The following is a 57,671-nucleotide window of genomic DNA, read 5'->3' as shown; positions in this document are numbered from 1 at the left end:
AAGCCTTAATAAAAGATAATCCAGAACTCATGGATGAACTGGAAGAAAAAGTCAGGCTGGCTGTTTCACAAGAATAAACCATAAAAATCTCGCAAAAGCGAGATTTTTTTTTACCTCTACGCAACCTTTCCTTTTCATAAACATCTACAACATATAAACATGTATTAAAACCCTGAATTTATTAATTATGAAAAGATTAGTTTTTATTTGCCTAACACTTGTATTATTTTTGTCGTGTAGCACAGACAATAACGATCATCCAAATTTTAGGCTTGAAGTTTTACCCGTTGAATCTGTTGTTGAAATTCCTGATGAGTTTGAATTGGGAGAAACTTACCCCATAACCATCTCTTACTTTAAACCATCAACGTGCCACAGTTTTTCTGAATTTTATTATGCAAAAGACAATAATGAACGAACTGTAGCGCCGATAGACATTGTTTTTGATAAAGATAATTGTGAAGCACTAGAAGATGAACTGGTAGAACAAACGTTTAATTTTACCGTTACTAGTAACGGGTCATACATCTTTAAGTTTTGGCAAGGTGAAGATGAAGAAGGCGAAGATCAATTTATTATAATTGAAGTACCAGTAGTTACTAGTCCTAGCGCCTAGTAAAAAAGATTTATTAATTAATACATGTTCCACTTGAGTTTAAAGCAACTCATAGAAAATTGTAAAATTAATGATACAAAAGCACAAGGTGAACTTTATAAGCTATATGCTAACAAACTATTCGCTTTGTGCTTAAAGTATTCAAGAAATCGTGTTGAAGCTGAAGATAATTTGCAAGACGCATTTCTGGTCATTTTAAAAAAAATTGAACAATATACATTTAAAGGTTCTTTTGAGGGCTGGATAAAACGTATCACGATTAACACTGTATTACAACGGTATAGAAGTGAAAAAGTTTTTGACCTTATTAGTGAGAACCAAATAGAAGATGATGAAGTAGAGATTGATGATGAATCCTTATCACTTGATTACCTTCTAAAAATTATACAAGAATTACCTGATAGATACCGATTGGTGTTTAACCTATATGTTCTAGATGGTTATTCGCATAAAGACATAGCAGATATGCTTAACATTACTATTGGCACCTCAAAATCAAATTTAGCCAGAGCTAGACAGATTTTGAAACAGCATATCAACCAGGAAAACAATAGCGAACAATCGCAATCATTATAAATGAGCGAAAAAAAACATATAGACAGAATATTTCAGGAACGTTTCAAAGACTTTGAAGCCACACCTAATGATGCTGTTTGGAACAATATTGAGGCCCAATTAAACGAAAAGAAGAAAAAACGTCGTATTATTCCTATTTGGTGGCGTTATGCTGGTATTGCAGCCTTACTTGCTCTTTTATTTACCGTTGGAACTTTAATATTTAATGATACAGATACTGAACAGGAATTTCAAATTGTTGATACTGAAAACAACCCATCAACCTCTACACATATAAATGCGATTAGTGATGAGTTGTCTAAGCCAACTAGTACAGATTCTGTTGAAACACCAGTTACGCACCCTACTTCGGTAGCTTCAAACAACTCTAGTGTTTCCAGTACCAAATCAAATTCAAGTATTATACGACAGAATATTCAAAAAAATACGCTTCAGAATGCAAAAAACCCATCAGATTCTGAAGATGTAGGACATAAAACCTCTATAAAAACAAGTGTTCAGTTAAAAAATCAAACTGCTTTTACTAAAAACCAGGTAAATCAAGCACCTTCTAAAGCATCTGCTATTTTAATCAATAAAGATGAAGTAAAAGCATTTATTCAAGAGGCATCAAAAAATAATAGTGTGGCATCATCTGAATCTGAAACATTGAATAATTCTATAAATAAAAAAGACGAAAGAGAAAAAAATCATACGAACACCTTAACCATTGAAGAAGCTATTGAAAACAATAAAGTCTTAACTGAAAAAGAAAAACAACCAAATAACAGGTGGAGTGTTGCCCCAAACGCTGCGCCTGTTTACTTTAGCACGTTAGGTGATGGCTCCTCTATTGATGAGCAGTTTAATAGAAACCCTAAATCAGGTGATATTAATATGAGCTATGGTATTTCAACAAGTTATGCCATTAATGACAAAATTAAAATTCGATCTGGTATTAACAAAGTTAACCTAGGCTATAATACTAATAATGTTATTGTATATCAGTCTAGCCGATCCTCTAGCAGTGCGCTTCAAAATGTAAATACGGTTGATAAAAATAACGAAAGTGTGTCTTTTGCAAGCAAAGAAACTTTAAACATTGTTTCACCCGAAACCTTTTCCACCTCAAATACTACTATTAACCAAAACCTAGGCTACATTGAAATTCCATTAGAAATTCAGTATGCTATATCAAATAGTAGACTAGGTATTAATGTTATTGGTGGTTTCAGTTCATTCTTTTTGAGTGATAATGAAATTCATCGTGAAAACCAAAATGGGCAGCGTGATTATTTAGGGGAAGCTAATAATATTAACAGCACAAGTTATAGTGCCAATTTAGGTTTCGGACTTAACTATAAATTCACCAAAAAGGTTGATTTAAACTTAGAACCCATGTTTAAATATCAGTTTAACACCTTTAAAAATACGTCGGGTAATTTTACGCCATTTTTCATTGGTATTTATACCGGCTTTGCTATAAAGTTTTAGATTTTCGGTTAAATCTGAGTTTTGATTGTTGTTTATATAACAATCAAAACAAAAAAACTGCTCATCCCCAGAGCAGTTTTTATTTTTTATGAAAGGCTCTAAGCTGTTTTAAAATAATATCACGTGCTTGTTCACGTAAACGGGTTGTGGCATCAATTTTTAATCCCGAAGTAGGAATAAACCGATGCATTTTTACACGCATTTTGCCTGGACCTCCACTATAAAACGTAAAAGAAAATCGCTTTTTACTATCGGCAAAAGTTAAGGGAACAATGGGTATTTGATGATTAATAGCCAACCTAAACGCACCATCCTTAAATTCATCTAATTCAATATGCTCATCAGGTACGCCGCCTTCAGGAAAAATACATATACTCAATCCCGACTGTAATCGGCGTTGCGCTCTTAAAAAAACCGCTTGCCTACTCCTGGCAGAACTTCTATCTACCAAAATACAGGTACGTTTATAAAAAAAGCCAAACAAGGGGATTTTTGCCAACTCGGCCTTACCAACAAAAACAAAAGGATTTTTTACACTAGCCAACATTAGCATAATATCAGCCATAGAGGTATGATTGGCAATAAACATATAGCTCTTCCCTTGTTCTGGTATTTGTTCCCTTTGAATACGATAAGTAAACCCCATGCCTATTAAAATAAACTTAGCCCAAAATCGAGCTAACTTAAAAAAGAAAGGATACCAAGATTCTCTTGAAATGGAAATAAGAAGTATAGGAAAAAGGGCTAAAATTGGCACAGCCACCAAAACATAAAACCAAATACGGTATAAAATCCAGAATATATACTTTACTATGCTCATCGGGGTCAAAAATACTATTATAACGTGAGTTTCTATGTTAAAAACCAAGTAAAAAGCCGTTATTTTGTTGTTTAATGGCATTGAAATCCTAGGAGGAGTTGCTACCTTTATTTAGACATAAAATCTAAGACTGTTTTTTAAAAAACATACATCTTAGAGACATGAAAAAAGCTACTACAGTGCTGAATTAAAGAAGCAAGTAGTTCGGTTAAGTTACCAGCGAGAGAATAAAAAGAATTAGCAAACGAGTTGGGTTTATAGGCCCAAAGGATTTATAAATGACGAAAGGTCGTCAATACAATAACATGCCCTAAACTAGAAAAACCAATACCTGATAACACATTAGAGGTTAAAAGACTGCGCAAAGCTCTTAGAGAAAAGGGACAAGAATTTTATCAATTTAAAAATGTAGTATAGGTCTTATAAAAATGTCCAACTTTTTATTACAAGTCCATAGAGTATACGCTAAATAATCAAAAACATACTTTTCCACACTCACTAGAGATGATTTATCGATAAAAATTCATTTCATCAATATATTCCCAAACAGATTTAGGTAACATAGGCTGTACATTCTTGCCACTCTTTATAGCCTTTCTTATAAATGTGGAAGACAATTGCATCACTGGAGCATCAATGGTATGAATTTTTTCATGACCATCAAACTGTGTTTCTATCGATATATCTGTTATTCTTGGGTACACGTAAACATGATGGTTTTCAAGAATCACCTCATAATTTTTCCATTTATGAAAACTTTTCAAATTATCTTCACCCATGATCAATGAAAATTCATGGTTTGGATACTTTTCATGGAGATGTATTAAGGTATTTACTGTGTAGTTGGGTTGTGATAAATGAAACTCAATATCACTTGGTTTGAACTTTACATAATCTTTAGTAGCCCGATACACCATTTCTAGCCGCTGGTAATTATCAAGCAAGGTACTTTTCTTTTTAAACGGATTATGAGGTGTTACTACAAACCAAATCTGATCTAAATCACTATATTCTACAATATGGTTAGCAATAACTAAATGTCCAATATGAATGGGGTTAAACGACCCAAAATACAGCCCAATTTTCATCTGGTATTAGGAATTTATAAATTCACTAACCTGCTTATGCGCCTCTTCAAGTGCATGCTCTAGTGTATCATTTATAATAATAGTATCAAACAAGGGTGCTGTAGCTAATTCTGCCGAAGCTTTTGCTACGCGCATATTGATTTTATCCTCACTCTCTGTTTTGCGCTTTTTTAACCTAATTTTCAATTCATCAACACTGGGTGGTTTCACAAAAACAGCCAAGGTTTCTTTAGGAAATTTACGCTTAATTCTTAACCCACCAGACACATCAATATCAAAAATAACGTTTTTTCCTTTAGCCCAAATACGCTCTACTTCTGTTTTTAAAGTCCCATAAAAATTATCACGGTATACTTCTTCCCATTCTAAAAACGCATTGGCCTTAATTTTATTTTTAAACTCTGATGCCGATAAGTAATAGTAATCTTTGCCGTGTTCTTCAGTTCCTCTTTTTGCCCTTGATGTTGCCGAAATGGAAAACTCAAGATTTAAATCTTTAATACCTAACAAGTGTCTTACTATGGTTGTTTTTCCAGATCCTGATGGTGCTGAAAATACAATAAGTTTTCCCTTCTTTATGTTGTCTTGTTCCACTAAGTTTCTTTTTAATTAAAGTACGTTTAACAACTGCTCCTTGATTTTCTCTAGTTCATCTTTCATCTGAACAACCAACTGTTGCATAGGAGCATAATTGCTCTTTGAGCCAATGGTATTAATTTCTCTTCCCATTTCTTGACTTATAAAACCCAATTTTTTTCCATTTGAATCTTCAGAATTTATAGACTCCATAAAGTAATTCAAATGATTTTTTAAACGTACTTTTTCTTCTGTAATGTCAAATTTTTCAATGTAATAAACCAATTCTTGCTCAAATCGGTTTTCATCATACTTTTCTTTAAGCTCTTCAACCCCTCTTAATAAACGCTCTCTTACTCCTTCAATGCGTTCAGGATCCATAGCAATAACTTGCTCTAGAATATTACCAATGATAGCCACTCGTGTTTTTAAATCTTCTTCCAATACGGTTCCCTCATTCAATCTATGAGAAATTAAGTCATCTACTGCATTGTTAATTTCTTCACCTACGGCTTTCCATTCATCTTCATTAATCTCTTCTCGAACCGTACTTACCGCATCAGGAAATCTAACAGCCATTTTAAGTAATTCTACATCATCACCATTAATAATGGCTCTCAACTGTTCCATATATTGCTTTACAACGGGCGTATTAATCTGTGTTGACGTATCTTCTGCAGTAGCCTCAACATAAATGGAAAAATCTACTTTTCCCCTTACCAACTTATCGGCGAGAATTTTACGTATTGATAGTTCTTTTTCTCTATAAATAGAAGGCATTCTTGCATTTAAATCTAAATTTTTACTATTTAAAGATTTGAGTTCAATAGTTATCTTTTTAGTGGGCAATTGTAGAACAGATTTTCCATAACCTGTCATTGAATATATCATAAGATGCGTGTATTAAATGATGCAAAGGTAACTAAAACCATAAGGATAGAAAACAGATATGCTTCAGGAAAAGGGTATGGCTGTTAAAAACGATATCCAAGCACTGCTGTTAATGAAGTTCTATCTCCAAAACCAGACTGTACAGCTAAATCCCAATGATGGGTTAAGGGGACATAAACACCTAGAATTAAATTGTAGCGCACTGGCTCAAAATCTACTTCATAATCTAATCTATTATCTCCAGGCAACCCTATATAGCCATCTGTTACCGTATTGTAATACTGCCCTTGGGCTCCAATCATTAAATTGGTTCCAAAAGAGGTCATATAGCCAACCATTGGCATGAAAACATGTGCTACTTTTGTGGTATTAACTTCTAATATAGATGAAAAAACCACTTGATAATTTAATGATATATTTATCTTTTCTGTGCCCCCAGCCAACGTGACACCTGCTCCATAAGTGACCGAGCTAAGATCTGACTTTATGGGTAAATAATCTGGAATTTGATCAGCTGGAATACCAACAATATAACCTAACCTAACAAGAGTTTCTTTTAATTCATCACTTAAAAACAAAGAACCGTCAATGGTATTTACACCGTGACCCACTAGCCCCATAATATTTAAAAAAGGAAGTAACCACACATCACCTTTAACCATAGTAATATGAGTGGTTTGGTCTACTGTTGATTTTTGAAGATTAAACAACTCTTTTATTGAAACAAGATCTGGGCTATTAAACCCTATACTTAAATCTGTAAATTGTAAGGTTTGTGATTGATTATGATTAAAAACACTAATACCAATAGGGCGAGGTAAATGGTATCCAAGCTTTCTGGCACTTTTCCCCATTAAGGGCAGTGCTCCACCAAGACTACCTATTAAAGTTTCTGTATTTGAATTATGAGCTAATAAATCTGATTGAGTAGTCTCTAATGTCAGTTTTTTTCCGTCTAGATTTCGATATTCTACCAAATGTGCGTTAAAAGTAACTAGGTATTCTTTTCTCTTTTTTATCTCATTATATTGTTGCTCATATTTTGAAACCACATAACCTCCTGTGGGGTCTTTTTCATAATACACCTCCTGCTTAAACTTATTAGGTAATACTTTTCCCTTCCTTATCTTTATTTTGTTCGTATTCTTTAGTTCAACTTTAACCAGAGTTTTATTGAAAATGTAGATCAATCCCTCTAAATATTTCCCGTAAGCGAGTTCTGGCTCCAACTTTTTAGGATCATATTTATAAGCTAATATTACAGTATCTGCATTCACCTCTCTAATTTTAAGTGAAGCCTCATCATATAAGTTAGATTTTGACTTCCTACTAAATGAATGCATGGTTTCCATAAATTTAAGCAACTCCTTACTCTGAACATACCCAAGAGAGTCTGGATCATATAATAGCTGAATATCAATACCTTCCTTAAAGCTTGGATCATAAATAAGTTGAAATTTTGCTTGCTCTGTTTTAAAGTTATGCGTTCTTGTTACTGTAATGTTTTGCTTAAAATACCCTTCTTGAAGCGTACTACTCAAAGCCGCATCTAGTGCTTTTGGAGAAATGCCGTATTTTATTAAATAATTACTGTTTGTTGGTGATTCTGTGTTTTGAGCGTAAAAATGTATTGCAAATAATAATACAAAAAATAATATTCCTGTTCTTTTCACACCTTGATTTATGTTAATCTTCATAGGTAATAAGATTAGAGTTTTCCTTTCTTCTCAATTTTTAACATACTAAAAAATTCATCTTCCACTTTCTTAACAATTACATTTAATTTTGATCGATAGATACCGATGAAAAATAGGTAAAGAGCATCTGTAATATATTCAACCTGCAAATCCTTCAAAATCATTCCTCCAAAAACAAATCTTAAAAGGATTAATACAATAAAAAGTACTACTGTAAAAATGGTTCTATTAAACTGAAACAACCCTGTATTTTGATTAGTCTGAACCTTTAAAAACAAACTATACACTTTACCTACAATTATACCTGCTATATAAAAACTTATATAATAGAATGGAAATTTGTAAACAAAAGCATCGTAAATTACTATAGCTGAAAAACAGAATATAAGCCCTCTAAGCACACTATGCGTTCTTTGAATTCCTTTTTCTGTTTTTGTTTTTAAAATTTGTTTTTTACTAGACATATACTTTTATCTTACTTTAAATATACCTAAAAACAATTTAGTAATACAAAAAAAGAAGAGCATAAAAAACACTTTCCTTTTTTATATTAATCCGTCTTACTGAGCATTTATTCCATAGCATGCTTTCTAACTGCTACTTTTTTTTTATTATGCACACATATAAAACTATGCCCAATTAACCTCACTATATGCTCTATTATCCCTGTGTAAAGTTTACATAGATTTAACAGTTAATTTAGCACACATATTAGTCAATATCAGTGTTTTGCACCTTTTAAACCCAACCTATATTTGTACCGTTGAACGTTAATATTTTTAAATTATGAAAAACGTAATCTCAAACACAAAAAAAGGAATCTTAATGGTAACTATGTGCGCTACCGTTTTTGGATTCGCTAGTGATCTTAAACTGTTAATTAAAGAAGATTCTAAAAAAACAGCTTTAGTACTAGAACATGTAAAACAAGGTAATAAAATTTCAATCATTGACAACAGCGGTGTTGTTCTATATAAAGAACAGGTTCAAACTAATGGTCTTTATAAAAAAGGATTTGATCTTACATCTTTACCAGATGGTGATTATGTCTTTGAGGTTGATAAAGATTTAGAAATTAGCACGATTCCTTTTCATGTAACAGCTAACACTGTTACCTTTAATAAGGAAGATGAAACTACCATCTTTAAACCTTATGTGCGTCATGAAAATGACCTTGTGTTTCTAACCAAACTTTCTTTAAACCATGAAACGGTTGATATTGCAATCTATGGTGAATATGAAAATGGTTATGAACTAGTACATAATGAAAAAGTGAAGGATGCTAAAATTCTTGAAAAAGTATTCCAACTTAAGGGTGATACCAATTACAAAATTGTGGTTAACACCAATGATAAAACATTTACAAAATTCATTAATAATTAGTTTAATGTCTTATTTAGTTTAGTTTAGTTAGTAAAAGTGGGCTGTGGTGGCCCACTTTTTTTGGTTATTGTTGTTACATTACGTTACTTCAGTTCAATTTTCTGCGTTTTTTTATTATAATCTTTACCACGTATAGCTTCAAAATTTGTAATCATAGCTTGTAACTTGTCTTTATTAGTTTCTGCTAAATTATTTTGCTGCCCAATGTCTTCTTTTAAGTTATATAATTGATACTCTTTAGAGTTACCTACTTCAATATTTACTTGCTTTAAAATAGGATTCCCGTCATATGGAGGAATCATAACCCAGTCACCCTCTTTATAGGCTGTTCTTGATCCAGCTTCAACCACCAAATTATCTCTACCATGCCCTTCATTCCCTAAGAATACATCCAATAATGCTTCACTGTCTTTTGTGCTGGCATCACTACCTACTAATTGCGCCAAAGATGACAACAAATCCATTTGACAAACTAACTCATTAGATACTTTAGGTTGAATTTTTCCTTTCCAATATGTGAAGAAAGGCACACGAGTACCTGCTTCAAATAAGCTATACTTTCCTCCTCTAAAGGCTCCAGCTGGTGTATGATTTCCTAATTTTTCAACGGCATCATCGTAATACCCATCATTCAATACAGGACCGTTATCACTAGAAAATATGATTAAGGTATTATCTAAAACACCCTCTACTTCAAGTGTTTTTATAAACTCACCTATGCACCAATCGGCTTCAACTACAGCATCTCCTCTTGGTCCCATGCCTGAAGCGCCTACAAATCTCGGGTGAGGTGTTCTAGGCACATGTGGTTGTTGCATAGCATAATATAAGAAAAACGGCTCGTTTTTATGTTTTTTCACATAGTCTTGTGCGCCTTTTAAAAAGTGGTCAGCCATATCTTCATCTTTCCATTTTGCGGCTTCACCACCTTTCATGTACCCAATACGTGGAATGCCATTAACTATGGTATTATTATGCCCATGATGCCATTTCATTTTTAATAATTCAGGATTATCTTTACCCGTCGGTTGTCCTTCAAAATTATTTTTATAATCTACTTCAATTGGATCATTAGGATCTAACCCAACAACATCACCATTTTCAATATAAACGGTAGGCACCCTATCTTGAGTAGCTGCCATTATATACGAATAATCAAACCCAACCTCATTTGGACCTGGACTTACATGTTTATTCCAGTCTACATGACCAGATCCTAAACCAAGATGCCATTTACCAACTATTCCTGTATAATAACCCTTTTCTTTAAGCATTTTTGGGATGGTAATTTGTTCTGTACCAATAATTAGAGGTGCCGTTCCAGGTAAAATTTTTGCATCTTTTTCGCGCCAAGGATAAATCCCAGTTAACAAAGCGTACCTACTAGGCGTGCATGTTGCCGAAGACGCGTATCCATTGGTAAAACGTACACCTCCATTTGCTAACTTATCTAAATTTGGCGTTTTAATTTCGGTTGCGCCGTTAAAACCAACATCGCCATAACCAAGATCATCAGTATAGATAATAACGATATTCGGTTGTTTTGTTTCTTCTACCGCTGTTACCTGATCTTCTTTGGCTTTCTCTTTGCAGCTAAAACTCGCAAATACAAACAGTACAAATAAGAATGTTTGATTTAGTCTAATCATGTTCAATTTATTTAGTTTAATATACTTTTTAAGTTACCCTCAAAAATATGAACTTAAAAGCACTTGCTCTATGCTTTACTTCATTTTTAAAGTAACATATTATCATAAAACAATGGGATATGGTTAAAACATACCAACCAAATACACCAAAATGCGCGTTCAAAAAACAGCGTCAATTGTTTATCAATGTGAAATTAAATGGCAAAGCCATCTTTTCAACATCCTATCTTACTAAAAAACAATGCCTTTTAACTTGCATAATTACAAAAAACATTTATTTTTGTTTTTTGTATACAAAATTCATTATAGAATTCAATGATAGAATATCATAATCTTAATGAACCTATCTACCTCAAAGTAAAGGAGATGATCATTAATGGGGAGCTTAAGCCTGGTGAAAAAATCATTCAGGAGAAAATAGCGGAACAACTTGGTGTGAGTCGTACGCCACTTATGAAAGCCCTTTTAGCACTCGAAAATGAGTTTTTAGTGGAAAGCATTCCACGTCGTGGCATGTATGTAAAATCCTTTGGTGAAAAGGAAATATTTGACATCTACATTTGTAGGGAAGCGCTTGAAGGTATGGCAGCCAGATTATTGGCACAATCCAATAACAAGCAAAAAAAAGAGCAATTAAAACAATGTTTTGTTCCCTTTATAGGACAACCAAACATTAATATTAATGACTATGCCAAAGCCGATGAACAATTTCATTCATTGCTTATAAAACTTACCGATAACGCACCTCTTGACAAAATTTATTTCTTCGGAAATATTCACGAACAGGTTATTAACAGAGGACTATTAAGACCTCCTGAAGAAACCCTTGATGAGCATATTAAAATCATTCAAGCCATTGAACACGGTAACGCTAATCAAGCCGAGAAATGTGCCAGAGAACATATTGAAAAATCAAGAATATTATTATTAAATCATTAAATACAAAAAAGTGAAAAATTACAACATCGCAGTAGTACCAGGTGATGGTATAGGAAACGAAATAGTGCCTGAAGGTTACAGAGTTTTAGAGGCCGTAGCGAAAAAACATGATTTTACCATTACATCAGAAACGTTTGAGTGGGGAGCAGGTTATTATTTAAAAAACGGACAGTTTTTACCAAATGATGGTCTTGAAACTCTAAAAGGTTTTGATGCGGTTTATTTTGGTTCTGTAGGATTACCTGCCGTTGATGACACACTTCCTGCAAAAGACTACACCTTTAAAGTAAGAACCTCTTTTAACCAATATGTAAATTACAGACCTGTAAGAACATATCCTGGAGTTACCAGACCTTTGCGTACCGAAAAGCATATCGATTTTGTAATTGTTAGAGAAAATACCGAAGGAGAATTTGTTCAAATGGGCGGGCAATACCTTCCCGATGAGCCTAACGGCATGGGAACAGACACCAGTGTGTTTACTAGAAAAGGGATTGAACGTGTAGCACATTATGCTTTTCAGTTAGCTAGAAAAAGGAGAAAAAAAGTAACACACATCACCAAATCTAACACCCTTATAAATAGTTTAGCTTATTGGGATAGAGTGATTAAGGAAGTGGCCGAACAATACCCGGATATAGAACATGAACAAATGTACATTGATAATTCAACTGCTATGTTTGTTTTAAAACCCGAAATATTTGATGTGGTATTGACTACCAATCTATTTGGCGATATTTTGAGTGATTTGGGGGGTGCCATAATGGGAAGCTTAGGTCTTGGTGGTAGTGGAAACATTAATCCTGAAAAAGAATACCCATCTATGTTTGAGCCTATTCATGGGTCGGCTCCTGATATTGCTGGAAATAACATTGCTAATCCTTACGGTCAAATTTGGTCTGCTGCTATTATGTTAGAGCACTTAGGTGAAACAGAAGCGGCCCAAAATATTATGGATGCTATTGACAAAAGCACTACCCAAGGCGTTTTAACGGTTGATCTTGGCGGTTCTGCAAAAACATCAGATGTGGCTGATGCCGTGATTAAAAATTTATAACCTACCATGAGCCGAATTATTGATCTTACCATGACTTACACCAATAGTTTTGCTGGTTTCTCAAAAGAAACCAGTAAAACTATTACTAAAGACGGATGGAATGCCAGCACATTAAGCTTTTATTCGCATTGTGGTACACACATGGATGCTCCTATTCACTTTAATGTAAACAATCAAACTATTGATGAAATTGAGGTTTCTAATTTTGTTGGAAAAGCCTGGGTTATTGATGTGCGTCATGTAGGTTCAAAAGGGTTAATTTTTCCACATCATATTCCAGATACGGTTCAAAAGGATTTTAGATTTGGAGATAGTTTACTGTTTCAAACAGGATGGTCTCAATATGTAAATACACCCAAGTATAGAGATGAACTCCCCAGAATTTCAGAAGCATTAGCGCATTGGTGTATTGATCAACAAGTAAAAATGATTGGTGTAGAACCACCTTCTGTAGCCGATGTAAATAATCTTGAAGAGGTTACAAAAATTCATCAGATTTTATTAAGCGGTGTGGTCATTATTGAAGGACTTACCAACCTAGACCGTTTACAATCAAATTGTGTGGAGTTGATTGCTCTTCCTTTAAAAATTGGTGGTGGTGACGGATCACCTGCACGCGTTATAGCTATTGAAACAAATTAATGGAACTATTACTTTCAAACATACTAAAACAACTTCCTAAAGAAGATACTTCAAATTACAGACTTGAAAACTATAAGATATTCACATCATTAAATAAAACCTGCATTGTTATTGATGATGACCCCACAGGAAATCAAACTGTTTACAACATTCCCTTACTAACCACATGGGATGTTAACACGCTATCCTCTGAATTTAAAAAAGGTACACCCACCTTCTTTTTGCTAACCAATTCTAGAAGTCTTACAGAAAAACAATCTACCACCCTTTATACCCAAATTGCCAACAATATAATAGAAGCCTCCAAAGTTACGAATCGTGATTTTACCCTAATAAGTAGGAGTGATTCTACACTACGCGGGCATTTTTCTGAAGTAAACGTTCTAAAAAATACCCTTTTATTACAGGATGCCATCACCGTTGTAATTCCTGTTATGTTTGAAGGTGGACGGGTTACAGTCAATGACACCCATTACATAAAACATGAGAATACATTAACACCTGTAAATGAAACACCTTTTTCACAAGACCATACCTTTGGCTATAAGCATGCCGTATTACCACAATGGATTGAAGAAAAAACGCAAGGTGATGTAAAAGCTACTGATGTTTATACCGTATCACTAGAAAGCATTAGAACACAAAATATGCAAGCACTAGTGGAAGAAATTAAAAACATTCATTCAGCTAGTTACACTATTATAAACGCCTTAAACTACCACGATTTAGATAAAGTAACACAGGCTCTTTTACTTGCCGAACAGCAAGGAAAGTCAATTATTTATAGAACCTCAAGTTCTTTTGTTCCCTCATACATAGGTTTAAAGCCTCAAGGCCTTTTAAACACAGAAGCTATTATTGACAAAGAAAATACTCATGGTGGCATTACCATAGTGGGATCTTATGTCCCTAAATCGTCGTTACAGCTTAACAATGCTTTAAAACACTTTTCTGAAGAAACCATTATTGAAGTTGATGTGAATAAGGTTTTAGGAGCATCAGCAACCAATTACCTCAACAACCTATCTGCAACCATTGACAAACTGATTTCAAACGGTAAAGACATCATTGTTTTTACAAGTAGAAAACTCATCACTGGAAGTGATGCCAATACCACTATAAACATAGCTGGTAAAGTATCAAATGCATTGGTAACCTTAGTAAAAAACCTGCAAACCAGACCAAAATACCTGCTAGCTAAAGGAGGCATTACCTCAAATGATCTCGCTATAAAGGGACTTGGCATGAAACAGTCAACAGTACTAGGACAAATTGAACCAGGAATTCCTGTATGGGAAATGGGTGCAGAAACTAAATTTCCTAACCTGCTATACATTGTATTTCCTGGTAACGTTGGAAACGAAAACACCTTACTGAACATAACTAAAAAACTAAACTAACCACCTATGTCTAACAAAACACCTTCCAGAAGATATGCCTTCTTTGCTGGCTCCTTTTTAATTACCCTGTTGCTTTATATTGACCGGGTTTGTATTTCATCAGCCAAAGATTCTATAAGTGCCGATTTGAATCTTACAGATATTCAAATGGGCTGGATACTCAGTGCCTTTGCACTTGGTTATGCGCTGTTTCAAGTGCCTGGTGGCGCTATGGGTGATAAGTATGGTGTTCGCAAGGTTATGACTTCCATTATGGTGCTTTGGTCTATATTCACAGCCTTAACCGGAGCGGCATGGAACTATATTTCTATGCTCTCATTCCGATTTATTTTTGGTGGTGCCGAAGCAGGAGCTTTTCCAAATATCTCAAGAGCGGCATTTTCATGGGTGCCGCTGAAAGAACGTGGTATATTTCAAGGCATTAATTTTTCAGGATCAAGACTAGGCGCTGCATTTGCCCTGCCTTTAGTGGCCTATTTAATTGATGCTTGGGGTTGGAAATCTATTTTCTATTTTTTTGGAGGTATCGGTATTATTTGTGCGGTTTTATTCTTCTATCTTTTTAGAAATAAACCTGAAGATCATCCAGGCATTTCTGAAGATGAAAAAGACTTTATTGTAGCCAATCGGCAACAACGAAAAGAACAAACACACCCCTTACCATTGAAGTCCATACTTGGCTCAAAAAATGTGATTTTAGCCATGATACAATACATAGGAAGCAATTTTATTTTCTTCTTTATGTTAACTTGGCTATTCCCATATATAAAATCAAAATATAATTTAAACCTAGTCACCACAGGTTTTTATGCCATGTTACCCCTATTAGCTGGAGCCGTAGGAAATTGGGTTTCGGGTTATACTGTTGATGCTATTTATAAAACTGGAAAATGGAAATTATCTAGACAAATTCCTGCCATTTTTGGTTTTATTCTAGTGGTTATTGGCATTTTATCTAGCCTTTATATGGACACGGCTTTAGGTGCCGTATTATGCCTATCTATAGCCATTTTTGGAGCAGATATGACTTTGAGTCCGTCCTGGTCCTTCTGTATGGATATTGGTAAAGAAAACTCTGGCAAGGTTTCAGGTATGATGAATATGGCAGGTAATTTAGGGTCATTTTCAACAGCATTGGCTTTTCCATATCTTATAGAATGGACAGGCTCTAGTGAGCCCTTCTTTTTCGTAGCGGCATGCTTAGGATCTGTTGCCATTGTATGTTGGTTATTTATGGATTCCTCAAAAGAAATACAATATGAAAAGTAAATTAAAAGGTGTTGCTATAGGGGCTGGTTATTTTAGTCGCTTCCAGTATGAAGCCTGGACCCGTATTCCTGAAGTTGAAATAACAGCGCTTTGTAATTCAAATGCAGAACGCGCAAAAGGCATTATGGAATCTTATGATGTAAAGCAGCATTATACAGATTACAAAGAGATGATTTTAAAAGAAAAGCCAGACTTTGTAGATATCATTACACCTCCCGAAACGCATTTTGAAATGTGCAAATTTGCTGCAGATCACGGTGTCCATATTATTTGTCAAAAACCTTTGGCACCTAACTTTGAAGAATCACAAAAAATTGTAGACTACGTTTCAAAGAAAAACATACGCTTTGTGGTGCATGAAAACTTCAGATTTCAACCCTGGCACAGAGAAATAAAAAAAATGATTACTAATGATGCTATTGGTGATTTGTTCAGTTTAAATTTTAGAAGCCGTATGGGTGATGGCTGGGGTGACGATGCCTATTTATCAAGGCAACCTTATTTTAGAGATTACAAAAAGCTTCTTATTTATGAAACGGGGGTTCATTTTATTGATACGTTTAGATATCATGCCGGAGAAGTTGAAAGCGTATATGCCATTTTAAAACGACTTAACCCTGTGATAAAAGGAGAAGACTCTGGCTTAATGATTCTTAATTTTCAAAACAAATCACATGCTATTTGGGATGCCAATCGTTACAACGAAAATAATTTTTCAAAATCAAGATACACTTTTGGGGAGTATCTAATTGATGGCTCAAAAGGTTCTATAAGATTGTATTCTGACGGAAATATCACCTTACAAAAATTAGGCGAACCAGAACAAATACACAAATATGTTCATAATGATATAGGCTTTGCAGGAGATTGTTGTTACATCTTTCAAAGAAACTTTATTGATAATCTTATAGCTGGGAAACCTTTTGAAACAGATGGACATAACTATTTAAAAACTTTAAAAGTTCAGGAGGCCGTTTATGAATCAGCCAAAAACAACACACCTGTAACACTTTAACACTTAGACAACTAAACTAAAACACAAATAAATACAAATGAAAAGACTATTAACACTATCAGGATGTTTTCTACTGATACTTGGTGCTCTAAACGCGCAGCAAAGAAATGTGTCTGTTGAAGGCGCATTAAAAAAATGGCATAAGGTAACATTAAACTTTCAAGGGAAAGACTTAAGTGAAAATGACGCTATAAATCCGTTTTTAAACTATCGCCTTAACGTCATTTTCAGTAATAAAAATAAAACCTATGTAATTCCTGGGTTTTATGCTGCCGATGGTAATGCTGCAGAAACCAGTGCTACAAAAGGAAATGTTTGGAAAGTAAGGTTTATGCCTGATGCCATTGGTGAATGGAGCTATAAAGTATCTTTTAGAAAAGGAGAAAATATAGCGGTAAACGATGAGATTAATGCTGGAGAACCCGTTGATTTTGATGGGGTTCAGGGAACATTTACCATTACAGAAGCTGATGCAACGGGATCTGATTTTAGAACCAAAGGACGTTTGCAATATGTTGGAGAACGTTATTTAAAGCATGCCGATACTCATGAATCTTTTATTAAAGGTGGTGCTGATAGCCCTGAAAGTTTCCTTGGCTATTATGAATTTGATCAAACACCTGCGTCGCATAAATACGAACCGCATGCTCAAGATTGGAAAACAGGAAACCCAACCTGGCAAAATGGAAAGGGCAAAAACATTATTGGTGCTCTTAACTATTTAGCGTCAAAAAAAATGAATTCTGTCTATTTCTTAACTATGAATATTCAAGGTGATGGCAAAGATGTATGGCCTTGGACGAGCGAACATGAACGCTACCGTTTTGATTGTAGTAAACTAGACCAATGGGAAATCGTTTTTGATCATATGGATGACTTAGGTTTAATGCTTCATATAGTAACTCAAGAAACCGAAAACGAGCTGTTACTTGATATTGGTGAAACCCGTGTACAACGTAAATTATACTACCGTGAGTTAATTGCCCGGTTTGCGCATCACTTAGGTATTACCTGGAATTTAGGCGAAGAAAACGGTTGGCAAGTTTGGACACCTAAGGCTCAAAATGACAAGGATAGAAAAGCTATGGCACGTTACATCAAACAACATGATCCTTATCAAAATTATGTTGCTCTTCATACACATGCAACAACTAAAGGTCAAGATTTGTTTTTAACACCTCTTTTAGGATATGAATACTTAGATGGTCCATCATTACAAACACACCATCCACATGATGTTCATGATATTTCAGTAAAATGGATAAACGAATCAAAGATGTTTGGAAAGCAATGGGTTATTACTCAAGATGAAATAGGTCCGGCACACACAGGCGCAAAACCTGATGCCGATGACCCAGAACATAATGAAATTAGAGCCCAGGTGTTATGGGGAAATTTAATGGCTGGAGGTGCTGGCGTGGAGTGGTATTTTGGTTATAAGTTTGCCCACAACGATTTAAACTGTGAAGACTGGAGATCGCGCGACATTTTATGGGATCAAACACATTATGCCTTAGACTTTTTTAAGAGGTATTTACCTTTTGAAACCATGCATACGGCAGATGATTTAACCGCAAACACACATGATTATGTTTTGGCTCATCCTAGAAAAGTCTACGCTATTTATATCCCAAAGGTTGAAGAAACTATTTTAGATCTCACAGATTCAAAATCAAAATTCACAATAAAATGGTACAATCCTCGAACTGGGGGTGATCTTGTATATGGCACAGTAAAAACCATAAAAGGTGGTAAACCTATATCTATCGGGTTCCCACCTTCAAATGAAAACGACTGGGTAGCATTAGTGGAAAATACATCTAAGAAATCATCGAAAGCCAACGAAAGTCCTAAAACAACGCTAAACGCCTTGCAAGATTTTCAAATAGATAATACCTCTAAAGTCAATTACTATACAGAAAACAAGAGAGGTACATTGGCAATCAACGCTGCTAAAACAGAAAACAGAAATGAGTTTGCTTCTGCATTTACCATATTTAAGGGTAACACAGGATATTATTCTGCAACCTTAAATACGATTGCGGAGAATGATGGTGAATCTGAATATGCTGTTTATGTGAATAAGGAAAAGCTAAAAACGGTTTCTAATCCACAAACGCCATACGGATTCAAAGCAACCAGTCTTTTATTAGGTAAAATTTATCTAAAAACAAATGACACACTTGAAATAGCGTCAAAAGCCATGACCAATGGTAAAATACCAGAGGATCATGAAACGGCTTGGTCTAGAGGCCGTTGGAGTTCAATTATACTAAATCCTGTGAGCTACACTTTAAAAGAAGCCTTAAAAGATATGACTCCTTTTGAGGAGCAAAACGGATTTTTAGAAGTTGAAGCTGAAGATTATCATTTTAATTCAAATAATGAAAGCCCTAGAAAGTGGTACCTACAATCAAAAGATAATTCCGTTCCTTTTGAAAACACAAAAGAACACTCTAGTTCGGCTAGTGGTAACGCTTATATAAAAGCATTGCCTGATACAAGAGTGACTCATAAGGATCCTTTAATTCAAGGTGAAAACTTCTTTCCCGTTCCAGGTACAGGAGGTCTAGTTTCCTATAAAGTAAAAATTAATACACCTGGGCAATATTATGTATGGGTAAGAGCATACTCTAGCGGCCCTGAGGATAATGGGTTGCATGTGGGTGTTGATGGCACATGGCCAGAAAGCGGACAACGTATTCAGCTTTGTAAAGGTAAGCATGCATGGACTTGGTCTTCAGCACAGCGTGTTCCTAAAAACCATTGCGGATATCCGCAAACTATTACACTGAACTTTGAAACTCCAGGCGAACATATCATCTCATTTTCAATGCGCGAAGATGGTTTTGAATTAGATAAATGGCTATTAACTCAAGATAAAAATGTTATTCCTGAATAAGCTTATTGTCTAACTAAGCTAACTAAAAAAGCCGAAGGACTTCAGTTCTTCGGCTTTATTTTTTTGAATCTGTATTGCTATTTATTCGTAAAAATCTACAGCTCCAGAGTTTATGTCATACATACCACCAACAATTTTAATAGCACCTTGCTCTTCCATTTCGGCTAATACGGGGCTTTCCTTCCTTATTCTTGCAATGGTAAGTTCAACATTCTTTTTGGCTACATCATTCACAAAATCTATATTTTTTGAATTGCGTAAACTAGTATCTTCAGGCTGCTCTGTTTGCTGTACGGCCGGGGTAATTTTTTCTAACATTTTGGTTAGGTTTCCTAATTTAGCATCATCACAAGCGCCTTTTATAGCCCCACAGCTTGTATGCCCTAAAACAACTATCAATTTAGTCCCTGCTAGTTTACAAGCAAACTCCATGCTCCCTAAAATATCTTCATTCACAAAATTACCTGCTATTCTTACGCTAAAAATATCGCCTAAACCTTGGTCAAACACAAGTTCAGCAGACACTCTAGAATCAATACAACTTAAAATAGTAGCAAAAGGAAATTGACCGTCACTCGTATCATTAACTTGTTCTAATAAATTTCTATTGGCTTTTAAATTTCTTTGAAATCTGAAGTTGCCTTCCTTTAAAAATGCTAATGCCTTTTCTGGAGTCATTGTGGCTTGTGTTTCTTTTGTATGTGCCTTCATAATTCTATTTATTTTTATTTATTGTATTGCTAACCTTTCTTCTCCTGTAATTAGCAATGAAACATTTAATTTGTTTACCAAGTGTTTTACATCTGAAATTAAAGATTTTGAATGATATCTTTTTCTATTCACACATAACAGATTAACATTCTTTTTAGATAGGTATTTAGCAAGATTGTCAATAGCCCCGTCATTTTCCTGAAACACATAATTTATGGCTTTTTTACCATGGAAACTAAGCGTGTTTTGCATTGCAGAAGCTCCTGCTACTATTTGAAAAGAACTTAAAGGTTCTTGTGTGTAATTCATTAAGTGCTGCGCAAACTCTAAATTCAAACGATTTGTATCTTCATTTAACACTCCTAATGATAAGGCCTTATCATGTTCTATAACATTATTGTTTGCGGCTATCATTATAGCTCCACGATGTTTTTTCATGATAAAGCTTGTTATATCGTCACCCACAAACTTAAACCATTTAAATTTTCTTTTTCCTAAAACAATAATATCTGGTTTACTTTGATCTATAAACCTTGCCATTTCACTTTTTATATGCCCTACAGAAAAGGAATAGTTAATAACCAAATCGTGAGATGTAGAAAGAGAATTTATAAGGGTACTCAGTTTTTTACGAGTAGCAAAATGAGATTTGTTAATAAGTCTTTTTGCTGAAAGCGGATTATCTTGTCCAACAATGTCTGTGGGCTTTTCTACATGAAAAAAATCGATTTCAGCATGAATCATTTTAGCAAGACTTACTGTACTTCTCATGATGGTCTCTTCAGTTCCTTTCATATCCGAAAGCACTAAAATTTTATATTGTTTTTTCTTCATGATTTTTAGCTTAAACTTAAACTTGATTTTGGTCTGGTTCTAAAGAATTCTTCAAAACTCTCTGGGTTTTCAACCACACCTCGCTTAGATACCAATTGAATATCAATATGTCTATCTTTTGCTATATAGGCAAAATCATCGAGAATTTCTATAACATCATTATCTAAATATCTTGTTTTTAACAAGTTCAACTCTAAATAGGTGTTTTCTGGAAGATTATGCAGCTCTTTTAAGATAGCTCCCTTGTTAAAAAAAGTAACCTCCTCAGCTAAAGTCATTTTTATTTTGTGTTTGCCATTGCTCTTATCTTCAATATGTAAGAAGTGAGAGTTTTGGTAGCTTTTTAATAGAATAACTATGATGCCAACCAATAACCCCAAACTAATGCCCACTAATAAATCAGTAAATACAATACCTACAACAGTGACTATAAATGGAACAAATTGTTTCCATCCCATGTTATACATTTTCTTAAATAAGGTGGGTTTAGCAAGCTTGTACCCCACAACCAATAAAACGGCTGCTAAAACCGATAATGGAATTTTATTAAGTACACGGGGTATTAAAATAACAGATATTAATAAAAGAAAACCATGTATAATAGCAGACATTTTAGTTTTACCGCCAGACTGTACATTAGCCGAACTTCGAACAATAACCTGAGTTATAGGCAACCCTCCAATCAATCCTGAAATGATATTCCCGGTACCTTGTGCCAATAATTCTCGGTTAGTTGGAGTTACGTGCTTTTCGGGGTCAAGTTTATCTGTTGCTTCCACACTCAATAAGGTTTCTAAACTCGCCACAAGAGCAATGGTAAACGCAACTACCCAAACATCTGTATTCATAATAGCCGAAAAATTAGGAAAGCTAAATTGCTTAAAAAAAGACGTGGCATCTTCGGGAATTGGTACACTTACCAAATGCGATTGAGAGATGCTTAAAGCCTCACTTGAACTGGTTAAACTATAAAAAACAATACCTATTACAACGGCAACCAAAGGCCCTTGAATGATTGTAAACACTTTAGCTTTTTTTGCTAAAATATTATCCCATATTAAAATAACAGCTAATCCTACAACCCCCACTATGAGAGAACCAATGATGACATTATCAAATACATGTAAAATAGCAGAAAACGTATTTTCTCCTGAAGCTTCAATAAAACTATCGGCACCTTCTGGCTCTGAATCATAGCCAAAAAAATGAGGTATTTGTTTTAAAATTATAATAATTCCAATACCTGTTAACATTCCTTTTATAACTGAGGACGGAAAGTAATACCCAATAACACCGGCTTTTAAAACGCCAAAAATAATTTGAATAATACCTGCTAAAACCACAGCTACTAGAAAGTTTTGGTAACTGCCTAGTGTGCCAATAGCCGCTAGGACTATGGCTGCTAAACCCGCAGCAGGGCCACTTACACCAAGCCTTGACCCACTCAAACTTCCCACAACAATACCTCCAACAATTCCAGCAATTAATCCTGAAAACAAAGGGGCTCCACTGGCTAGGGCTATTCCTAAACACAATGGTAAGGCAACAAAAAATACGACTATACTTGACGGTAAGTCATTCTTAAGATATTTAAACATACTATAATACTGTTTTGTCTTATGATATATACATCATAAGTATTAAAAAAACCATTACTTGAACGGTACACGAAAAACGAAATTATACTAGGTTATAATCGGGTGGTGGGGAAATAAGATTAAGGTGTGGTTTTTGGTATTTTTTAAAGAAATAAAACAATTCAAACTCTTCTAAACCGAACGGAATTGGAAGTTCTGAGTTTGTTTGATCCAAAACCAGTGGATCAATTTCCTTATGTTTTTCTCCCCCTTTTTCTTCTTCTTCGGAGCAGGTATAAAACGAAGAAACGTCAATAGAATCATCTACCATCAAAATAACTGTAGGTGCTGTAACAAACAGCAAAAACAAAATAGATAATGTTAAAGAAACTATATTTTTTGACATGAATTTAAAACTTCAAAGTCGTAAATATATACTTTTTAACAAAATACATGCAAATTTTAGAATTCCTTTAACATTTTAATATCTTCTGAAATAACCCAACCTGTTTTACCGTCAGACAATTTTATTTTTTGCCAATAATTGTATGTATCAACCACTTGAACTTTTGTGCCCTCGTGTAACCTAAAAACCTCTTCACTTCTTGGATTAGGATCACTCTTCACTTTACTTTCTTGCACAAACACAATGGCGGGGTTATCACGCTTATCTAAATTATATTTGTGAAACGCAAAGGCCAACGTAATAAATACTAACGCTAAGAACACTAAACTTCCTATAAAAGTTAGACGCTTTCGTAAGGTACTATAGGCAAAGTAATACACTAAAAACAATACAACAAACATAAAAACTAGAGCCACAGCGGTTTTTGCCCAAGTATCAAATGTTAATTTATGCGTTAGGGTGTTTACTATTTTTTTTAATCCAGCTTCAGGAACCACATCAATAGCATCAATGGTCATGTTTTGAGCAAAGGCTAAATTATTTTTTATTTCAGCATCATTAGGTTCAAGTAGTAAGGCTTTTTCATAAAAATAAATACTGGGCCCGATATTGTTAAGCTTATAATTAGCATTAGCTAAATTAAAATATAATGCTGCTGAATGCTCACCACTCTCAATAATAGATTGGTAATTATCTATAGCTTCGGCATATTTACCTTCATTGTAAAACGTGTTTGCCTTCTCAAAAACAGCTTGGTTTTGAGCCTGTATTAGTAAACAAGATAACACAGATAGTATGTATAAGAGCTTTTTCATATTAACGTGCCTGTTTGTCAATTAATGAAATTGTTTTTCCTGCCTTATCATAATCCTCTTGCATGGTTACAATATCAATAGGAGTGTACCGTGCTAATTCACAACTTTCAATGAGTGTAATAAAATCTTTTATCACTCCTTCCTCTACTTGTTTTTCTTCAAGTAAATCAGTGATGCGTTCTTTACTCAAATCACTGCTTTCAATATGCAATTTGGCTTTTAAATAATTATGTAACGCCTTTTCAAGAGCAATGTAAAAAGCTTCTTTATGACCTAATGATTTTTTAGCATTACTCAAATATTTTCGCACCAATTTATTAGCTCTACGTACTTTGTTTCCCGCTACATCAGCGTCGCGAATGGCCTTTTTCTTTCTAACTACAATAGCCAGAGGTATGGCTAAAAACGGCAATAAAAGTAAGCTCCAAAATGCCTTCGATTTAAAGAAATACACTTGTTTTATAGCAGTAAACTCGGTCTTTGTTTTTATAAAAGCAAATTGATCACTGCTTAATACCACAGACTGCTTGTTATTTGCTACAACAGCTGTGTCGTCATTGGTTGAAACACTTGAAGGTCCGTTCAATACATTAATTACTATTTCATCAGACGACAAACGTTTATAGCTTTTGGTTTTTAAATCAAAATACGAAAATGAAATACTAGGAATAGGATATTTCCCTTTGTATTGCGGTACCACCGTATAGCTGTCTTGAATACTGCCCTGCATCCCTGATAGGTTAGTTTTTACGTTTTCTTCATGTTCGGGCTCATAAACCTCTAAAGAACTTGGTAAGCTCACTTTTGGCAATTTAAAAAGCTTTAAGTTTCCATTACCCGATACCTTAAGTTTAAGTTGTAGTGATTCGGTGGCATCTAGTACTGTTTTAGATGCTGTGACATCCAAATCAAAACTTCCAACAGCCCCAGTAAAATCAAGCGGTTTTCCTGTTTCTGGTAGCGGTTTTACAGTAATGGTTTTATTTCCAGCCGATACCCTCCTGTTAACACGCGTCATCAAAACACTTCCAAAAATATCTCGGCGATTTGTAGGTACTCTCAGGGCAATGTCTAAACTTAAAGGCTCTAAGTCAAGCTTACCCGTTTTCTGCGGATATAACACTGTTTTTCGCAATACCAAGAAACGATAATCTTCACCATTGTATGCACCATTTTGCACCCGCTGGTCTTGCGTATTGATATTCTGACTCCAAAAATCATTATACCGCGGTGTATCAATTTCATTCCAATTATCTACCGCTATTTTGGGAGACACATATAACTTGTATACCACTGTAATAGCTTCATTAAGATATGGATTGGTTTTTGACACCTCGGCAACCAAATGAATATTCTCTGATGCTAGATAGTTAGGATCATTAGGGTCTTTAGGAATTTCAACAGCGGCGGTAACTTCTACTTTTTGGGGAACCGTTTTATAGGTAGTGCCATCAATAACTATTTTGGCCTGCGAGATGGTAAATACACCTCTTTTCTTAGGTGCTAAAAAATAGCTATAGGTTTTTTTATAGGTTCTAACCCCATTAATCCAAGAATTACTCACGGATTGATTAGGACCACCCACCACCATAAAATTTGAAAAATCTGGCGGAATAAAATTGTCGCCATCTTGATTCATAATAAAATCAATACGCAAACGCTCATTGATTCCTAATTTATGTTTACTCAATTTTGCAACAAACTCTACCTCTTGAGACGAAGCTATACTTGCTACAAAAAGAATTAGAATTATGGATAGGTGCCTTATGAGTTTCATATTTTCTTCACGATTCAGATGATGCATATCAAACTACGTTTACCAATCTTTAGCTGATTTAACTTTTACGCCTTTTTGTTTCTCTGCATTTATTTTTTCCTGTACCTGCTGCTCTTGATTATTCATAGCCTCTAGCAAATTCTTAATTTGCTGTGGTGATAATTGCCCTGGCTGTGGCTGTGGCTGCTTATCTTCTTTGTCTTTCCCCTCATCTTTTTTATCATCTTCAGGTTTGCCTTCATCATCCTTTTCTTTGTCGCTATCCTTTTTATCTTCATCGCCCTGATCATTTTGGTCGTCTTTGTTATCGCCTTCCTGATCTTGATTATCTTCCTGATCTTTTTGATCTTCGTTATCCTTATTCTCGTCTTGATTATCCTGATCTTGATTTTGATCATCTTGCTGCTTTTGTTCTTCAGCACAGGCTTTGGCCACGGCTAAATTATAGCGTGTTTCGTCATCAGACGGATTGTTTCGTAAGGCATTTTTATAAGCTTCAACGGCTTCTTTACATTGCTCGCTTTGCATCAATACATTGCCTATGTTATGAAAGGCTTTATGTTTTTCTTCTTTGGTAGTTGCCGACTTTACAGCCTGTTCTAATCGGTATAAAGCCTCTTCAAAATTTCCGTTTTTAATATAGGCATTGGCTAAATTATAGACCCCTGCTACCGATGTTGGCTGTTCTGAAATAGCCTTTCTATATGCCATTTCGGCCGAAACAATATCTTCTGAACTCAACTTCTCATTACCTTCATAAACATAATTATTAGCCTTTTTCATAGCCAATAATTGGGCTTTATTATCTTGCTGCGCCCAAGAAAATAATGTGGTAAATATGATAATGTATGTTACAATGTGTTTCATAATATTCTGTCCTAATTTTATACATCAGACGGTTTTTTCACTCTTTCTAAAATATAAAACCTCTTTATTTATTTCAGTTAAAGAACTTATAAATTATAGTGCTTTCACAGAAACTATAAATTCTCATTAAATAAATTTAATTTTTTCAGCCATGCTGTTTTTCGTTCTAAAAGAAATACATCGAGCAATAAAAAGAATATTCCGAAGCCTAAAAACCATTGAAACTGGCTTTTAAAATCAGCAAATTGCTTGGCTTCAAATTCTGTTTTATCCATAGCGTTTAAAATCTCTCTTATATTTTCAACCACTTCATTGGTGTTTCTTCCATTAATGTAAACCCCATTAGCTGCACTAGCAATATCTTTTAAGGTGTCTTCATTAAGTTTAGTAATAACTGTTTCGCCTTCGCTGTTCTTTTTGTAATTTAATACCACACCATTTCGTTTTTCTGGAATAGGCCCTCCTTTTACATCGCCTACACCAATGGTAAAAATTCTAATACCTTCCTCATGAGCTTCTTCTGCAACCGAAGCCGATGCTTCACTATGGTCTTCACCATCTGAAATTATGATTAATACCCGATTGGTTTGTTGCTCATCATCAAAATAAGTTTTAGCCAATGAAATAGCCTCGTTAATGGCAGTTCCCTGTGACGATAACATATCGGTATTCATACTTTGTAAAAACATCTTTGCCGATGCATAATCCGTTGTAATGGGTAACTGCGGAAACGCTTTACCAGCATACGCAATAATTCCCACCCGATCACTAGCCAAATTATTGATAATTTGGGTAACCAACTGTTTTGATTTTTCAAGACGGTTTGGTGCAATATCTTCGGCTAACATACTTTTTGAAACATCCACTGCAAAAACAATATCAACCCCTTCACGTTTCACCGTTTCTAACTTGGTTCCTATTTTAGGGTTTACCAGAGCGATGGTTAAACAGAAAAAGGCCAAACTCAATACAATAACTTTAAGAGCGCCTTTAAAAATAGACTTATTGGGACATAACTTATTAAGTAATCTTTTATCAGAAAATTTACTTTGTACCCTGTATCTCCAAAATTGAAGCACCAAAAAGAGAAGGATAATTACCGGAATAATTCCCAATGCCCAAAACCATATTTTTTCTTCTAATTGATACATTGTATATTCTTTTGTTTATACGAAACTTCTAAAAACAGTATTACGTAATAGCAACTCTACCAATAATAAAATACCCGCTAAAATAACTAGAAATCGATATTTCTCATCATAATTATAAAACTTAAATTCTTCAATTTCAGTTTTTTCTAACTTATTAATTTCCTCATAAATGGCTTCAAGCTTTTCATTATCTGTAGCTCTAAAATACTTTCCGCCTGTGGCTTCGGCTATTTCCTTCAGCAATACTTCATCTATTTCAACCTGTATTCTTCCATATTGAAAATTACCGTTAGGCAAAATAGCCACTGGAGATAAAGCCATACCATTGGTACCTAAACCAATGGTATACGTTTTAATACCGTATTCAACGGCCAATTCACTAGCTATTTTAGGATCTATAAACCCTGAATTATTTACACCATCGGTTAGTAATATAATGACCTTACTAGCTGCTTTACTGTCTTTTAACCTATTTACGGCCGTAGCTAGTCCCATACCAATGGCTGTACCGCCTTCAATAATAGTATTGTATTTAATACTTTTTAAAGAACGAAGCACTATAGCTTTATCACTAGTAATAGGTGTTTTCGTATAGCTTTCTCCAGCATATTCAACCAAACCGATTCTATCATTAGGGCGATCTTTTATAAAATCTGCCGCCACATCTTTTAGGGCTTCTAATCTATTTGGCGATAAATCTTTTGCCAACATACTGGCCGACACATCAATGGCCATAACAATGTCGATGCCTCGCGTAGTTTTAGTTTTTGTAGAAACATCAACAGATTGTGGTCTTGCTAAGGCCATAATTAAAAGAGCTAATGCCACCATTCTTAAAACAAACAGTGCGTGTCTTAATTTTGGTCTGATAGAATATGTTACTTTAAAGCCTTTTAACGTTGGCATTTTTAATTCCGCCGTTTGACGTTTGTAGGTTAATACATACCACAAAACAGTCAAAGGAATCACCAACAGAAACCAGAAAAAACCCTTATTTAAAAATTCTAAACCTTCAAACATTATTTTTCTGCCTCTTTAAGTTCCACTGAATTTAAAATACGCTCTACCATTTGCGCTGCATAAACATCCTCTTCCTTATGAAATATCATGATTTGTTGAATTACATTTTTTGATGTAAATCCTAAAATCACATATTTCCCTTTCTCTATTTGTTCTGTATTGGGTATTAAAGCATCCATAGTACCAAAAACCTTTAATCCCTCTGCTCCGTTGAGCGTAGTAAACTTTTCATTTTTAGTAATAATATTTTGGGCACCTGCCGATTCAAATAATTTTAAATTACCCTCAATAGCTTGTTGCAGATCAATTTTAGTTTCCCCAGAAGCTTTTAGCTTGGTTGTAGCCACTGTAATATGAAATCTATCAATCAAACTACCATAACTAAACTGCGTAATCTCTAATTGCTGTGCCATTTCCTCAGAAAGCTCAGGCGTTGTTCTTTTTAAAACTTTAGGCGTTGAGATAGTAACTGGTGGAAACCCATATTGACTGGTTACCCAATCTCCCTCAAGCAACTCTTTGCTATCATGACCAATAATAGTATCTTTTACGTAATTAAAACCATACCTTAAGGAAAATCCTGTAATGGTAGCTAATAGAAGAAATACACTAATACCAACGGTAATCCATATTTTTTTGCGTTTCTTTTTACGCTCTTGCTCTTGTCTGTATTGTTCATCGAGTAGCTTTTCTTCTTCTGTTGGTTCTGGCAAGGCTTCCTTAACGTGATCTATTTCAACATCAATAGTTTCTCTATCTAATTTTGCCAATTCAATATCTGGAGCCGATTTAGCAAATTTCACCAAATCTGCACGTTGTAAAATGTTTTGTAAATTTTTAATATCTTCTTGGCTAATATCAATTTGATTCCCTTCTTTAAGCAAGGTTAACCGATCTATTAGTTCATTGGTTGTACTTTCTAAGGCTCTATCATAGACCTTTTCTTCAAGATATTTTCTAATAATAAAAGTTAACTCAGAGTAATAATCCTTTAGATTCTCTTGTTCTAAATACGGGCTCTCATCAAGTTTTTGTAGTGCCAATTTAGCGCGATCATAAGGTGGTAATAACGCTATTTTCTCATCTTCGGTTAAAGGTTTTTGCCTCCAAATAAACCAAAACAACAAAAAAGCAACTACCGCTATAATTAATAGGGTAATCAAGACGTATTGCCACCAATTACTCGCACTTTTTTCAACCGCGATAATCGGTTTAATATCAAATAATCCCTCTGTACTATCTATGACCACGTTTCTTACTTCAACCTGTAAAGAATCCGTAAAAAAGGTTTTATCTCCAATAAGTATTCTTTGTTGTGGGATAGTATACTTACCTGAATCAAACTGGGTTAAACCATATTTTTTAATAAGATTATATCTGTCGTTATTTTTCAACGTATCAACATCGTAAGACTCAATCATTTCAAGAGGCGAGAAGGTTTGTCCCTCAGGAAAAACAACAAGCTGTGATGAATCGGTCTCTACTTGAATATGATAGGTGATTTGCGCTCCTATTTTTACAGAAGTTGAATCGATAGTAGATTTTACCTGTGCAAACGAATGGAACGCAAATAGAAAAAACATACCAAACAACACCACCACAGATGGCTTCTCACAAACGGTATATGTTTTAGTCTTATATGGTAATTTAAAATTCATAATCCGTTTATCCTCTTCTTTTAAAATAACCTAATAATTTTTTTACATAGCTTTCATCAACACGACAATCAATAGCACCAGCACCTGATTTTGTAAAACTTTCTTTATAGTACGCTACTTTTTGATGATAGAACTTGTTATAATTATTGCGCAACTTTTTTGATGCCGTATTTACAAGCATTAACTCTCCCGTTTCACCGTCTTGCATTTGAACCACTCCTAAATTTGGAATGGTTTCTTCGCGTTTATCAAAAATGCGAATACCTGTAACATCATGTTTACGCGAAACAATTTTCATGGTTTGATGGTAATCATCGGCAATGAAATCAGATAACACAAATACAATAGCCTTCTTTTTCATAACATTTTGCATGAATTTCAAGGCTTCGGCTAAATTGGTTTGTTTACTTTCTGGTTTAAACTCAATGAGCTCTCTGATAATGCGAAGTACATGCGAGCGGCCCTTTTTAGGCGGAATATATAATTCTATTTGATCTGAAAATAAAATAAGTCCTATTTTATCATTGTTTTGCGTTGCTGAAAACGACAGAGTTGCAGCTATTTCAGTTACAACTTCATTCTTGAATTGCTGACTGGTACCAAACATTTCAGAGCCTGACACATCAACCATAAGCATCATGGTTAATTCCCTTTCTTCTTCAAAAACTTTTACAAAGGGTTCGTTATAACGTGCGGTTACATTCCAATCAATATTTCTTACATCATCACCAAATTGATACTGGCGTACTTCACTAAACGTCATACCACGCCCCTTGAAAGTAGAATGGTACTCTCCTCCAAAAATATGATCAGACAACCTACGTGTCTTGATTTCAATTTTCCGTACTTTTTTTAGTAATTCTTTGGTATCCATTTTTTAATTGTCTATTGACTATTTTGTATTGATTATTGCTGTTTAATAATCAATTGTTGGTAATCAATTGTCAATTTTATGGCACTTCTATTTCGTTTACAATTTTATTGATGATATCTTCTGAAGTTACATTTTCGGCCTCGGCTTCATAGGTAATACCTATTCTGTGTCTTAACACATCATAAACTACGGCGCGAACATCTTCTGGAATAACATACCCACGTCTTTTAATAAAGGCATAACATTTAGCTGCTGTTGCCAAACTGATACTACCACGAGGTGAGGCCCCAAATGAGATTAAAGGTTTTATATCAGCTAGTTTATATTTTTCTGGATAACGGGTTGCGAAAATAATATCTAAGATATATTTTTCTATTTTTTCATCCATATACACTGCCTTAACAGCCTCTTGTGCACGTATAATTTGATCAACCGAAACTACCGCTTGAACTTTTTCCCAAGCCCCTTTAAGGTTAGCCCTCATGATTAACTGCTCTTCTGCAATTTTTGGATAATCAATCACTGTTTTTAGCATAAAACGGTCTACCTGTGCCTCTGGTAAAGGATAAGTTCCTTCCTGCTCTACAGGGTTTTGGGTAGCCATAACCAAGAATGGTTTATCAAGTACAAACGTTTCATCACCAATGGTTACTTGCTTTTCTTGCATGGCTTCCAGCAGTGCTGATTGTACTTTTGCAGGCGCCCTATTAATCTCATCGGCAAGGACGAAATTGGCAAAAATAGGCCCTTTTTTAATTGAGAAATCATTCTCTTTAATGTTGTAAATCAAGGTTCCCACTACATCAGCAGGTAATAAATCTGGTGTAAACTGAATTCTACTAAAACTACCACTTACCGCTTGAGATAGGGTATTAATGGCTAATGTTTTTGCTAATCCAGGTACACCTTCAAGTAAAATATGCCCTTTTCCTAACAAGCCAATAAGTAAGCGTTCAACCATATGCTTTTGCCCCACAATGACTTTATTCATTTCAAGCATTAGCAAATCAACAAAAGCACTTTCTTTTTCTATTTTTTCATTAATCGACTTAATATCAATAGTACCTGTTTCTTCCATCATTTTGTATTTAATTAGCGGCTCGAATATACTGCCCTCATTTGAGCATTGCAAAATGTTAAAAAAAAACTTTAATTCTTGTTAATAATTGGTTAAAATATTAGGTTTTGCTACGTTAATTAATACTTAAAAAAAAGAGCGACACTTTATGGTATCGCTCTTTTCATATATGTTTTCAATCCTATTTTTAAGGGGTCACAACTAAAGTGGCATCAACTACCTCTGCTTCTCCTGGCTCAATTGTTACATTAATGTTCTGAGACACATAGCCTTCAGCAGTAATAGTCACTGTATAATCTCCAGGAACTACATCTTCAATCATGTAATCTCCTTCAGCGTTTGTTTCAACACTAGTTTCTTCATTAATAGAAACTGTTGCTACCACATTTTCAGCCAATCCAGAAATTTTTCCACTAATGGTTCCTGTTTTTAGCATTAATTCAATTGGATCTGCAATAACAGTAACCTCACCTTTCACAACTACAACACCAATAGCTTCGCCGTAACTATAATCTGAAGCTTCATCTAGAGGCATCACCTTAACATCATAAGTTCCTGCTGGAACGCCCCATAAAGCAAATGCTCCATTTTCATCTGTTAATGCTGAAATTACAAAATCATCTTCTGTTTCTGGTGTTCCCATATCATCTACTAAAACAGAAGCCATAGATGGTACATCTGTTGGCGTTACCGTACCTTCAATGATGCCAGAGCTTTTTTCAGCACTTACATACAATACTGGTTTTAAAATGATATTTCCTGAATTACCAGCGTGTACAATAGATTTTTCAACATCAAAATCTAAAACAAACTCATAGGTATATCCTTCTTCAATAACTTCATTGACTTTAAGCTTAAGACCTGATTGTTGTGCACTAGGTGTTTTTAAATCAAATTCTTCACCTTGATCTTGATCATTTTTAATTACAATAGTATTTCCATCACCAAGTACTAAACGCATTTGACTTAAAGTACCTGCTGGTATTGGAAACCTATCCACTAAAACCTTACTAAAACCACCAGTAAAGTCTAACAAGTTAACTATTCCATCTTCTGCATCTAATGATATCCAACCGCTTTCATCATCGCTATCATCATCCATTTTAATCATGACATCAACAATTTCAACATTTACAGCTTCATATTCACCAGGCGCATCAACCAAGCGAATTGAAATTCTGGGATCTCCTTTTTGAACAGAATCAGAGTCTGAATCATTACAAGAAAACACAAAGGTTAAAAAGAGTAATGGTAATAAAAATTTCATTTGTTTTACAATATTCATAGTTTTTCAATTTTTAATGGTTCAATCTTATTTACGGTAAAAAGAACGGAATGGATTATATTTTATTTTGCGAAATGTGAAGAATTCCTAAACAAAACCTGCTCATAGACATCTAAACACCTAACTATCAAATTTTAATAAATTAACTTTCAATAATACGATTTTGTTATGCTTTTAAGTATTTTTATATGTGTATTACAGATATACTAGCCATGTTGTTGCTGGTAATCCGTTAATCGAAAAAAACAATGAAAACAACTGCACTAATAACAGGAGCCACCAGTGGAATAGGCGAAGCTACTGCACATGAATTTGCTAAAAAAGGCATCAGACTAATTTTATGTGGTAGGCGCTTGGAACGCTTAAAACAACTTCAGAATACTTTAAAAAAGTTGACAGATGTACATATTTTAGACTTTGATGTGAGCGATAAAAATGCGGTATTAAAAGCTATAACATCCTTACCTTCAAAATTTCAACATATAGATGTATTAATCAATAACGCAGGAAATGCACACGGATTAGACCCAATTGAAAAGGGCTCTATAGATGACTGGGATGCCATGATGGACAGCAATGTTAAGGGGCTACTATACGTGAGTAAGGCGATTATCCCGCAAATGACAGAAAGAAAATCTGGTCATATTATTAATATCGGTTCATCGGCAGGAAAGGAAGTTTACCCTAAGGGCAATGTGTATTGCGGAAGTAAACACGCTGTACTGGCCATCACAGAAGGCATGCGTATAGATCTTAATCCGTATGGCATAAAGGTAGGGGCTGTAAATCCTGGTTTAGTAGAAACGGAGTTTTCAAAAGTAAGATTTAAAGGCGGAAAAGAGGCCGATTCGGTATATTCAGGCTTTAAAGCGTTACAGGCACAAGACGTAGCCGAAGTCATTTATTTTGCTATTTCAAGACCTCCACATGTTAATATTGCTGATGTCTTAATGTTTTGCACAGCCCAAGCCAATAGCACCATTGTAAACAAAACATGATTAACAAAAAAAGCCCTCTTAAAATATGATTAATAAACGTTTACTTATAAAACACCTTTTGGCCCATAACGATGAAAATAGTTTTTATGACAAGAAACGTAAAATTGATATTAGTCACAAAGAAGGTAAAGCCAAGTTTTTAAAGCATATTTGTGCCCTTTCGAATAGTAACCCTAAAAACAATTCATATATCGTAATCGGTGTTGAAAATGACGACAGCAATATAGTAGGTGTTGATTTTTTTGATGATAGTAAAATTCAAAACCTCATTAATGCCTATCTAACTAATCCGCCCATTGTACAATACGAAAATATACCGTTCCCACATTTACCTGATGACCGCGTTGTAGGCCTAGTCACTATCAGACCTACAGGTTTAATCACGTCATTGCGAAAAAATATTTGGAAATACTATGGTGGTTCTATTTTCTTAAGAGACGGCAGCATGAGCATGCCTAAAGTTTTCGATATTGTCATTAAGGATGTTAATTCTGAAATTGTTGCAGCCATTGAAAAAAATGCGCAAAATAACATTGAACACACCTTAAATGGTGTTTTTGATTTTATGAATACGCGCAAAGACTACCACCCTACCTATAAAGTCTTTAAAGAATATTTTGTGGTTTGCTGGTCTGGGCAAAAAAAGGAAGTAAAAGATGAGATATTTTATTCAAGAGTAGACATAGAGCTTATTAATGAGCAAGTGCGTTTATTTTTTTCGGCGTTAGACGAAGTTTCTATAGATACAACAGATGATAGTTTTAAAATAATTGAATATGTGAATTTAGGCCTTCAGGGCGCAAACAAGTATTATCAATTGGAAGAAACGTTAATAACCTTTGAAGATAATGCGCATTACCATATAGCCACAAAATTGCTGTTTAAAGCCCCTCAATTTGATAAAAAAATACTCCATCACATTTATAATGCAAATAATGCTATTCTTAGCCGAATGAAAAAAGGCCTACCATTAAACCAGAGTCAAGAACGCGATTTGCAAAACTTACCTGTTACTTATCTCATTTGTTACTTAAATAATTTTGAGGAAGCACTGAATAAGTTAACCGAAGCCAAACCTTTGTTAAAAGCACATAGCCCTAAAATATATAAACTGTATAAAGAAGCTATTAGAATTTTAAGAAAAGTGAAATACAGTTAATCCTTAACCTTAATTTAACCTTAAAAACTGAAAATGAAATAAAAATGTTTTATTTTTGTCTTGCTATTAATCTTTTTAAGATATAACCTTGCTTCTCCCAAACAATTTGGCATTGAGGCAAGGTTTTTTTTGACTATATAAAATCTAATTGATAAAACGATTTGTTCAATACCTTTGTATCATTTACTTCTAACCACTTATTAAGTACCGTGGCGTAAATGGTTCTAAAATCAATTTCAAATTTCAAATCGCCATTATCATCTAGGTTACTTAAATTGGGCATCCTATTGTACAAGCCTTGTTTTTTAAGATTTTCGCCAATAATAAAAACATTATTTGCTGTACCGTGATCGGTACCAACACTAGCATTCTGTTTTACACGTCGTCCAAATTCAGAAAATGTTAAAATCAAAGTATCCTTAAACGTGTTATTGGCTTTTAAATCTTGAACAAAAGCCTCAATCCCTTTAGCATAGATGTTTAACAAACGTTTTTGGGTAGCCAATTGATTTACATGTGTATCAAACCCACCTAAAGACGTATAAAATACTTTGGTGTTTAAGTTAGAATTTATAAACTGTGCTGTAGTTTTTAATTGCTTTCCAAATTTGTTACTTGGGTATTCTTTAGTACTAGAAATGGTTTTGCTGGCTTCATAAATATATTTTGCAGAAGACTCCGCTGCAATCATAGTTTTATAGAGATATCCTAGATTATGCTCGCTTAGGTGTGCATCATTTTGATGTTTCGTTACGTGCCTAAAATAAGGGTCTTTTGAAAGGTTATACAAGGCTTTAGAATCTTGAGTGGCCATGGCATTAAAATGCTCGCCTTTCATGGCTAAGGACAAACTTTCATCAATTTCAATAGCAGAATAAGGTTGCTTACCATAATGATCTAAATAGCGTCCTATCCAGCCGCTTTGAGCATATTCGTTAGAATCACTAGCGGTTTGCCAAATATCCATTGACCTAAAATGTGATCTGTTTGGATTGGGATACCCTACATTATTTATAATTGATAAATAACCCTGATCATACAAGTTTTTTAAGGGTTTTAAACTACTATGTAGCCCAACCTCATCATTGATTTTAAGGATATCCTTTGTTGCAATGCCCAGTGACGGACGTTCACTATAATACAAATCATTCCTAAACGGAATTACCGTATTTAAACCATCATTACCTCCTGATAGTTGAATGATAACCAATCGTTTATATCCCAATTGACTACTCGCCACATCTTCAAAAGCCTTAACAAAACTAGGCACAAAAAACAAGCTACTCGCTAATGATGATTGCTTTAAAAAATTTCTTCTGTCCATAACTTAACACATTTGATATTCGGGTAATGACATCAACTGAATGCAATATTCTTGCTTTGAAACTTTTTCTAAACTCTTTAAATAATGCGCTGTTCCATCATTAATTGGACAAGCTAAAAGTACACTTTCCATATCTTTGAACGGAACCGTTTTAAATTGCTTATTGAAGTAAGCCCAGTCTGTTTGCGTATTAAATCGTTTACCATAGGTTTTCTTAAACATGGCTTTTTTAGATTCTAATTGCTCATCATTAGTACCATTTTTCGCTTTTGAAATGTAGGCGCCATTAGTTAAAAGTGAAGGTAGTTTTAATCTTAGTACAATGGTGTTACTATCAATCCAACTTCTTCCGCCTTTCCATCCAGCAACATTAGGCGGATCTAACAAGGTTTGTCCTAACAATTTTTGCAGATACAGTAGCTGTTTTTGATTTTTAAATGTTACGGGAACCACCTTTTTTAAACCAACTAAAAACTCAATAGGTGATTTAATTTTTATCCCCATATTTTCTTCGTCATAAAACCAATCAGACATAAAGACGTAATGCATAAGCGTTTCAATGTTATAATCGTTATAAAAAACGGCGGTCATCGCTTCAATATGATCTTGATTCAAAGTATCATTCACAAAATATTTGTATACTTTGGTGCATATATATTTTGCACATTGTTTTTGTTCTAAAATAATATCTATAACAGCTTCACCATCAAAGTTACCTGTTTTACCCATAAAAGTTTTTTGTCCCTCGTCATGCGTTCGTTTTCTAAAAACAAATTCCCCTTGCAAATTATGAGAATATCCTGTGAATGCTCGGGCACTTTCTTTTATATCTTCTTCAGTATAATGACCAACACCAAGTGTAAACAACTCCATAAGTTCACGTGCAAAATTTTCATTTGGTTTCTGCTTTTTATTTTGCTTGGTATTTAAATACTTTGTCATGGCAGCTTCCCTTGAAACTGCTTTTACAAAGGCACCAAAATCACCTAGAGCATAACGCCTTAACGTATTATTGAACTGCTGTATATAGTTGATGTTGTTATCTTCACACACAAAATGATTTGCCCAAAAAAGTGTCATTTTTTCTCGCAATATCTCATTGGTTGTAGCGAGTCTGTCAATCCAGGCTGCGTTGAGTTCTATTTGTTTTTGTCTACTTATTTTCTGAATTTTTCTTCGGGTTTCAGCGTCTAACTTTTTATCTGTCATCATCGCGCTGAACATGTGTTTTATTTCAGAAGTATCTACTTCAAGTGAAGTCATCGGCTTTGAGTTCTTAAAAAGCTCATTAACAACCTTTTTTTTACTTTTTTTAGACAACCGTTCAATATCCTTTGGTAATATTCCAAAACCGACGCGCCAATATAAATGCTGAATGTGTTTAGGTTTCATGTAATGAACTTTTAAAGTAGTTATGAAAGATAGCATTATAGTGTATGCTTAGACTTAAAAATTGGGAAATGGTTTAATTACCTCATAGATAAGATACAAAAAAACCGACCCTTAAAAGGAATCGGTTATAACTTACTTTTCCTTTTTCAATCACAAATCAAACTTAATACCTTGTGCCAAAGGTAAATCTGTAGTATAATTAATCGTATTGGTTTGTCTGCGCATATAAATTTTCCAGGCATCAGACCCCGATTCTCTACCTCCCCCAGTTTCCTTTTCGCCACCAAAGGCACCACCAATTTCGGCTCCCGATGTACCAATATTTACGTTTGCAATACCACAATCGCTTCCCGCATGCGATAAAAACTGCTCGGCTTCTCTTAAATTATGTGTCATTATAGCTGAAGATAAGCCCTGAACCACATTATTTTGAATGGCTATGGCATCTTCAACCGCTCCTGAATATTTCAATAAATAAAGTACGGGTGCGAAAGTTTCATGTTGTACAATTTTAAAATGTGGTTGCGCCTCTGCAATAGCTGGTTTTACATAACACCCACTTTCATAGCCCACACCTGATAACAGACCGCCTTCAACAATCAATGTTCCTCCTTCTTCAACAACTTGATGCAATGCATTTTGATACATAGCTACCGCTCCCGAGTCTATAAGTGGCCCCACATGGTTACTTTCATCTAAAGGATTTCCTATGCGTAATTGATTATAGGCTTTAACTATGGCTTGTTTTACTTGATTATAAATAGATTCATGTATAATTAACCGTCGTGTAGATGTACATCGTTGACCAGCAGTCCCTACAGCTCCAAAAACAGCACCGATTACCGTCATTTTTATATCAGCGTCTGGTGTTACAATAATAGCATTGTTTCCTCCTAACTCTAAAAGTGTTTTACCTAATCTGGCAGCTACCACTTGCGCAACAGTTTTACCCATTCTAGTAGAGCCTGTTGCTGAAATTAATGGTATTCTACTATCTTTAGTCATAAATTCACCTACCTTATAATCCCCGTTTATTAAACACGATATACCTTCAGGTAAATTATTTTTTGCAAAAACTTCAGCAGCCATATTTTGGCAAGCTATACCACAAAGCGGTGTTTTTTCACTAGGTTTCCATATACAAACATCACCACAAATCCATGCTAGAGCAACATTCCATGACCAAACAGCAACTGGAAAATTAAAGGCAGAAATGATTCCCACTACGCCTAGTGGATGATACTGCTCATACATACGATGACCAAAACGTTCACTATGCATTGTTAAACCATGTAATTGTCTGGATAAACCCACTGCAAAATCACAGATATCAATCATTTCTTGTACTTCTCCTAATCCTTCTTGATAACTTTTGCCCATTTCATAAGATACCAACTTACCCAAAGCTTCTTTCTTTTCCCTAAGTTTATCCCCAAATTGTCGTACAATATCGCCTCGCTTTGGTGCTGGCATCAATCGCCAAGTTTTAAACGCCGATGTTGCAGCATTTACCACCTGTTCATAATCAACTTTTGTGGTTGCTTTTACACTACCTATTAGGCTGCCATCAACTGGAGAATAACTTTTAATGAGGTCTCCATTTGAAAACTGATTTAAACCTGTTGACGAACCTTCGTTGACATGTTTTATACCTAAAATTTCAAGCGTATCATCTATTCCAAAACTTACAGTCATTCCTTACTATTTTATTGATTTTTTAACTTTTTTATTATATATTACGAATATAATAATATAATGTTGTTTTTTGTAAATTTAATAGAATCAAACCATTGTCAATTTCTAATTAACAGTATTATAGATAGAGATAGTACTTTTACCCTAAAACACTTATTAAACTAAGGCTTTCTCACCACCGTTTTTATCATACTATGATCTGAAACCCATGTATTTCGTTTCGTTGAACATACTATCTCAATATCTTTAGACACCCAAATTTGATCTAAAGAAAGTAAAGGGATACCCCAAAACCAGGTTTCTCTAAACCCTATACCATTTCCATAAAAAAAGTGAACATAATTAGACTTCAACTTTTTTAAAAATATAGATTCATAGGGGATATTAAAATCGCCAAGAATAACAGTGTTTTCTTCTACCTTAATGATAGAATTAACAAAACGCCACTCCCAAGATCTTGGCACATCTGTGCTTCCTTGTGCATCTATTGCGTAAAAGTTTGTATGTGCTGTTTGAAAATGCACAACATTAGTATTAAAATCAGAAACCGTATCTAGCTTAACTAAAATGGGGGTTTTAGACAATATTTTTAATTCACCTTTTGATTTATAAAAATGAAAAAAGGGGTGGTCAGGTATTACATCCTGAACATCGGAATGAACAGCTTCTGTTAAAACCAAAAGGTCAGGTATCTCTTTATTTATGTCTAAAGCTTTTTTATAGTCATTATCTCTTGAGGCATTCCAAAAAACAATCTTTACATCATCTGGCTTTGATGTTTTAGAAAAGTTAAATGAAAAACTTCTTCCCACCCAAATCAAGAATAACACACTGGCTATCCATATATTGTATTTCATTTTTTTACCTAAAACTATAGACATCCCTAAAACCACCATAATAATTAAGGGTAAAGGGAAGGTATAAAACCACAAGGACGATTGATAGGTTGCGTCTTTTACAAAAAAATGCAACAACAATAATGCAAGAATTATGAGCAGATTTACGCAAAAAACGAATGCTCTTAAGAAATTCATCATTTATCTCAATTGAAAGCCTTTTGCCGCCCACCAAGGGTGAATCTCAATTTTTAATCGGCCCGCCTTTACCATAGGATCTGCATTGGCTAAACTATCTGCCATTTTTAATGTTGGAACGTTATAAATGGTCACACCTCTAATCTCGCCATCATCTCCAAAAGGCCCAGAAATATCAGCATAACCCAATTCATACATTTTTGATAAATGAGCCAGATGTTGTTCTTGTAACTCAGCTGATTCTTCTTCGTTTTGTCCTCTTATAGGTCCTGCTTTTAAAAATGCCATAAAATACTGTTGCATCAAAATGGTGTCTTGGGTTGTTTCATCAACGTAGTCAAAAATTTTAAACCCTTTACTTTTTAATTCTGCTTTAATTTGTTTTGTTGTTTTAACAGACTCAACCTCTTCAATAATGCTATCAACAACTACCTCTGTAATAGTTTCAACATCCTCTAATTCTTGATTTACTTGCTTTTCATTTTTGCATCCAACTGCAACAAAAATCACCAATAACTGTACAAATAATATTTTCATAATTTACTATTTAAACGCCCATGTACTAAAGGGCTGCTTACTTAAAACGGCATTATAATACTTAATATCTCCTGTTACCTCTTTACCTAACCATTTGGGTTTTATAAATTTTTCGTTTTTTGAACCCAATTCAATTTCTGCGACAACCAAACCATCATTATCACCAAAGAATTGATCTATTTCAAAAACATGGTTACCCACCTTAACCTCGTAACGCAACTTATCAATTATGGAAGGTTCGCACAATTTTAACAAGGCCTCAGCTTCTTGTTTTGGTATTTCTTTTTCCCATTCAAACCGGCTCAATCCATCATCAGAAGATATGCCTTTTACCGTAATAAATCCAAACTCTCCTTTTAATCTTACCCTAACCGTGCGTGATTTGTGCGTATTTAAAAACCCTTGACAAATTCTTGTTTGCTTAAAGGCTTCTGCTTTAAACGCATCAGATTTTACTAAAAACTTTCTTTCAATTTCTTCCATATAACTTTGCAATACGCTTTGGAAAGATACTCATAAAAACACATTTAATGGTTAAATTTACAGTATGTATACCAAACCGCCAATAAGGAAAATCATTCATGTAGATATGGACGCGTTTTATGCCTCTGTAGAACAATTAGATAATCCAAACTTAAAGGGCAAACCTATTGCGGTTGGCGGCGACGGAAAACGCGGTGTGATAAGTGCCGCAAGTTACGAGGCAAGGACATTTGGAGTGAAAAGTGCTATGGCCGGAAATCTGGCTGTGAAACTTTGTCCTGAACTAGTTTTTGTTAAGCCTCGTTTTGAACGTTACCATGAAATTTCAAAACAAATTAGAGCGATTTTTCACGACTATACAGACTTGGTAGAACCACTATCTCTAGATGAAGCCTATTTAGATGTTACTGAAAACAAAAAAGGAAATCCCAGCGCCTCTTTAATAGCCAAAGAAATAAGAGCACGTATTTTGAATGAGATAGGATTAACTGCATCGGCTGGTATCTCAATTAATAAATTCATTGCCAAAATTGCAAGCGACTACAACAAACCTAACGGACAAAAAACCGTAAATCCAGAAGAGGTTATATCATTTTTAGAAACTTTAGACATTCGTAAATTTTACGGCGTTGGTAAGGTAACTACCGAAAAAATGTATCAAAAGGGCATATTTACGGGACTAGATTTAAAACAAAAATCTTTGGAATATTTAGATACCCATTTTGGCAAATCTGGACGCTATTTTTACTACATTGTGAGAGGTATTCACAACAGTCCGGTAACACCAAATCGTCAACGAAAAAGCTTGGCAGCTGAGCGTACTTTTAGCGAAAACTTATCTTCTGAAATATTCATGTTACAAAAGTTAGATCATATTGCTGAAGAAGTATCAAACCGATTGAAAAAAAGCAAAATATCTGGGAAAACGATTACTCTAAAAATAAAGTATAGTGATTTTACACTTCATACAAGAAGTAAAACGCTGACTTATTTTATAAACGATAAGGCTCTAATACTGGATACCGCCAAAGATTTACTGTACCAAGAATCATTGAACAATTCTGTGAGGTTATTAGGTATTTCATTGTCTAATTTAAATACCGAAGCCAAAAAAAATACTGCTGGGCTTAGTCTTAATAAAAAGGTTAGTGTACAATTAAAATTTGACTTTTAAATCAATTCTAAAAGCAAACCTGCTTTGCTTATATTAATCCCATGCAGAAAGTCCTATAATTTCGCCATTGGGCCCCACGAAAAAAGTGTATTTGTCCCGAGCATAATGCTCATTTTCTAACTCGTAGCCCTCTGCTTTTAGTTTATCCCCAATAGTAACAATGTCATTCACTTTTAGCATGAAGTGATTGTGGTTGGTGTTTCCAATGGGGCCTATGGTATGGAGGTATTCAGGTGCAGTAAGTGAAAGTCCAATGGTTAAATCATCTGTCTTTAACTTCATTACTAGCATGCCTTCAATACCCTGTCCGTGAAGCACTTCGGCATCAGACATCTTAAAACCAAGAATCTCCCGATACAATTTTAAACTTTTCTCAAGTTGAAGTACATGGACACATATGTATCTCAATCCAGTTACTCTGGCTTGTGTCTTGACTTCATCCACAACCTTAGAATCGGCATTCTGAGCAAAACTATATCCTGCACCAGTAAGAAGGAACATGGCTATTAGGCAGCCTCTGAAAATAAAATTCAAACTCGTGTTGTTTTCTTTTTTGTTCATATTAATATTAATTATCATAACAAGTTTAGTTTATATAGTTAGTGGTTCATTTTACTGCTAAACTTAGATAAAAAACCTCAGAATGTATGAAGCAACCACTAATAAAAAACTGAACAACTGTTTTTAAATCTGGTTTTTTAACTTTAAAAGCTATGAAATTTTGTAATTTACTTCATGAATTCTTTAAGCAAACTAATCTGTAATAATAATGACACTTCACAAAATAGCTTTTTGCCTAATTTTCCTTTTATTATCCTGCTCCAAACAAGTTAAAAATCAACAACCTCTAGAAATACTTGAAGCTGGTACTTGGGTTAATTTAATAGACAAGGATCTATCAAAATGGGATACTTATTTAAGTTATCAAATACAACCAGGGTACGATGGTACTCAACCCAAAAATGAACAAGGAGAACTAGTTCGTCCAATTGGGTTAAACAAACCTGGTTATGATGTTTTTACAACAATCCAAGAAGGTGATGGCACCATCATAAGAAATACTGGAGAATACTACGGTTGTTTAGTAACCAAAGAGGAATTTAAAAATTATCATTTTCAGCTTAAATATAAATGGGGGAATAAAACATGGGCTTACAGAAAAGATTTATTAAAAGATTCTGGAATTCTATATCATTCTATAGGTCCCATGGCAGCAGAATTTTGGAGGTCTTGGATGTTGTCTCAAGAATTTCAAATTATGGAAGGACACACCGGTGATTTTTGGAGTCAAGCAAACTCTGCTATTGATATCAGAGCTTATAAACCAGAATCTAATTTAAACCCCTTAGCTCATGAGTCTCAAGATTATTTACCAATAACCATGCATGGGCCTTACGGAAATTATTGCCTGAGAAGTGGCAATTATGAAAAACCTCATGATGAATGGAACACATTAGATTTATACTGTTTTGAAGGCAAAAGTCTGCATGTTGTAAATGGAGAAGTTGTTATGATTTTAAAAAATTCTAGATATATAGATGAAAATGGTAATTCTGTACCGCTTATCAAAGGGAAAATTCAATTGCAAAGTGAAGCTGCCGAAATATTTTTTAAAGATATTAGAATTAGAGAAATAGATTCATTGACTCCGGAACAAAAAGCACTTTTCTGATTATAACCTAAATACCGAAGCCAAAAAAAATTCTGTTGATAAAAAAATGGTTAGTGTACAACTTAAATTTAAGTTTTAACCATAAAAAAGCCACCAAAATTGGTGGCTTTTTTATGGTATTCTATCTATACAATTAGAAATTACAATTTTCTATTTCAGTTACACGAAGTGTATTTACCATACCCTTTTCTTGAATTGGCATAGCTGCTAAACTTATAAGCATATCACCCACTTCTAGATAACCCATTTTACAAGCAATAGCGTTTACATCTTCTATTGTCTCATCAGTACTAACAAATCTATCATAATAAAAAGCACGTACACCCCATAACAAACTTAAACGTGTTAGTATGCGTTTATTTGAAGTAAATACTAAAATATGACATGACGGACGCCATGCCGAAATTTGGAACGCTGTGTACCCACTATTGGTCAATGTAGAAATGGCTTTTGCATTAATCTCATTAGCCATATTGGCTGCGTGATAACAAATTGATTTTGTGATATAACGATTTGTACGAATATGTGGCGGCATTTGAGGCACTTGAATAAGTGCCGAGTTTTCAACCGTTTTCAAAATATCGGACATTTTTTGAATAACCTCAACTGGATATTTCCCGACAGAAGTTTCTCCCGAAAGCATCACAGCATCAGCGCCATCCATAACCGAGTTTGCCACATCATTCACCTCTGCTCGTGTTGGCGTTAAACTAGAAATCATAGTTTCCATCATTTGAGTAGCAATAATAACTGGAATTCTAGCTCGTTTTGCACGAAGCACCAATTGCTTTTGTATTAAAGGCACCTCTTCTGCAGGAATTTCAACACCTAAATCGCCACGTGCTACCATCAAACCATCACAATGTGCTACAATTTTATCTATATTTTCAATAGCCTCTGGTTTCTCAATTTTCGCAACAATAGGTATTTTATATTCGGCATGCTCTTTAATCAAATCTCTCAATTGCATTAAATCTTCAGCATGACGTACAAATGACAACGCAATCCAATCTACCTCTTGGCTGATAGCAAAAATAGCATCTTCAATATCTTTTTTTGTTAATGCTGGTTGAGAAATGTTAGTATTTGGAAGGTTAACTCCTTTTTTCGATTTTAATGGTCCGCCTTGAATTACTTTTGCCGTTACTTCAGTTTTATTATCTGAAGACACCACTTCAAAAATCAATTTACCATCATCTAAAAGAATACGTTCTCCTGGTTTGGCATCTTGAGGAAAGTTCTTGTAGGTCATGTAAACACGATCTTTAGTCCCTTCAAATCGTTCTCCGGTGGCAAAAATAATCTCATCACCAGGGTTAACGATTACTTCTTCTTTCATCACACCCACACGAAGCTTTGGCCCTTGTAAATCGGCTAGAATTGCTGCTGTAAAGCCATACTCTTCATTCAACTCACGAATCATTTTAACGCGTTCAGCAACGTCATTATAATCGGCATGAGAAAAGTTTATTCTAAAAACATTTGCTCCCGCTTCAAGCATACCCTTTAAAACCTCTTTTGAACTGGTTGCTGGTCCGAGAGTAGCAACTATTTTTGTTTTTTTTGTTGTTGTTGACATTAGTTAAAAATTAAATTGTCTTTAGATTTCAATTGACTCGAATCAATACTGTAGGCGGTTGCAATTTGGGGTATTTTTAGTATACTATCAACAATATACTTTTCTTTACTAAAACTGAACTCGCTCTCTATTTTCAAAAAATAATTTACAGTTTTATATTCAGGCAACAGATAATTCGTTTTTATTATTTTTTCTTTCGAATCGAATAACGATTCATATTGTCTTTGCTGAAATTCTTCGGTCTTACAAATATTTGATACCAAGCTCCAAACTATTAGTTGTCTCTCATCTTCCCATTCATAAATTGAATATGAGGATTTACCTTGTTTAAAATCTAAATCAGAAGGTTTTCTTTTGAGCTCTGTACCTAAATATTTATTTAACAAATAGGCTAATCTGTAATCTTCAAGCCTACAATGTATTGCTATTAAAGTGTATAAAGCTTCATGAAACGTATCATCTAAAATAAATTTATGAACAGCCATAATTTACGCAAAAACTCGGTAAATATAGTATTTATAACTATTGAACTAACAAAATTACACCAATGTTAACAAGAAATTAAACTAAAACGTTATAGTTAATTACGTCACCGTACTATTTTCTATATCATTTTTGACATTCTACTTTGAAAAGCAAAAAACGCTCTTTTGGAAGCTTTTTCTTCTGCTTTTTTCTTTGATGTAGCTCTGGCTTTAGCCACTACCTTATTATCAATAGATAATTTTACTGAAAAGTGACGTACAATATCATTACCAGAATCTTCATAAACATGGTAATTAAATATTCTCTTTTCTTTTTGGCACCATTCAATTAAAAGGCTTTTATAACTAATTACCTTTCCTTCAAGTTTTTCAATATCTACGTAAGGTACAATAACACGTCTATAGATAAATTTTTCACAGTATTTATAGCCTCTATCTAAAAAAATAGCGCCTATTAGAGCTTCAAATAAATTACCGTGGATATTATCCCCAAACTGACCCGCAGGTATTTTACTCTCAACAAAATCTACCAGCCTCAATTCTTTACCAAGTTCATTAAGATGTTCTCTACTTACAACTTTTGAGCGCATCTTAGTTAGGTATCCTTCATCACCGCTAGGTACTTCCAAATATAAATGAGAAGCTACTACCGAACTTAGCATAGCATCGCCTAAAAATTCAAGTCTTTCATAGTTGAAAGGATTACCTTTACCGTCTTTTATATTCATAGACCGATGCGTAAAGGCTTTTTTGAAGTATTTAATATCTCGAGGTTTAAAACCTAGAATTTTAGTTAATTCCATAAAAAAAATCCCGTTACGTTTTGAACGGGATTTTAATATGTTAGGAATGTTTTTCATCTGAACGTAAATATATTATTTTATTGTCAGATGTAATAAACCATGGTTCATAATAATGTAAAATTTAATTTATCGTTATGGTTTATTTCATTCGGGATTTAATCTATTTTCTTGAATAATACACAAGCGTTATGTCCGCCAAATCCAAATGTATTACTCATAGCCACTTTAACGTCGCGCTTTTGAGCCTTGTTTAAGGTTAAATTTAATTCAGGATCAATATTTTCATCAACTGTTGTATGGTTAATGGTAGGTGGCACCATACCGTGCTCCATAGCCAATATAACAGAGATGGCTTCAATAGCTCCAGCCGCACCTAAAAGGTGGCCTGTCATTGATTTTGTTGAATTTATATTTATATTTTTTGCGTGACTTCCAAATACTTCTGAAATAGCTTTTAGTTCTGCAACGTCTCCTAAAGGTGTAGATGTTCCATGTGTATTAATATGGTCTACGTCTTCTGGTTTTAGGCCTGCATTTTCTAAACAGTTTTTCATTACCGCTATAACACCTATACCATCTGGATGTGGCGCAGTCATATGGTAAGCATCAGAAGACAATCCACCTCCTGCTACTTCTGCATATATTTTTGCTCCTCTAGCTTTTGCATGCTCATATTCTTCTAGAACAAGTGCACCAGCACCTTCTCCAAGTACAAACCCATCTCTCGTACCATCAAATGGGCGAGACGCTGTTTCTGGACTGTCATTTCTAGTTGATAATGCATGCATGGCATTAAATCCCCCCATCCCAGCAATAGTTACTGCAGCTTCACTACCTCCTGTCACTACAACATCACAATGCCCTAATCGAATAGAGTTAAGTGCGTCGAATATAGCATTAGCAGAAGAAGCACAAGCAGAAACTGTTGTATAGTTAGGCCCCATAAAACCATGTTTTATAGAGATATTTGCAGGTGCAATATCGGCAATCATCTTAGGAATAAAGAACGGGTTGAACCTTGGTGTTCCATCTCCAGCAGCATAGTTTAAAACTTCTTGCTGAAACGTTTCTAATCCACCTATTCCTGCGCCCCATATAACACCAACACGCAATTTATCCACTGCTTCTAAATCGAGTTTAGCATCCTCAATGGCTTCGTCGGCAGCAACCATAGCGTACTGCGCAAACTTATCCATTTTTCGAGCTTCTTTTCGATCAATAAAATCAGTTGCGTTAAAGTTTTTCAATTCGCAAGCGAATTTTGTTTTAAACTTTTCGGTATCATAATATGTTATAGGCGCAGCCCCACTTTTACCATTTACTAGACCGTCCCAATATTCATCCTTGGTATTGCCTATGGGTGTTAAAGCTCCTAATCCTGTGACTACAACTCGCTTTACTTCCATAAAGTACTTGCTTGTTTTTTCTTATTTAGCCTCTTCTATATAAGAGATCGCTTGACCAACTGTTGCAATGTTTTCAGCTTGATCATCTGGAATTTGGATATCGAATTCTTTTTCAAATTCCATAATTAATTCTACAGTGTCTAAAGAGTCTGCTCCTAAATCGTTAGTAAAGCTTGCTTCAGCAACAACTTCGTTTTCATCAACTCCTAATTTGTCTACGATAATCGCTTTTACTCTTGATGCAATGTCTGACATAATCTTTTTATTTTAAATTTTAATTAGTTGGCAAAAATAAAAAACTTTATTCTTTTAACACACCTTTACTTTAAAAATGTGTTGTCAATTTACTAAAATTAGTTTGAAGTATTTTTATTTTACTCACTATTTGTTAATATTTATTCTTTTTTTTGTTTTGAATAATCTATAACACTATAGCCTGTATTATGAAACGTATTGTAATTTTTGCATCTGGTAGCGGATCTAATGCTGAAAACTTAATTAAGTTTTTTCAAAATAGCGATCATGCACGTGTTACTCAAATACTTTGCAACAACCCACAGGCCAAAGTGCTTGACAGGGCTAAAAATCTTGAAGTTAGTGCTCTTTCATTTAATAGAGTATCTCTTTATAAAACAGATGATGTTCTCAATATTTTAAAAGCTTCTAAACCCGATTTGATTGTTCTTGCTGGTTTTTTATGGAAGTTTCCTGAACACATCTTAAATGCTTTTCCTAATAAGGTTATTAACGTACACCCCGCTCTTTTACCCAAATTTGGTGGCAAAGGCATGTATGGCATGCACGTACACAATGCCGTAGTAAAAAATAAAGAAACAGAAACTGGTATTACCATTCATTATGTAAACGAAAATTATGACGAAGGTGCTACTATTTTTCAGGATAAATGCGACGTATTGCCAACCGATACTGCCGATGACGTAGCAGCCAAAATTCATGAATTGGAAATGAAACATTTTCCTAAAGTTGTTGACCAATTACTACATGAGTAAAAAAAAGAAAAAATACTACACCATCTGGAAGGGTCATAAAACTGGGGTTTTTGAATCTTGGGACGACTGTAAAGCACAAATTAAAAATTTTGAAGGCGCCATCTATAAATCTTTCACAACATTTGAAGCTGCCAAAAAAGCTTTAAAAGAAGATTATAAAAACTATATTGGTAAAACCTCTAAGTTTACAAGTTCGCTTTCAGAAGAACAACTCAAAAAAATAGGCCAACCCAACTATAACTCTATTTCTGTAGATGCTGCCTCAAGTGGTAATCCAGGGCGCATGGAATATCGCGGCGTAGATACCAAAACTAAAAAACAACTCTTTACTCAAGGTCCTTTTGAAGAAGGCACAAACAATATTGGTGAGTTTTTAGCTATTGTTCACGGCTTGGCTTTCTTAAAAAAAAACAACAGTAACCGTATCATCTATACAGACTCTAAAACGGCCATAAGCTGGGTAAAAAAGAAAAACTGCAATACCAAACTTCAACGAAACGCCAAAAACAAACCCTTGTTTGATTTAGTTGACCGTGCTATAGAATGGCTAAAAACCAATACATACAGCACCACCATAGTAAAATGGGAAACCAAGGCTTGGGGTGAAATTCCAGCAGACTTTGGTAGAAAATAATACTGTATTTATTAAAAACAGAGGCATATTACACAGAATACACCCCTGTTCTCTTCATTGATAATAGCCTTTATCATTTTAGACACCCTATGTATTAAAAAGTCACATAAACTCAAAAAATAATTACACAAAGCTGATTGCTAACATTTATACCTCTTGTTAATCTTTAAAAAGACTTATATTTGCAAAAAATTATCAGGTCTCTTTTATGAGTAAATTAGTTATAGTTGGCACCGTAGCATTTGATGCTATTGAAACGCCTTTCGGGAAAACCGATAAAATTTTAGGTGGTGCTGCTACTTTTATAGGGTTAGCCGCTTCTCATTTTAATGTTGACGCTACTGCTGTTTCTGTTGTTGGTGGTGATTTTCCTCAAGCATATTTAGATTTATTAGCGAATAAAAACATAGATGTTTCTGGAGTAGAAATTATTAAAAATGGGAAAACATTCTTTTGGAGTGGGCGTTATCACAATGACATGAATACAAGAGACACGTTGGTCACGGAACTAAACACGCTTGAAAATTTCAATCCAGTTGTTCCTGAGGCTTACCGAGATGCAGAAGTGGTCATGTTAGGAAACTTACACCCTCTCGTCCAATCTAGTGTTATAGATCAAATGACCAAAAAACCTAAATTGGTGGTATTAGACACTATGAATTTTTGGATGGATTGTGCCTTAAATGAACTTCTTGACGTTATTAAACGTATAGATGTTATCACTATTAATGATGAAGAAGCCAGACAATTAACAGGAGAATACTCATTACTAGTAGCTGCTCGTAAAATTCATGAAATGGGTCCTAAATATATAGTTATAAAAAAAGGGGAGCACGGAGCACTTTTATTTCATAACGACCATGTGTTTTATGCCCCAGCTTTGCCACTAGAAGAAGTATTTGACCCAACAGGAGCTGGAGATACATTTGCTGGAGGATTTGCTGGATATTTGGCAAAAACAAATGATTTTTCGTTTGAAAACATGAAAAATGCTGTAATTTACGGTTCAACATTAGCCTCGTTTTGTGTTGAAAAATTTGGAACAGAACGCATGCAATATTTATCAAATAATGAAGTACATAAACGCCTGTTGCAATTTAAGCAATTAACACAATTTGATATAGAATTATCATAAAAAACAACGCGCTCAAAATAGAGTGCGTTTTTATTTAAATTAACCCATTGATTTCCAGTATATGGAAATCGATAAAATATTTTATTTCCGCGAAAGCGAAAACATTTTTTAATATGAGTGATGCTTTAAAACACGAATGTGGAATTGCCATGATAAGACTTCTAAAACCATTAGAGTTTTACAAAGAAAAATATGGCAGTGCTTTTTATGGTGTAAACAAAATGTATTTAATGATGGAAAAACAGCACAATCGTGGTCAAGATGGTGCCGGATTTGCCAGCATTAAATTAGATACAGAGCCAGGGCAACGTTATATTAGTAGAGTACGCTCTGTAGCACAACAACCTATACAAGATATTTTCGCTCAAATTAATGATAGAATTAATGGCGAGTTCAAAGCACACCCAGAATATGCTGATAATGTAGCAGCTCAAAAACGCAATATTCCGTACATAGGAGAGGTGTTATTGGGTCATGTGCGTTACGGTACTTTTGGGAAAAACAGTGTAGAAAGTGTTCACCCTTTTCTGAGACAAAACAATTGGATGCACAGAAACCTTATCATGGCTGGAAACTTTAACATGACTAATGTAAAAGAGCTTTTTGGTAACTTAATTGAACTTGGCCAGCATCCAAAAGAGTATACTGATACGATTACTATCATGGAAAAAATTGGTCATTTTTTAGATGATGCTGTAAGTAAAATATATAAAGACCTTAAAAAAGAAGGTTATAACAAAAGAGAAGCGTCACCTTTAATTGCAGAACGTTTAAAAGTTGGAAAAATTTTAAAACGAGCAGCCAAAAACTGGGACGGCGGTTATGCTATGGCGGGATTAATTGGTCATGGTGATGCATTTGTTTTACGTGATCCTGCAGGCATTCGTCCGGCATACTATTACCAAGATGACGAGGTGGTAGTGGTCGCCTCTGAACGCCCTGTTATTCAAACCGTATTCAATGTAAAGTTTGAGGACGTAAAAGAACTAGATCCTGGTTCTGCCATCATTACAAAAAAGTCGGGTGAAGTTAGAATAAAACAGATCCTAGAACCTTTAGAAAGAAAATCCTGTTCCTTTGAACGCATTTATTTCTCAAGGGGTAGTGATGCCGAAATTTACCAAGAGCGCAAAATGCTTGGTAAACTATTAATGCCCAAAGTACTTAAAGCGATAAATAACGACACCAAAAACACGGTGTTTTCATATATCCCTAATACGGCCGAGACCTCTTTTTTTGGTATGATAGAAAATGCTGATGCCTTTATCAATGAAAGAAAAACAAAGGCTATTTTAAACGGACAACGTTCTTTATCGGCCGCCAAGGTTACCGAGATTTTATCTGAGCATGCCAGAGTTGAAAAAATTGCTATTAAAGATGTAAAACTAAGAACGTTTATTACAGAAGATAGTAGTAGAGATGATTTGGTAGCTCATGTTTATGATGTAACATATGGTGTTATTAAACCAGAAGATAACCTTGTGATTATTGATGATAGCATTGTAAGAGGAACTACTTTAAAGAAAAGTATCCTGAAAATGCTGGATCGATTAAATCCTAAGAAAATCATAGTCGTATCGTCAGCACCACAAATTAGGTATCCTGATTGTTATGGCATTGATATGGCAAGATTGGAAGACTTGGTTGCTTTTAGAGCGGCATTAGCATTACTTAAAGACAACAACAAATATGATATTGTAAAAGAGGTCTATGAAAAATGTGTAACCCAAACAGATCTTGAAGATAAGTATGTTCAAAACTTTGTAAAAGAGATTTATGATCCGTTTACAGATGAGCAAATTTCGGACAAAATTTCGGAATTACTTAGTGATGAATCGATTAACGCAGGTGTTAAGATTATTTTCCAATCGGTAGAAAATTTACACAAGGCCTGCCCTAAACATTTAGGTGATTGGTACTTTACTGGAAATTATCCAACCGTTGGAGGCAACAGAGTAGTTAACAGAGCGTTCATTAACTTTTATGAAGGAAACAAAGAACGCGCCTATTAATTGACGATTTAATAATTTTTAACACATAGATCTTAAATAATGTATTTCAACTTATAAATATGCTATTCGTCTAAAAAATATACAGATTATCTAAAATAGATATAACTTGCCCTCACCATAACATAAGTAGGTTAAGTTCATGGTAGATTTGGGGCAAAAAAAGGTGAACGCTTGTTCGCCTTTTTTTATGCCATATTATTTCCTTTTACTCTATTATTTTATCTCAAACACCCCTTCTCATAAAATTAGTTTAGTTTCTGTTAAGCCAATTTTTAAGTCATTCAACCAAAATATTTTTAAAGCCCTCTGCACCCCTATATATTTGACTCACCATAACATAAGTAGGTTAAGTTCATGGTAGATTTGGGGCAAAAAGGTGAACATCTTGTTCACCTTTTTCATTTAAAGCAATATGTGACTTTTACGCATAAAAAAATCGCCTAAAACTTAAGCGATTTTTTTATGCGTATTGTGTTTCCTAATTATTTTGCTTCTGCATAGCGTTTTTCAACTTCATTCCAGTTGATAACGTTAAAAAAAGCACTAATATAATCTGGACGACGGTTTTGGTAGTTTAAATAATAAGCATGTTCCCAAACATCAAGACCTAAAATTGGCGTACCGCCACAACCAATGCCTGGCATTAACGGATTATCTTGATTTGCTGTAGAACAGATTTCAAGTTTTCCTCCTTCATGCACACACAACCAAGCCCATCCAGAGCCAAAACGTGTAGCCGCAGCTTTACTAAATGCCTCAATAAACTCATCTTTTGAGCCAAATGTAGCCTCAATAGCATCTTTTAATTCTCCAGACAAATAGCCTCTACCTTCTGGGTTCATTACTGTCCAAAACAAAGAGTGATTATAAAACCCACCTCCATTATTTCTAACAGCCGTATTGCTTGGATCTAAATTTGCCAAAATATCTTCAATAGATTTTCCTTCCAAATCTGTTCCTGCAATCGCATTATTTAAATTGTTAGTATATCCCTGATGATGTTTTGTATGATGTATTTCCATAGTTCTAGCATCCATGTGTGGTTCTAGAGCATCATAGGCATACCCTAATTCTGGTAATTCAAAAGCCATAATAATTTGTTTTAAATATTAATTTTAATGTCATCAAATTTACACATTATACTGGCCAATTAAAAATAATAAATTGTTATCAAACTATTGATAGTTTTTATCTTGTAAACAAATTCACAAATATGCCCAAAACGCAGCCTTTTATAATTTATAACGCCTCCGCAGGTAGTGGAAAAACCTATACACTAGTAAAAGCTTATTTAAAACTTTTATTTCAAACAGATAACTTGTTTTATTTCAACCGTATTTTGGCAATCACATTTACCAACAAGGCGGTTTCTGAAATGAAAGAACGGTTAATAGAAACCTTAAAAACGTTTTCAAAGCCAGATATATTAACGTCACCAGACAGCATGTTTGAAGCCATAAGCATCGAGTTAAATCTTGCACCCAACAAACTACGTGAGCGCTCTGAAACGTTACTCCAAACCATCATTCATAATTATGCTGCTTTTGATATTTCTACCATTGATGGTTTTACACATAAACTTATTAGAACCTTTGCACATGACCTTAAGTTGCCCTTAAATTTTGAGGTAGAAATTGATCAAGAAAGTCTCCTGACTGAGGCTGTTGATAGCTTATTATCAAAAGCGGGAACAAACCCTCAACTTACTAAAACTTTAGTTGATTTTGCTATTGAAAAAGCCGATGATGATAAAAGTTTTGATTTGTCTTTTGATTTCAATAAAATAGCCAAGTTGCTCGTTAACGAAAATGACATCTCGTACATTGAAGCCTTAAAAGATAAAAGCTTACAGGATTTTGCTCAGTTAAAACAGCAAATTGGATCAGAAATTTCAGAAACTGAAACCATCATTATTACTGAAGCTAAAAACATTCTGAATACTATTTCACAATCTGGCTTAGAAGATGTGCATTTCAGCAGAAAAACATTACCCAATCATTTTAAAAAATTAACACAATTAGAATTTAAAAACATATACAGCAACAAATTAGAAGAAAACATCTCAGAAAGAAAAAATATTTACAATAAAACCTTAGCTCCTGATTTAGCTCAAACTATAGAAGCCTTGTTACCCCAAATTGAGCAGACCTTCAAGGCGATTAAAGCAAACGTGTATCATCATAAATTTTTAAAATTATTTTACAAAAACATTACGCCCCTTTCTGTACTTAATGCTATTGATAAAGAACTTCGTTTTCTTAAATCAGATCAAAATAAAATGTTAATTTCAGAATTTAATACCATTATTAGTAACGAAATAAAAGGGCAACCTACCCCGTTTATTTATGAACGCATCGGTGAAAAATTTAAGCATTATTTTATTGATGAATTTCAAGACACATCAATCATGCAATGGAAAAATTTAGTACCACTTTTAGGCAATGCCTTAGCATCTGAAGGCGGTACTAGTATGCTTGTTGGCGATGCAAAACAAGCTATATACCGTTGGCGTGGTGGTAAAGCCGAACAATTTATTGGTTTATGTCATGCAGACAATCCGTTTCATACCAAAAAAAGTGTGGAACACTTGCCTGCAAACTACAGGAGTTTTAATGAAATAGTTACTTTCAACAATCAGTTTTTTACATTCTTAGCTCAGTATGCCTTTAGTCAGGAAAGCTATCAGGCGGTATATGAAAATGCCTCTCAAAACCAGATTCAAGACAAACAAGGGTATGTAGAACTATCGTTTCTAGAAATTGATAAAGATCAAAAAAGAGATGATATTTTTCCTCAAACCGTTCTAGAAAAAATAAACTTTTGTTTAGAACAAGGCTTTGATTTTGAAAATATCTGTGTATTGGTAAGAAAACGCAAAGAAGGAGTAGCAGTGGCTAATTATTTAAGCCAAAACAATATCCCTATAATTTCATCAGAAACCTTATTAATTTCTAGTGCACCTGAAGTGGCCTTCATTAATCATGTATTAGAACTACTGATACAACCCAAAAACAACCAAATTAAAATTGAAGTTTTAGACTTTTTAGCCCACACATTTAATCTCAATGATAAACATAGCTTTTTTAATAAACA

54 protein-coding genes (2 of these 54 cut by a window edge) are annotated in these 57,671 nt (G+C 34.4%); 21 read left to right on the top strand and 33 right to left on the bottom strand.

Annotation, left to right across the window (positions count from 1 at the left end; genetic code table 11):
• The 4 genes from recA to FGF67_RS01495 form a co-directional block, all read left to right on the top strand.
• Positions 1 to 77: the final stretch of a recombinase RecA gene (gene recA / locus FGF67_RS01510; RefSeq protein WP_139694683.1), read on the top strand. It extends 925 nt beyond the left edge of the window; only the last 77 of its 1,002 coding nucleotides appear in the window; its start codon lies off the left edge, out of view; it ends in the stop codon at positions 75 to 77.
• 110 nt (positions 78 to 187) lie between these two features.
• On the top strand, positions 188 to 616 hold the full coding sequence (locus tag FGF67_RS01505; protein WP_139694682.1) for a hypothetical protein: 429 nt from the start codon (positions 188 to 190) through the stop codon (positions 614 to 616).
• Positions 617 to 649: 33 nt separating this feature from the next.
• Positions 650 to 1,192, top strand: a complete 543-nt coding sequence (locus FGF67_RS01500; RefSeq protein WP_139694681.1) for an RNA polymerase sigma factor — start codon at positions 650 to 652, stop codon at positions 1,190 to 1,192.
• Entirely contained in the window at positions 1,193 to 2,665 is a 1,473-nt protein-coding gene (locus FGF67_RS01495; protein WP_139694680.1) for a PorP/SprF family type IX secretion system membrane protein, read from the top strand. It abuts the gene before it with no gap.
• A 79-nt stretch (positions 2,666 to 2,744) separates the two neighbouring features.
• On the opposite strand, the gene FGF67_RS01490 is transcribed toward FGF67_RS01495, so the two are convergent.
• The 6 genes from FGF67_RS01490 to FGF67_RS01465 form a co-directional block, all read right to left on the bottom strand.
• Positions 2,745 to 3,485 (bottom strand): lysophospholipid acyltransferase family protein, encoded by a 741-nt coding sequence (locus FGF67_RS01490; RefSeq protein WP_139694679.1) that lies wholly within the window; start codon positions 3,483 to 3,485, stop codon positions 2,745 to 2,747.
• 509 nt (positions 3,486 to 3,994) lie between these two features.
• A complete protein-coding gene (gene nadD, locus FGF67_RS01485) occupies positions 3,995 to 4,573 on the bottom strand; it encodes a nicotinate (nicotinamide) nucleotide adenylyltransferase (RefSeq protein WP_139694678.1) in 579 nt (192 codons plus the stop codon).
• Positions 4,574 to 4,579: 6 nt separating this feature from the next.
• Positions 4,580 to 5,152, bottom strand: a complete 573-nt coding sequence (gene gmk, locus FGF67_RS01480) for a guanylate kinase (protein ID WP_139694735.1) — start codon at positions 5,150 to 5,152, stop codon at positions 4,580 to 4,582.
• Between the two features lie 30 nt (positions 5,153 to 5,182).
• On the bottom strand, positions 5,183 to 6,040 hold the full coding sequence (locus FGF67_RS01475; protein ID WP_139694677.1) for a YicC/YloC family endoribonuclease: 858 nt from the start codon (positions 6,038 to 6,040) through the stop codon (positions 5,183 to 5,185).
• Positions 6,041 to 6,123: 83 nt separating this feature from the next.
• On the bottom strand, positions 6,124 to 7,737 hold the full coding sequence (locus FGF67_RS01470; RefSeq protein ID WP_139694676.1) for a hypothetical protein: 1,614 nt from the start codon (positions 7,735 to 7,737) through the stop codon (positions 6,124 to 6,126).
• A gap of 11 nt (positions 7,738 to 7,748) precedes the next feature.
• Complete coding sequence (locus FGF67_RS01465; protein WP_139694675.1) at positions 7,749 to 8,201, bottom strand: hypothetical protein; 453 nt, start codon at positions 8,199 to 8,201, stop codon at positions 7,749 to 7,751.
• A gap of 322 nt (positions 8,202 to 8,523) precedes the next feature.
• On the opposite strand from FGF67_RS01465, the gene FGF67_RS01460 reads away from it, so the two are divergent.
• Positions 8,524 to 9,120, top strand: coding sequence for a hypothetical protein (locus FGF67_RS01460; protein WP_139694674.1), 597 nt, complete (start codon positions 8,524 to 8,526; stop codon positions 9,118 to 9,120).
• Between the two features lie 83 nt (positions 9,121 to 9,203).
• Here FGF67_RS01460 and FGF67_RS01455 read toward each other — a convergent pair whose 3' ends face one another.
• Positions 9,204 to 10,769 carry a sulfatase family protein gene (locus tag FGF67_RS01455; protein ID WP_139694673.1) on the bottom strand — a complete coding sequence of 522 codons (1,566 nt, stop codon included), beginning with the start codon at positions 10,767 to 10,769 and terminating at the stop codon, positions 9,204 to 9,206.
• 315 nt (positions 10,770 to 11,084) lie between these two features.
• Between FGF67_RS01455 and FGF67_RS01450 the strand changes: the two genes are divergently transcribed.
• Genes FGF67_RS01450 through FGF67_RS01420 form a run of 7 tightly spaced genes read left to right on the top strand, consistent with a single transcriptional unit; the run spans position 11,085 to position 19,993 of the window.
• Positions 11,085 to 11,708, top strand: a complete 624-nt coding sequence (locus tag FGF67_RS01450; RefSeq protein ID WP_139694672.1) for a GntR family transcriptional regulator — start codon at positions 11,085 to 11,087, stop codon at positions 11,706 to 11,708.
• 10 nt (positions 11,709 to 11,718) lie between these two features.
• Complete coding sequence (locus tag FGF67_RS01445; protein WP_139694671.1) at positions 11,719 to 12,765, top strand: tartrate dehydrogenase; 1,047 nt, start codon at positions 11,719 to 11,721, stop codon at positions 12,763 to 12,765.
• 6 nt (positions 12,766 to 12,771) lie between these two features.
• Positions 12,772 to 13,407, top strand: coding sequence for a cyclase family protein (locus FGF67_RS01440; RefSeq protein WP_139694670.1), 636 nt, complete (start codon positions 12,772 to 12,774; stop codon positions 13,405 to 13,407).
• Entirely contained in the window at positions 13,407 to 14,807 is a 1,401-nt protein-coding gene (locus tag FGF67_RS01435) for a four-carbon acid sugar kinase family protein (RefSeq protein ID WP_139694669.1), read from the top strand. Before FGF67_RS01440 ends, FGF67_RS01435 begins: the two co-directional genes overlap by 1 nt.
• 6 nt (positions 14,808 to 14,813) lie before the next feature.
• Positions 14,814 to 16,076, top strand: coding sequence for an MFS transporter (locus tag FGF67_RS01430; RefSeq protein ID WP_139694668.1), 1,263 nt, complete (start codon positions 14,814 to 14,816; stop codon positions 16,074 to 16,076).
• The gene (locus tag FGF67_RS01425; RefSeq protein WP_139694667.1) at positions 16,066 to 17,091 is read left to right on the top strand and encodes a Gfo/Idh/MocA family protein; all 1,026 of its coding nucleotides are present in this window, start codon (positions 16,066 to 16,068) and stop codon (positions 17,089 to 17,091) included. The genes FGF67_RS01430 and FGF67_RS01425 overlap by 11 nt, the downstream gene beginning before the upstream one ends.
• A gap of 37 nt (positions 17,092 to 17,128) precedes the next feature.
• Positions 17,129 to 19,993, top strand: a complete 2,865-nt coding sequence (locus tag FGF67_RS01420) for a DUF5060 domain-containing protein (RefSeq protein WP_139694666.1) — start codon at positions 17,129 to 17,131, stop codon at positions 19,991 to 19,993.
• An 81-nt stretch (positions 19,994 to 20,074) separates the two neighbouring features.
• On the opposite strand, the gene FGF67_RS01415 is transcribed toward FGF67_RS01420, so the two are convergent.
• The 13 genes from FGF67_RS01415 to FGF67_RS01355 all read right to left on the bottom strand — a co-directional run bounded on the left by FGF67_RS01415 (position 20,075) and on the right by FGF67_RS01355 (position 34,046).
• Positions 20,075 to 20,704: a carbonic anhydrase family protein gene (locus FGF67_RS01415; RefSeq protein ID WP_139694665.1), complete on the bottom strand. Its 630-nt coding sequence runs from the start codon at positions 20,702 to 20,704 to the stop codon at positions 20,075 to 20,077.
• 18 nt (positions 20,705 to 20,722) lie between these two features.
• A complete protein-coding gene (locus tag FGF67_RS01410) occupies positions 20,723 to 21,538 on the bottom strand; it encodes a universal stress protein (RefSeq protein ID WP_139694664.1) in 816 nt (271 codons plus the stop codon).
• 5 nt (positions 21,539 to 21,543) lie between these two features.
• Complete coding sequence (locus FGF67_RS01405; RefSeq protein WP_139694663.1) at positions 21,544 to 23,136, bottom strand: SulP family inorganic anion transporter; 1,593 nt, start codon at positions 23,134 to 23,136, stop codon at positions 21,544 to 21,546.
• An 82-nt stretch (positions 23,137 to 23,218) separates the two neighbouring features.
• Entirely contained in the window at positions 23,219 to 23,521 is a 303-nt protein-coding gene (locus FGF67_RS01400) for a hypothetical protein (protein WP_233243978.1), read from the bottom strand.
• A gap of 56 nt (positions 23,522 to 23,577) precedes the next feature.
• Entirely contained in the window at positions 23,578 to 24,336 is a 759-nt protein-coding gene (locus FGF67_RS01395) for an SH3 domain-containing protein (protein WP_139694662.1), read from the bottom strand.
• Position 24,337: 1 nt separating this feature from the next.
• On the bottom strand, positions 24,338 to 26,113 hold the full coding sequence (locus FGF67_RS01390) for a BatD family protein (RefSeq protein WP_139694733.1): 1,776 nt from the start codon (positions 26,111 to 26,113) through the stop codon (positions 24,338 to 24,340).
• A gap of 39 nt (positions 26,114 to 26,152) precedes the next feature.
• Entirely contained in the window at positions 26,153 to 26,980 is an 828-nt protein-coding gene (locus FGF67_RS01385; RefSeq protein ID WP_139694661.1) for a tetratricopeptide repeat protein, read from the bottom strand.
• A gap of 113 nt (positions 26,981 to 27,093) precedes the next feature.
• Positions 27,094 to 28,131 (bottom strand): VWA domain-containing protein, encoded by a 1,038-nt coding sequence (locus FGF67_RS01380; RefSeq protein WP_139694660.1) that lies wholly within the window; start codon positions 28,129 to 28,131, stop codon positions 27,094 to 27,096.
• A gap of 15 nt (positions 28,132 to 28,146) precedes the next feature.
• Complete coding sequence (locus FGF67_RS01375; RefSeq protein ID WP_139694659.1) at positions 28,147 to 29,151, bottom strand: vWA domain-containing protein; 1,005 nt, start codon at positions 29,149 to 29,151, stop codon at positions 28,147 to 28,149.
• Positions 29,151 to 30,809 carry a hypothetical protein gene (locus tag FGF67_RS01370; protein ID WP_139694658.1) on the bottom strand — a complete coding sequence of 553 codons (1,659 nt, stop codon included), beginning with the start codon at positions 30,807 to 30,809 and terminating at the stop codon, positions 29,151 to 29,153. The genes FGF67_RS01375 and FGF67_RS01370 overlap by 1 nt, the downstream gene beginning before the upstream one ends.
• 7 nt (positions 30,810 to 30,816) lie before the next feature.
• A complete protein-coding gene (locus FGF67_RS01365; protein WP_139694657.1) occupies positions 30,817 to 31,683 on the bottom strand; it encodes a DUF58 domain-containing protein in 867 nt (288 codons plus the stop codon).
• Between the two features lie 76 nt (positions 31,684 to 31,759).
• Positions 31,760 to 32,761, bottom strand: coding sequence for an AAA family ATPase (locus FGF67_RS01360; protein WP_139694732.1), 1,002 nt, complete (start codon positions 32,759 to 32,761; stop codon positions 31,760 to 31,762).
• A gap of 187 nt (positions 32,762 to 32,948) precedes the next feature.
• Positions 32,949 to 34,046, bottom strand: coding sequence for a DUF4382 domain-containing protein (locus tag FGF67_RS01355; protein WP_158293157.1), 1,098 nt, complete (start codon positions 34,044 to 34,046; stop codon positions 32,949 to 32,951).
• A 248-nt stretch (positions 34,047 to 34,294) separates the two neighbouring features.
• Between FGF67_RS01355 and FGF67_RS01350 the strand changes: the two genes are divergently transcribed.
• Together FGF67_RS01350 and FGF67_RS01345 are read left to right on the top strand one after the other, a co-directional pair.
• Positions 34,295 to 35,044, top strand: a complete 750-nt coding sequence (locus tag FGF67_RS01350) for an SDR family NAD(P)-dependent oxidoreductase (protein WP_139694656.1) — start codon at positions 34,295 to 34,297, stop codon at positions 35,042 to 35,044.
• Positions 35,045 to 35,069: 25 nt separating this feature from the next.
• On the top strand, positions 35,070 to 36,203 hold the full coding sequence (locus tag FGF67_RS01345; protein WP_139694655.1) for an ATP-binding protein: 1,134 nt from the start codon (positions 35,070 to 35,072) through the stop codon (positions 36,201 to 36,203).
• Between the two features lie 133 nt (positions 36,204 to 36,336).
• Here FGF67_RS01345 and FGF67_RS01340 read toward each other — a convergent pair whose 3' ends face one another.
• From FGF67_RS01340 to FGF67_RS01315, 6 genes are all read right to left on the bottom strand, one after another.
• Entirely contained in the window at positions 36,337 to 37,527 is a 1,191-nt protein-coding gene (locus FGF67_RS01340; protein ID WP_139694654.1) for a DUF1501 domain-containing protein, read from the bottom strand.
• Positions 37,528 to 37,530: 3 nt separating this feature from the next.
• Positions 37,531 to 38,919 (bottom strand): DUF1800 domain-containing protein, encoded by a 1,389-nt coding sequence (locus FGF67_RS01335; RefSeq protein WP_139694653.1) that lies wholly within the window; start codon positions 38,917 to 38,919, stop codon positions 37,531 to 37,533.
• Between the two features lie 150 nt (positions 38,920 to 39,069).
• Positions 39,070 to 40,614, bottom strand: coding sequence for an L-piperidine-6-carboxylate dehydrogenase (amaB, locus tag FGF67_RS01330; protein ID WP_139694652.1), 1,545 nt, complete (start codon positions 40,612 to 40,614; stop codon positions 39,070 to 39,072).
• A 161-nt stretch (positions 40,615 to 40,775) separates the two neighbouring features.
• Positions 40,776 to 41,651, bottom strand: coding sequence for an endonuclease/exonuclease/phosphatase family protein (locus tag FGF67_RS01325; RefSeq protein WP_139694651.1), 876 nt, complete (start codon positions 41,649 to 41,651; stop codon positions 40,776 to 40,778).
• Positions 41,652 to 42,185: a YciI family protein gene (locus tag FGF67_RS01320; RefSeq protein WP_139694650.1), complete on the bottom strand. Its 534-nt coding sequence runs from the start codon at positions 42,183 to 42,185 to the stop codon at positions 41,652 to 41,654.
• A 6-nt stretch (positions 42,186 to 42,191) separates the two neighbouring features.
• Positions 42,192 to 42,668 (bottom strand): CYTH domain-containing protein, encoded by a 477-nt coding sequence (locus FGF67_RS01315; RefSeq protein ID WP_139694649.1) that lies wholly within the window; start codon positions 42,666 to 42,668, stop codon positions 42,192 to 42,194.
• A 64-nt stretch (positions 42,669 to 42,732) separates the two neighbouring features.
• On the opposite strand from FGF67_RS01315, the gene dinB reads away from it, so the two are divergent.
• Entirely contained in the window at positions 42,733 to 43,842 is a 1,110-nt protein-coding gene (dinB, locus tag FGF67_RS01310) for a DNA polymerase IV (protein ID WP_139694648.1), read from the top strand.
• Between the two features lie 33 nt (positions 43,843 to 43,875).
• Here the strand turns inward: dinB and FGF67_RS01305 are convergent, their stop codons facing one another.
• Complete coding sequence (locus FGF67_RS01305; RefSeq protein WP_139694647.1) at positions 43,876 to 44,421, bottom strand: VOC family protein; 546 nt, start codon at positions 44,419 to 44,421, stop codon at positions 43,876 to 43,878.
• Positions 44,422 to 44,611: 190 nt separating this feature from the next.
• On the opposite strand from FGF67_RS01305, the gene FGF67_RS01300 reads away from it, so the two are divergent.
• Positions 44,612 to 45,514, top strand: coding sequence for a 3-keto-disaccharide hydrolase (locus FGF67_RS01300; protein ID WP_139694646.1), 903 nt, complete (start codon positions 44,612 to 44,614; stop codon positions 45,512 to 45,514).
• Positions 45,515 to 45,647: 133 nt separating this feature from the next.
• Here FGF67_RS01300 and pyk read toward each other — a convergent pair whose 3' ends face one another.
• The 5 genes from pyk to FGF67_RS01275 all read right to left on the bottom strand — a co-directional run bounded on the left by pyk (position 45,648) and on the right by FGF67_RS01275 (position 50,042).
• Positions 45,648 to 47,093: a pyruvate kinase gene (gene pyk / locus FGF67_RS01295; protein ID WP_139694645.1), complete on the bottom strand. Its 1,446-nt coding sequence runs from the start codon at positions 47,091 to 47,093 to the stop codon at positions 45,648 to 45,650.
• Entirely contained in the window at positions 47,093 to 47,578 is a 486-nt protein-coding gene (locus FGF67_RS01290) for an IPExxxVDY family protein (protein WP_139694644.1), read from the bottom strand. Before FGF67_RS01290 ends, pyk begins: the two co-directional genes overlap by 1 nt.
• A gap of 119 nt (positions 47,579 to 47,697) precedes the next feature.
• A complete protein-coding gene (gene rnc / locus FGF67_RS01285; RefSeq protein ID WP_139694643.1) occupies positions 47,698 to 48,438 on the bottom strand; it encodes a ribonuclease III in 741 nt (246 codons plus the stop codon).
• Positions 48,439 to 48,536: 98 nt separating this feature from the next.
• Entirely contained in the window at positions 48,537 to 49,787 is a 1,251-nt protein-coding gene (gene fabF / locus FGF67_RS01280; RefSeq protein WP_139694642.1) for a beta-ketoacyl-ACP synthase II, read from the bottom strand.
• Between the two features lie 21 nt (positions 49,788 to 49,808).
• Positions 49,809 to 50,042: an acyl carrier protein gene (locus FGF67_RS01275; RefSeq protein ID WP_009778413.1), complete on the bottom strand. Its 234-nt coding sequence runs from the start codon at positions 50,040 to 50,042 to the stop codon at positions 49,809 to 49,811.
• 188 nt (positions 50,043 to 50,230) lie between these two features.
• Between FGF67_RS01275 and purN the strand changes: the two genes are divergently transcribed.
• The 4 genes from purN (at position 50,231) to FGF67_RS01255 (ending at position 54,578) form a co-directional block, all read left to right on the top strand.
• Entirely contained in the window at positions 50,231 to 50,797 is a 567-nt protein-coding gene (gene purN, locus FGF67_RS01270) for a phosphoribosylglycinamide formyltransferase (RefSeq protein ID WP_139694641.1), read from the top strand.
• Complete coding sequence (locus FGF67_RS01265; protein WP_139694640.1) at positions 50,790 to 51,431, top strand: ribonuclease H1 domain-containing protein; 642 nt, start codon at positions 50,790 to 50,792, stop codon at positions 51,429 to 51,431. The genes purN and FGF67_RS01265 overlap by 8 nt, the downstream gene beginning before the upstream one ends.
• A gap of 208 nt (positions 51,432 to 51,639) precedes the next feature.
• Complete coding sequence (locus tag FGF67_RS01260) at positions 51,640 to 52,566, top strand: PfkB family carbohydrate kinase (RefSeq protein ID WP_139694639.1); 927 nt, start codon at positions 51,640 to 51,642, stop codon at positions 52,564 to 52,566.
• Positions 52,567 to 52,679: 113 nt separating this feature from the next.
• A complete protein-coding gene (locus FGF67_RS01255) occupies positions 52,680 to 54,578 on the top strand; it encodes an amidophosphoribosyltransferase (protein ID WP_139694638.1) in 1,899 nt (632 codons plus the stop codon).
• 482 nt (positions 54,579 to 55,060) lie between these two features.
• Here FGF67_RS01255 and FGF67_RS01250 read toward each other — a convergent pair whose 3' ends face one another.
• Positions 55,061 to 55,669 (bottom strand): superoxide dismutase, encoded by a 609-nt coding sequence (locus FGF67_RS01250; RefSeq protein ID WP_139694637.1) that lies wholly within the window; start codon positions 55,667 to 55,669, stop codon positions 55,061 to 55,063.
• Positions 55,670 to 55,791: 122 nt separating this feature from the next.
• Between FGF67_RS01250 and FGF67_RS01245 the strand changes: the two genes are divergently transcribed.
• Positions 55,792 to 57,671, top strand: partial view of a UvrD-helicase domain-containing protein gene (locus tag FGF67_RS01245; protein ID WP_139694636.1) — the 5' portion only. 1,255 nt of this gene lie beyond the right edge of the window; 1,880 of the gene's 3,135 nt are visible here — the first part of the coding sequence; it begins with the start codon at positions 55,792 to 55,794; its stop codon lies off the right edge, out of view.

The sequence above is a fragment of the Allotamlana fucoidanivorans genome (assembly GCF_006265225.1).
Classification (GTDB): Bacteria; Bacteroidota; Bacteroidia; order Flavobacteriales; family Flavobacteriaceae; genus Allotamlana; species Allotamlana fucoidanivorans.
This window is presented reverse-complemented; position numbering and strand designations above follow the sequence as displayed.

What these genes read in the sequence shown, in the direction of transcription:
- FGF67_RS01420 (WP_139694666.1), top strand. Translation starts at nt 17,129, where the DNA reads ATGAAAAGACTATTAACACTATCAGGATGTTTTCTACTGATACTTGGT.
- FGF67_RS01360 (WP_139694732.1), bottom strand. Translation starts at nt 32,761, where the DNA reads ATGGAAGAAACAGGTACTATTGATATTAAGTCGATTAATGAAAAAATA.
- FGF67_RS01505 (WP_139694682.1), top strand. Translation starts at nt 188, where the DNA reads ATGAAAAGATTAGTTTTTATTTGCCTAACACTTGTATTATTTTTGTCG.
- FGF67_RS01395 (WP_139694662.1), bottom strand. Translation starts at nt 24,336, where the DNA reads ATGAAAAAGCTCTTATACATACTATCTGTGTTATCTTGTTTACTAATA.
- FGF67_RS01365 (WP_139694657.1), bottom strand. Translation starts at nt 31,683, where the DNA reads ATGGATACCAAAGAATTACTAAAAAAAGTACGGAAAATTGAAATCAAG.
- FGF67_RS01400 (WP_233243978.1), bottom strand. Translation starts at nt 23,521, where the DNA reads ATGTCAAAAAATATAGTTTCTTTAACATTATCTATTTTGTTTTTGCTG.
- FGF67_RS01340 (WP_139694654.1), bottom strand. Translation starts at nt 37,527, where the DNA reads ATGGACAGAAGAAATTTTTTAAAGCAATCATCATTAGCGAGTAGCTTG.
- fabF (WP_139694642.1), bottom strand. Translation starts at nt 49,787, where the DNA reads ATGGAAGTAAAGCGAGTTGTAGTCACAGGATTAGGAGCTTTAACACCC.
- FGF67_RS01430 (WP_139694668.1), top strand. Translation starts at nt 14,814, where the DNA reads ATGTCTAACAAAACACCTTCCAGAAGATATGCCTTCTTTGCTGGCTCC.
- FGF67_RS01425 (WP_139694667.1), top strand. Translation starts at nt 16,066, where the DNA reads ATGAAAAGTAAATTAAAAGGTGTTGCTATAGGGGCTGGTTATTTTAGT.
- FGF67_RS01370 (WP_139694658.1), bottom strand. Translation starts at nt 30,809, where the DNA reads ATGAATTTTAAATTACCATATAAGACTAAAACATATACCGTTTGTGAG.
- dinB (WP_139694648.1), top strand. Translation starts at nt 42,733, where the DNA reads ATGTATACCAAACCGCCAATAAGGAAAATCATTCATGTAGATATGGAC.
- FGF67_RS01335 (WP_139694653.1), bottom strand. Translation starts at nt 38,919, where the DNA reads ATGAAACCTAAACACATTCAGCATTTATATTGGCGCGTCGGTTTTGGA.
- FGF67_RS01490 (WP_139694679.1), bottom strand. Translation starts at nt 3,485, where the DNA reads ATGAGCATAGTAAAGTATATATTCTGGATTTTATACCGTATTTGGTTT.
- FGF67_RS01475 (WP_139694677.1), bottom strand. Translation starts at nt 6,040, where the DNA reads ATGATATATTCAATGACAGGTTATGGAAAATCTGTTCTACAATTGCCC.
- FGF67_RS01380 (WP_139694660.1), bottom strand. Translation starts at nt 28,131, where the DNA reads ATGTATCAATTAGAAGAAAAAATATGGTTTTGGGCATTGGGAATTATT.
- FGF67_RS01435 (WP_139694669.1), top strand. Translation starts at nt 13,407, where the DNA reads ATGGAACTATTACTTTCAAACATACTAAAACAACTTCCTAAAGAAGAT.
- FGF67_RS01275 (WP_009778413.1), bottom strand. Translation starts at nt 50,042, where the DNA reads ATGTCAGACATTGCATCAAGAGTAAAAGCGATTATCGTAGACAAATTA.
- FGF67_RS01355 (WP_158293157.1), bottom strand. Translation starts at nt 34,046, where the DNA reads ATGAATATTGTAAAACAAATGAAATTTTTATTACCATTACTCTTTTTA.
- purN (WP_139694641.1), top strand. Translation starts at nt 50,231, where the DNA reads ATGAAACGTATTGTAATTTTTGCATCTGGTAGCGGATCTAATGCTGAA.
- FGF67_RS01265 (WP_139694640.1), top strand. Translation starts at nt 50,790, where the DNA reads ATGAGTAAAAAAAAGAAAAAATACTACACCATCTGGAAGGGTCATAAA.
- FGF67_RS01250 (WP_139694637.1), bottom strand. Translation starts at nt 55,669, where the DNA reads ATGGCTTTTGAATTACCAGAATTAGGGTATGCCTATGATGCTCTAGAA.
- FGF67_RS01305 (WP_139694647.1), bottom strand. Translation starts at nt 44,421, where the DNA reads ATGATAATTAATATTAATATGAACAAAAAAGAAAACAACACGAGTTTG.
- rnc (WP_139694643.1), bottom strand. Translation starts at nt 48,438, where the DNA reads ATGAAAAACATTCCTAACATATTAAAATCCCGTTCAAAACGTAACGGG.
- FGF67_RS01255 (WP_139694638.1), top strand. Translation starts at nt 52,680, where the DNA reads ATGAGTGATGCTTTAAAACACGAATGTGGAATTGCCATGATAAGACTT.
- nadD (WP_139694678.1), bottom strand. Translation starts at nt 4,573, where the DNA reads ATGAAAATTGGGCTGTATTTTGGGTCGTTTAACCCCATTCATATTGGA.
- FGF67_RS01410 (WP_139694664.1), bottom strand. Translation starts at nt 21,538, where the DNA reads ATGAAGAAAAAACAATATAAAATTTTAGTGCTTTCGGATATGAAAGGA.
- FGF67_RS01320 (WP_139694650.1), bottom strand. Translation starts at nt 42,185, where the DNA reads ATGAAAATATTATTTGTACAGTTATTGGTGATTTTTGTTGCAGTTGGA.
- FGF67_RS01455 (WP_139694673.1), bottom strand. Translation starts at nt 10,769, where the DNA reads ATGATTAGACTAAATCAAACATTCTTATTTGTACTGTTTGTATTTGCG.
- FGF67_RS01345 (WP_139694655.1), top strand. Translation starts at nt 35,070, where the DNA reads ATGATTAATAAACGTTTACTTATAAAACACCTTTTGGCCCATAACGAT.
- FGF67_RS01350 (WP_139694656.1), top strand. Translation starts at nt 34,295, where the DNA reads ATGAAAACAACTGCACTAATAACAGGAGCCACCAGTGGAATAGGCGAA.
- FGF67_RS01300 (WP_139694646.1), top strand. Translation starts at nt 44,612, where the DNA reads ATGACACTTCACAAAATAGCTTTTTGCCTAATTTTCCTTTTATTATCC.
- FGF67_RS01260 (WP_139694639.1), top strand. Translation starts at nt 51,640, where the DNA reads ATGAGTAAATTAGTTATAGTTGGCACCGTAGCATTTGATGCTATTGAA.
- FGF67_RS01415 (WP_139694665.1), bottom strand. Translation starts at nt 20,704, where the DNA reads ATGAAGGCACATACAAAAGAAACACAAGCCACAATGACTCCAGAAAAG.
- amaB (WP_139694652.1), bottom strand. Translation starts at nt 40,614, where the DNA reads ATGACTGTAAGTTTTGGAATAGATGATACGCTTGAAATTTTAGGTATA.
- FGF67_RS01390 (WP_139694733.1), bottom strand. Translation starts at nt 26,113, where the DNA reads ATGAAACTCATAAGGCACCTATCCATAATTCTAATTCTTTTTGTAGCA.
- FGF67_RS01315 (WP_139694649.1), bottom strand. Translation starts at nt 42,668, where the DNA reads ATGGAAGAAATTGAAAGAAAGTTTTTAGTAAAATCTGATGCGTTTAAA.
- pyk (WP_139694645.1), bottom strand. Translation starts at nt 47,093, where the DNA reads ATGTCAACAACAACAAAAAAAACAAAAATAGTTGCTACTCTCGGACCA.
- FGF67_RS01405 (WP_139694663.1), bottom strand. Translation starts at nt 23,136, where the DNA reads ATGTTTAAATATCTTAAGAATGACTTACCGTCAAGTATAGTCGTATTT.
- FGF67_RS01440 (WP_139694670.1), top strand. Translation starts at nt 12,772, where the DNA reads ATGAGCCGAATTATTGATCTTACCATGACTTACACCAATAGTTTTGCT.
- FGF67_RS01465 (WP_139694675.1), bottom strand. Translation starts at nt 8,201, where the DNA reads ATGTCTAGTAAAAAACAAATTTTAAAAACAAAAACAGAAAAAGGAATT.
- FGF67_RS01325 (WP_139694651.1), bottom strand. Translation starts at nt 41,651, where the DNA reads ATGATGAATTTCTTAAGAGCATTCGTTTTTTGCGTAAATCTGCTCATA.
- FGF67_RS01375 (WP_139694659.1), bottom strand. Translation starts at nt 29,151, where the DNA reads ATGTTTGAAGGTTTAGAATTTTTAAATAAGGGTTTTTTCTGGTTTCTG.
- FGF67_RS01385 (WP_139694661.1), bottom strand. Translation starts at nt 26,980, where the DNA reads ATGAAACACATTGTAACATACATTATCATATTTACCACATTATTTTCT.
- FGF67_RS01460 (WP_139694674.1), top strand. Translation starts at nt 8,524, where the DNA reads ATGAAAAACGTAATCTCAAACACAAAAAAAGGAATCTTAATGGTAACT.
- FGF67_RS01450 (WP_139694672.1), top strand. Translation starts at nt 11,085, where the DNA reads ATGATAGAATATCATAATCTTAATGAACCTATCTACCTCAAAGTAAAG.
- FGF67_RS01470 (WP_139694676.1), bottom strand. Translation starts at nt 7,737, where the DNA reads ATGAAGATTAACATAAATCAAGGTGTGAAAAGAACAGGAATATTATTT.
- FGF67_RS01495 (WP_139694680.1), top strand. Translation starts at nt 1,193, where the DNA reads ATGAGCGAAAAAAAACATATAGACAGAATATTTCAGGAACGTTTCAAA.
- FGF67_RS01290 (WP_139694644.1), bottom strand. Translation starts at nt 47,578, where the DNA reads ATGGCTGTTCATAAATTTATTTTAGATGATACGTTTCATGAAGCTTTA.